This window comes from Variovorax sp. P4_D9 (assembly GCF_056401695.1).
The window spans coordinates 1-48224 of the sequence record NZ_JBFUIU010000004.1 but is presented as its reverse complement, the minus strand read 5'-3'; the positions used below and the strand labels follow the sequence as shown (position 1 = coordinate 48224).

The window sequence follows — 48224 nt, the reverse complement described above, 5'->3', positions numbered from 1 at the left end:
GCTCAAGAGCGTCTCCTCGATGATGTAATCCGACGCAGACGGTTTTAACTGAGGCACGGCTTCCGTGCAGGAGGTGGGATTTGGACGAGGTACTTCTGATCACCGGCGGCAGCCGCGGCATCGGCGCGGCGACCGCCCTCCAGGCCGCCCGCCGCGGCTACGCCGTGGCCGTCAACTATGCCAGCAACTCGCTGGCCGCCGACGAGGTGGTGCGCAGCATCCGGGCTTCGGGCGGCACAGCGATCACGGTCCAGGCCGACGTCGGCGACGAGTCCCAGGTGCTGGCGATGTTCGAGAAGGTCGACGCCAAGCTGGGGCGCCTGACGGCGCTGGTCAACAACGCCGGCGTGGTCGACATGCAGGCCCGGGTCGACGAGATGAGCGTGGCGCGGCTCGAGCGCATGCTGCGCATCAACGTCATCGGCAGCTTCGTCTGCGCCCGCGAGGCCGTGCGGCGCATGAGCACGAGGCACGGCGGCAGAGGCGGGGCGATCGTCAACCTCTCGAGCGCCGCCGCGCGCCTGGGCTCGCCCGGCCAGTACGTGGACTACGCCGCGAGCAAGGGCGCGATCGAGAGCCTCACGATCGGCCTGGCCAAGGAGGTGGCCGCGGAAGGCATCCGCGTCAATGCGGTGCGCCCCGGCCTGATCGACACCGAGATCCACGCCTCGGGCGGCCTGCCCGACCGCGCCCTCCAGCTCGCCTCGACCGTGCCGATGAAGCGCACCGGGACGGCCGAGGAAGTGGCCAACGGCATCCTGTGGCTGCTGTCGGCCGAGGCCGGCTACGTCACCGGAACCTCCCTCGACATCACGGGCGGTCGCTGATGGCTCCCCCCGCGATGGACCTGATCAAGCCGCTGATCACGCTGCTGGCCATCGTCAACCCGCTGGCGATCGTGCCCTTCTTCATTCACTACACCCAGGGCTGCACCGACCAGCAGCGCAAGCGCACCGCCTGGGTATCGGCTTTCAGTGCCTTCATCGTGATCGCGGTCAGCGCGCTGCTGGGGCTGCAGCTGCTGTCCTTCTTCGGCATCTCGATCGCGAGCTTCCAGGTCGGTGGCGGAATGCTGCTACTGATCAGTTCGCTCTCGATGCTGAACGCCGAACCGGCGGAGTCGAAGACCAACAAGGACGAGATCCGCGCGACCGAGGTGAAGGCATCGCTCGGCGCCTCGATCGCGGTCGTGCCGCTGACCATTCCGCTGCTGACCGGCCCGGCCACCATGTCGACCGTGGTGATCTTCGCCGACCGCACCCAGCATGTCTGGGAGCTCGCGATCCTAGTCGGCTACGGCGTGGTGATCGGCCTGGCCACCGGCGTCACCTTCTCGCTGGCCGAGCCGATCGCGCGGGTGCTCGGCAAGACCGGCATCAACGTCATGACGCGGCTGATGGGCCTGATCCTCGCGGCGCTGGCGGTCGAGGTGATGGCCGACGGGCTGGGCACGCTGTTCCCGGTGCTGCACCGCGCGACCTGAGCGCTACGCGCCCAGGTCGACGATGCGCGGCACGATCGCCTCGCCATCGATCCGCAGCTCGGCCACCGAGATCGGCAGCCTGAAACGGCGCGGCCCCGCACTGCCCGGATTGAGATAGAGCACCGGCCCGCGCTGCTCGGCCCGCGGGCGGTGCGAGTGGCCGGACACGACGACGCGAATGCCGGCCGCAACCGGGTCGATGCGCAGCTGCGCCAGATCGTGGATCACGAACAGGCGCAGGCCATCGACTTGCAGCAGCGCCGTCTCCGGCACCGCCTCGGCCCAGGCGCCGCCGTCGTTGTTGCCGCGCACGACGGTCAACGGGGCCAGCGCGGACAGGGCGTCGATGATCTCCAGCCCGCCGATGTCGCCGCCATGCACGATGTTGTCGGCGCCGCGCAGAAAGTCCAGCGCCTCGGGCCGCAGCAGTCCGTGGGTGTCGGAGATGATGCCGATGCGCATGGCGGCGGCCCGTGCTTCGGTCGCGCTGCCCTACTGCGCGTCGACCCAGGCCACCAGCTCGGCCACCACGACGTCGCTGGCCGATGCCAGGGCCTTGACGCCGCCGGGCCCGTCGGCTGTCGGCGCCGGTTTGCGGACCGAGAAGCTGCGCTGGGCCAGCACCTTGTCGCCGGCGGGCTGATTGCGGGTCAGCGTGGCGCTCACCCGCACCAGGCCGATGCTGCGCTCGGGCGATTCGAAATACTGGCTGAATTCCTCCAGCGTGACGCGCAGGGTGTCGGGCAGGCGGCCCGCGCTGCGGGCGATGCTGGCGCTCTCCTCCGGGCCCAGCACCGTGTGGCCGGCCGACAGCGCCTCGCGCAGGCGCTGGCGCAGCAGCTGCGCCGGCGGCTGGCTCCAGCGCGACTGGCCATAGGGCCGCAGCTCGTTCKAATCCGCGTAGCCGAGGCGGTACAGCAGCTGGGTGCCGTCGAGCCGCGAATTGGCATCGACCTCGGCCAGCGCGATCATCGGCAGCGCACGCGGGGCCGGCGCGGCGGCGGCAGCCGGCGAAAGCGCCGTGTTGCCGGGCCCGAAATCGTAGAGTGYGGCCCGGGCCGGCTTGTCGGGCAGCGCGCCGCAGCCCCCCAGCAGCAGCGCGGCGGCCGGGCCGGCCAGGAAGTGCTTCAGTGCGTCGTTCATGGAAATCATGGAATGGCCTTCACGGACTTGCAGTCGTCGCCGGCACCGAGAAGCCGGGTTCGCCAGGACCGGCGACCACGCCGCCATTGCCGAACAGCAGCGATTGCGGGTTGTCGCTGATGCCGTCGGCCGCGCGGCCCAGGCGGCGCACCGCGCGCGAGGTGTCGTCGGCGACCCGGTTCACGCGCGGCAGCGTCGCGTTGTTAAACGAATCGACGGCCTGCGACAGGGCCTTGGTGCCGTCGCCGAGGCGGTCGATCGGACCGTCCTTGGCGTTCAGGCGGGTCGCGGTCGCATTGAAGTTGTTGGCGACCCGCGAGATGTCGGTGGCCGCGCCCTTGACTGTGACCATGGTGTCGCGCGTGCGGTCCATCAGCGGCGGCAGCGCCTTGAGCGCCGGGTCGAGGCCGTTCTTGACCGTGTTGTCGAGCGACTTGGTCAGCTGGTTGGCACTGGCCGCAGCGCCCGCGATGTTCTCCAGCGCATCGGCGATGCGCTTCTGGTTGTCGTCGCCGAGCAGGGCGTTGACCTTCTTGGTGACGTCTTCGACCCTGCCGAGGATGACTTCGCCGCGGTCCTGCAACTGGGCGAGCAGCGAAGGCTTGAGCGGGATGCGCGGTGGATTGTCGTTGTCCGGCACCAGCGAGACCTGTGATTCGCCCTTGTCGTCGAGGGCGATGAAGGCCAGCCCGGTGACGCCCTGGTAGCTCAACGTCGCGAAGGTCGAGGTGGTGAGCGGCACCCGTTCGTCGACCGTGATGCGGACCCGCACGTTGCCTTTCACCTTGGGGTCGAAGTCGATAGAAGCGACCTTGCCGACCGCGATCCCGCGGTAGCGCACCATGGCCTGCGGCTGCAGGCCGCTCACCGGATCGCGGGTCGACAGCTCGTAGATGTTGCGCACCGTGTTGTCGCGCGTGAGCCAGACCACCAACGCGACGATCACGGCGATCAGGCCGAGCACGAAGGCCCCGGCGGCGAGGGCATGGGACTTGTTTTCCATGGCGGCTACCTTTCGGACAAGGGGGTCAACCGGCCGGCCGCCCCTTCATGCAGTGCTTCCATGGCGCGCTGGCCGCGGCCGCCGAGGAAGTACTCGTGGATGAACGGATGGGGATACGCGATCACCTCGCGCGTCGTCCCCGCGACGATCACCTTGTGGTCGGCCAGCACCGCGATGCGGCTGCTGAGGTCGAACAGGGTGTCGAGGTCGTGCGTGATCATCACCACCGTGAGCCCGAGCTCGCGGTGCAGGCCGCGCAGCAGGTCGCAGAAGCCGTCGGCACTTTCGGGATCGAGGCCGGCGGTGGGCTCGTCGAGCAGCAGCAGGGGCGGGTCCATGATCAGTGCCCGCGCCAACGCCACCCGCTTGATCATGCCGCCCGAAAGATCGGCCGGACTCTTGGTGGCCTGCTGCGGGCTCAGCCCGACCATCTGCAGCTTGACCAGCGCGGCATCGCGGATCAGGTCGTCGGGCAGCAGCTTGAGTTCGCGCAGCGGAAAGGCGACGTTGTCGAGCACGCTGAAGGCCGAGAACAGCGCGCCGTGCTGGAACAGCATGCCGACATTGGCGGCACCCATCGCACTGAGCTGCCCCGGCGGCCGGCCGAGCACCGTGACCTCGCCGCGGGTCGGATGCTCGAGCCCGAGGATCTGGCGCAGCAGCACGGTCTTGCCGGTGCCCGAGCCGCCCACCAGCGACAGCACCTCGCCGCGCACGATCGTGAGGTCGAGGTCGCGGTGCACCACCTGGTCGCCGTCGGGCGACCGGAAGATGGTCCAGAGCTTGCGGATCTCGACCACGCGTTCRGCGTCGCGGGGAAAGTTGTCTGTCATCAGCGCAGCCCCACGCCCTTGAACAGCACCGCGAACAGCGCATCGACCAGGATCACCACCGTGATCGAGGTCACCACCGACGAGGTCGTGCCGCGGCCGAGGCTCTCGGTATTGGGTTTGACCCTCAGGCCGAAATGGCAGCCGATCAGCGCGATCAGGATCCCGAACACCGCCGACTTGGACAGCGCGAGATAGAGGTTCGACATCGGCACCGCGCGCGGCAGCGCCGAGAGAAAGTACGCGGGCGAGATGTCGAGCGACAGGTCGGCCGCGATCATGCCGCCGAACAGCGCCGCCATCGAGGTCCACATGCTGATCAGCGGCATCGTGATCGCCAGCGCCAGCACCCGCGGCATCACCAGCCGGAAGCCATGCGGGATGCCCATCACACGCATCGCATCGAGCTCATCGGTGACGCGCATGACACCGATCTGCGCCGTGATGGCCGAGCCCGAGCGGCCGGCGACCAGCACCGCCGCCAGCACCGGGCCGAGCTCGCGGATCAGCGACAGGCCGAGGATATTGACGATGAAGGTCTCGGCGCCGTACTGGCGCAGCTGCTGCGAGGTCAGGTAGGCCAGTACCACGCCGATCAGCAGGCCGACCAGCGCGGTGATCGGCAGCGCGGTGGTGCCGAACTGGTAGATCTGGCCCGAGAAATCGCGCCAGGGCCCGCGGTGCGGTGCCCGCAGCAGCTTACCGAGGTCGAGCGTGAGCTGGCCGATGAGACCGAGGAAATCGCGCGCCACGAACATCATCCGCGGCCCGTTGTGGKCGAAGGCCTTGAAGCGGGCGGCCAGCGTGACCGGGGGCTCGACCGGCGCGCTGCAGGTGTAGAGGGCAACCTGATCGAGCACCGCCTTGTGCTGCGAATCCATCTCGAGCCGCGCCGGCCAGGCCTGCCCCCAATGATCCCAGAGCAGTTGGGCGCCGATGTGATCGAGCTGCTCGATCGGCCGCAGGTCCCAGGGGCGGCCCTCCTTGGCTGGGACGCTCTTCAGGCTGTCGGACAGCGCGCCCCAGGCCCGCGCCGACGACATCGCCAGCACGGTCCAACGGCCGGTGGCCACCGCCCATCGGCCGCCGTCCTGATCGCGTTCGACGACGCGCGGTTGCGCGCCCTGCGCTTCTTGCGCATCGGCGGGCATCGGCGAATCGGTCGGCATGAGGGCAGCGGCAGTTCGTGAAGCGAATGACGCAACATCGTAACCGGGTGCGTCCGCGACGGGCCTCCCGAATGCCGCCCCTGCGCGTAGGCGATCGCGCAAGCCCCGGGGCTTTGCCACAATTCGGTGCCGACGGCGAAATAGTGCCCGATGGCCGGCGGCGGCATTTTCCAAAACGACAAGAGACAAGCAAGACCGAATGAGCGACACCATCTTCGACTACATCGTGATCGGCGGCGGCACCGCCGGCGCGTTGATGTGCAACCGCCTGACCCGCAGCTCGCAGCAGCGCACGCTGCTGATCGAAGCCGGCCGCAAGGACGACTACCACTGGATCCACATCCCGGTGGGCTACCTCTACTGCATCGGCAACCCGCGCACCGACTGGCTCTACAGCACCGAGCCCGACGCCGGGCTGAACGGCCGCACGCTGCGCTACCCGCGCGGCAAGACCCTGGGCGGCTGCTCGAGCATCAACGGCATGATCTACATGCGCGGCCAGTCGCGCGACTACGAGCATTGGGCCGCGCTCACTGGCGACGACGCCTGGCGCTGGAACAACGTGCTGCCGGCCTTCAAGCAGCACGAGGACTATTACCTCGGCGCCGACGAGATGCACGGCGCCGGCGGCGAATGGCGGGTCGAGAAGCAGCGCCTGCGCTGGGACATCCTCGACGCCTTCGCCGACGCTGCGCAGCAGGCCGGCATTCCTCACARCAGCGACTTCAACCGCGGCAGCAATGAGGGCGTTGGCTATTTCCAGGTCAACCAGAAGAACGGCTGGCGCTGGAACACCGCCAAGGCTTTCCTGCGGCCCACTTGCTACGGGCGGCCGAACTTCGAGATGTGGGTCAACGCCCATGTGACGAAGCTGATCGTCGAGACCCAGGCCGATGGCAGCCGGCGCTGCACCGGCGTGCAGGTCTGGGACGGCCACGAGATGGTGACGGCGCAAGCCACGCGCGAGGTGCTGTTGTGCGCCGGCAGCATCGGCTCGCCGCAACTGCTGCAGCTCTCGGGCATCGGCCCGGCGGAGCTGCTGCAGCAGCACGGCATCGAGGTGGTGGCCGACCTGCCGGGCGTCGGCGCCAACCTGCAGGACCATCTGCAGATCCGCGCGGTCTACAAGATCCAGGGCGCACCCACGCTCAACGTACTGGCCTCGTCGCTCTACGGCAAGGCGAAGATCGGCATGGAGTACCTGTTCAAGCGCAGCGGGCCGATGAGCATGGCGCCCTCGCAGCTCGGGGCCTTCACCCGCAGCTCGCCCGAGCACGAGTGGCCGAACCTCGAGTACCACGTGCAGCCGCTGTCGCTCGACGCCTTCGGCGAGCCGCTGCACAGCTTCCCGGCCTTCACCGCCAGCGTCTGCAACCTCAACCCGACCAGCCGCGGCACCGTGCGCATCAAGAGCGGCAAGTTCGGCGACGCGCCGGCGATCGCGCCCAACTACCTCAGCACCGACGAGGACCGCAAGGTGGCGGCCGATTCGCTGCGGGTCACGCGCCGGATCGCCGCCCAGCCCGCGCTTGCGAAGTACGCCCCCGAGGAATGGAAGCCCGGACTCCAGTACCAGACCGACGAGGAACTGGCCCGGCTGGCCGGCGACATCGCGACCACCATCTTCCATCCGGTGGGCACCACGCGGATGGGCGCCGATGGCGATCCGATGGCGGTGCTGGATTCGCGGCTGCGGGTGCGCGGCATCGAGGGCCTGCGGGTGGTCGACGCCGGAGCCATGCCGACCATCACCAGCGGCAACACCAACAGCCCGACCTTGATGATCGCCGAGAAGGCGGCCGGGTGGGTTCGCGAGGCGGCTGTGGCTCCATGATGTATCCGTTTGTTTCCATTGACGGGTAATCCCCGATGCACTGGCACGGTGCGCCGAATTAAAGTTCAGCCACTCGCAAACGGGCCAGCCCGCAGCGCGGGGGACCGAGGAGACATCTTTCGAAGAACCAGAACTAGATCAGACAAGGCATCCGCACGAGATGCCGTTTTTTTGAACAAGGCGCCGCCAGTCGGCGCCTTTTCTTTTGGGGCCAAGGTCCTGCGGCAACAGCAAGTGGGGCACGGCGGCCGCGGCGGCGCAGTTCCACCATCGCGTCGGCCTGCGCTGGCTACGACTTCCTCAAGGCGGCCGGCTCGGCCAAGCTGCTCAACACCATGACCAACCTGGGCGCGCTGCTGCTGTTCGGGCTTAAGGGCCATGTGCTGTGGCCGCTGGCCGTGACCATGGCGTTTGCCAACGTGGCCGGCAGCGTGATCGGCGCCCGCGTCGCCATCAGGCAGGGCGCCGCATTCGTGCGCAAGGTGTTCATCAGGGTGGTCGGCGCTCTCATCCCGAAGACGGCCTACGACGCCTTCCTGCGTTGAAGGCTCAGGGGGCGACCGAGGCCTGTGCGGTCATGCCGGCTGGCGACCAGGCGACGTCGCTGGCCACGCGCGGCTTGCCGATCGGCACGGTGGCCTTGCCGATCTGGATCGCCGCCATGTCGGCCTCGCTCGGGTACTGGTTCATGAGCCAGTAGTCGAAGACGCGGCGCGCGATCGGCGCCGCGGCGCCGGCGCCCCAGCCGGCGTTCTCGACGATCAGCGCCACCGCGATCTTGGGGTCGTTGACCGGCGCGAAGGCCATGAACAGGGCGTGGTCGCGCTGGTGCTCCTCCAGCGCCTTGGCGTTGTACTTGGTGTTCTGCGCCTGCGAGACGGCCTGCGCGGTGCCGGTCTTGCCGGCCGCCTGGTAGGCGGCGCCGACGAAAACGCCACGTGCGGTGCCGCCGGTCACCACGGCGGTCAGGCCCTCGCGGACCACGGCGATGTCTGAAGCCTTGTAGCCGAGGTCCTGCGGCGGCGGCTGCACGACCGGCTTGACCTCGCCCGTCACCGTGTCGCGGATCGCCAGCACCAGGTGCGGCTTGTTCTTGATGCCGCCATTGGCCACGATCGCGGTGGCCTGCGCCAACTGGAGCATCGTGAAGCTGTTGTAGCCCTGGCCGATGCCCAGCGAGATGGTCTCGCCGGCGTACCACTTCCTCTGCTCGAGACGCTTGTAGGCGTTGCGCTTCCACTCGGTGCTGGGGAGCACGCCGCGCACCTCGCCGCCAATGTCGATGCCGGTGATCTGGCCGAAGCCCAGCGGCTTCATGGAATCGTGGATCAGGTCCACGCCCATCTCGTTGGCCAGCGAGTAGTAGTAGATGTTGCTCGACAGCTGGATCGAGCGCCGCATGTCGACGCCGCCGATGTTGCCTTCGGGGCTGCCGAAGCGATGGCCGCCGAAGTTGAAGTAGCCGGGGTCATTGACCACCACGCTGGGCCCGCGCTTGCCGGTCCGCAGCGCCGCCAGTGCCATGAAGGGCTTGTAGGTAGAGCCCGGCGGGTAGGTGCCGCGCAAGGCGCGATTGAGCAGCGGCTTGTCGAGCGATTCGCTCAGTTCCTTCCAGCTCTCGCTGTCGATGCCTTCGACGAACAGGTTGGGGTCGAAGGTCGGCTTGCTGACGAAGGCCAGGATCTCGCCTGTCTTGGGATCGAAGGCGACCAGCGCGCCGCGGCGCTCGCCGTACATATCCTCGACCAGCTTCTGCAGCTTGATGTCGAGCGACAGCATGACGGTGTTGCCGGGCGTCGCCGGATGGGCCGCGAGCCGGCGCACCGCGCGGCCCCCGGCCGAGGTTTCCATCTGCTCGACGCCGGTCTGGCCATGCAGCGTCTTCTCGTAGCTCTGCTCGATGCCGAGCTTGCCGATGTACTCGGTGCCCTTGTAGTTGGCGAGGTCCTCGTCCTCCCAGTCCTCCATCGCCGTCTTCTCGGCCTGGTTGATGCGGCCGATGTAGCCCAGCACGTGGCTGGCCAGTTCGCCATGGGGGTAGTTGCGGAACAGCCGGGCCTTGATCTCGACGCCCGGGAAGCGGTAGCGCTGGGCCGCGAAGCGCGCCACTTCCTCGTCGCTCAGGCGGGTCCGGATCGGCACCGAGTCGAAGCTGCGCGAGTCTTCGCGCAGCCGCTTGAAGCGCCGGCGGTCGCGCGGAGAGATCTCGAGCACTTCGGTCAATGCGTCGATGGTCTCCTCGAGGTTGCCGGCCTTGGAGGGCGTGATCTCGAGCGTGTAGGCCGAGTAGTTGGAAGCCAGCGTGATCCCGTTGCGGTCCAGGATCAGGCCGCGGTTCGGCACCACCGGCACGATCGCCGTGCGATTGCTCTCGGCCTGCTCGGCCAGGTCTTCATGCCGCACCACCTGCAGGTAGATCAGGCGCGCGCACAGCAGCCCGAAGGCCGTGAGCACGACCATGCCGATCACGATCACCCGCCGCTTGAAGCGGGCGAGGTCGGCGGCAACGTTGCGGATCTCTGTCATCGGGTGCTGAAGCTTAGGCTGCACGAAGCCCGCAGGCAATGGGGCCTGTCGGGCGGGCGGGGCAACGGTCAGAGTGGTCTGTTGGCGTCGGGTTCCGGGGTTCGGCGCTGCGGCGCCAGAAGAACCAGGCTGACCAGCGGCCACAGGGCCGCCTCCAACGCTGGCGCTACCAGCAGCGACCAGCCCGGGAAGGCACCGCCGCCGATCATGCGGATGGCCAGTTCGATCAGGTGGGAAAGCGCGAACAACGGAAGCACTTGCAGCGCCTGGGAAATGAGCGGATACCAAAGCAGCCGCCGGTGGATCATGGTCGCCAGAAAGCCGAGTGTCGTGTATGAAAGGGCATGCTGCCCAAGCATCGCGGCCTGGTGGACGTCCATCAGCAGCCCGAACACGAAGGCGGCGCCGATGCCGATGCGCGCCGGCTGGTGCACGCTCCAGAACACGATCACCAGCGCCAGCAGGTCGGGAGTCCAGGCGGCACGGCCGAGCGGCACCATGTTGAGCAGCAGCGCGACGATCAGGCTGGTCCACATGAACAGCGGGCYGACGGGCAGCAAGAGCTGCTGCTGGCCGGGACGCATGATCATCGCGGGCTCGCTTCCTTCTTGTCGGCCTTCTTGGCGGACTTGGCATCGGCCTTGGCGTCTGCCTTGGCGTCGGCCTTGGCATCTGCCTTGTCCGCCTTCTTCTTGGCGGCGACGGCCGAGGGCGTGTTCGGCGGGGTCGGTTTCGGCACCGCCGTTGCACCGCTGGGCGCCAGCACGAGCACATAGCGCGCCGCACTCACGTGGGCCAGCGGCACGCAATGGATGCGCGCGAAGGCGGAGTCGGCGCGGCGCTCGATGCGATCGATCTTGGCCACCGGCAGGCCGGGCGGATAGACGCCGTCGACGCCGCTGGTGGTCAGCACATCGCCTTCCTGGACATCCGAGTTGGCCTGCATGAAGCGCAGTTCGAGCCCGCCGCCATGCGCACTGGCGTCGCCGAAGGCCACGCTGCGGGCGCCGGTGCGCACGTTCTGGACCGGGATCGACAGGTCGCGGTCGATCACCAGCGTGATCTCGCTCGAGAAGGGCTGCACCTGCGTCACCTGACCGAGCACGCCGTGCTCGTCGATCACCGGCGAGCCGGGCGCGATGCCGTTGGCCAGGCCCTGGTCGATCACCAGCTTGCGCGTGTAGGGGTCGGCCGCGTCATACAGCACCTCCGCCGCACGGCCCGGCGTCTGGGTGACCTGGCGCAGTTCGAGCAGGGAGCGCAGGCGGGCGTTTTCCTGGGCCAGCGTATCGGCCTGACTGGCGCGCTCGGACTGCAGCGCGAGCGCCTTGCGGGCCGCCGCCTCGTTGACTTGCGCCGTTTGCAGATCCTCGAGGTAGCGCCCGCCGTCGGCCACCAGCTGAACCGGCTTCAGCGCCAGCCATTGCACCGGGTAGAGCACCGTGCCGATCGCGAGACGAAGCGGCTGCACGATGTGGAGGCGCGCGTCGGCCACCATCAGGAACAGCGCCAGCGCGCTGAAGAAGATCAGCTTGCTCAGCGCCGACGGCCCCTGGTTGAAGAGGGGCGGTGCAGTGCGATCGAGAGTGCCGAGCGGCATGACGCTTTATGCCACGAGAGATGCAGGGACAGCAGCGCTATTTGTCCGGATGTTCCAGAGTTGCCGCGGAACCGGCTTTGCCGGGCCGCAGGCAACACCCCCTGTAGGGGGTGGGAGCGCGACACGCAGTGCGCGCGACCTGGGGGAGCGCATTATTCGCTGGTGAAGATGCTTCCCAGGCGGTCCATGCGCTCGAGGGCGATGCCGCAGCCGCGCACCACGCAGGTCAGCGGATCTTCGGCGACCAGCACCGGCAGGCCGGTTTCCTCGGCCAGCAGGCGATCGAGGTCGCGCAGCAGGGCGCCGCCGCCGGTCAGCATCATGCCGCGTTCGGCGATGTCGGCGCCGAGTTCGGGCGGCGTCTGCTCGAGCGCATTCTTGACAGCCGAGACGATGTTGTTGAGCGGATCGGTCAGGGCTTCGAGCACCTCGTTGCTGCTGATCGTGAAGCTGCGCGGCACGCCCTCGCTGAGGTTGCGGCCCTTGACTTCCATTTCCTTGACCTCGGAACCCGGGAAGGCCGAACCGATGTTCTTCTTGATCACTTCGGCCGTCGGCTCGCCGATCAGCATGCCGTAGTTGCGGCGGATGTAGTTGATGATCGCCTCGTCGAAGCGGTCGCCGCCCACGCGGACGCTGCCCTTGTAGACCATACCGCCGAGGGAGATCACGCCGACTTCGGTGGTGCCGCCGCCGATGTCGACCACCATCGAGCCGCTGGCCTCGGACACAGGCAGGCCGGCGCCGATCGCGGCGGCCATCGGTTCCTCGATCAGGTAGACCGAGGTCGCGCCGGCCGCTTCGGCCGCGTCCTTGATGGCGCGGCGCTCGACCTGGGTCGAGCCGCAGGGCACGCAGATGATGATCCGCGGGCTCGGCGTGAGCAGCGAGCGCGGGTGCACCATCTTGATGAACTGCTTGATCATCTGCTCGGTGATGACGAAGTCGGCGATGACGCCGTCCTTCATCGGCCGGATGGCCTCGATGTTGCCGGGCACCTTGCCGAGCATGGCCTTGGCCTCGCGGCCGACGGCCTGGATCACTTTCTTGCCGTGCGGCCCTCCTTCGTGGCGGATCGCGACGACCGACGGCTCGTCCAACACGATGCCCTTGTTGCGGGCGAAGATGAGGGTGTTGGCGGTGCCGAGGTCGATCGCCAGGTCGGTAGAGAAATACCGACGGAAAGCTCCAAACATTGTGGAATTCCTCTGGGGCACGGCATGCGCGTCGGCAGGCCGTCGCCCTCTTATTGGGTCGTGTGAAGGGTGGTTTGAAACGTTTTTGCGGCAAATGCCGGCGCGTTCGCGGGGGTTGCGGCAAAGGCGGGATAATAACCGAATCCCCTGACAGCCCAGCGTTTCAGAGCAGCTTTACGGGATGCGAATGCACCCTGTTCGACGCCAGAAACGCTCTTTTTCGATGTCCCTCACCTCCACAGATATTGCCCGCATCGCCTCTCTGGCGCGGCTCCAGCTGGCTCCCGACGAAAGCGAGCGGATGCTCGGCCAGATCAACGGCTTCTTCGACCTGGTCGAGCGCATGCGCGCGGTCGACACCGCCGGCATCGAGCCGCTGGCCCACCCCGTGGCCGCGATCGAGGACATCACGCTTCGCCTGGCGGAAGACGTGGTGACCGAGCCGAACAACCGCGAGGCCAACCAGCGCAGCGCGCCGGCGGTCGAGAACGGCCTGTTCCTGGTGCCGAAGGTGATCGAATGAGCGGCGAAATCCATCGGATGGGCGTGGCCGGGCTGGCTGTTGCCCTGCGCGAACGCAAGATTTCGGCGGTCGAGGCCGCCCATCACCACCTGTCCCGGATCCGCGCCCACCAGGATCTGGGCGCCTTCGTGGCGATCGACGAGCAACTCACGCTGTCCCAGGCCCGCGCCGCCGACCACCGCATCGCCGCCGGCTCCGGCGCGGCCCTCGAAGGCGTGCCGATCGCCCACAAGGACATCTTCGTCACCGCCGACCTGCCGACCACCGCCGGTTCGCGCATCCTGGCCGGCTACCGCTCGCCCTTCGACGCCACCGTGGTGCGCAAGTTGGCCGAGGCCGGTGCCGTGACCTTGGGCAAGCTCAGTTGCGACGAGTTCGCGATGGGCTCGGCCAACGAGAACGTCGCCGTGCCCGCGATCGGCTTCGACCAAGCGGTGCCGGTGCGCAACCCGTGGGACACCGACCGCATCCCCGGCGGTTCGTCGGGCGGCAGCGCCGTGGCTGTGGCCGCGGGCCTGGCCCCAGCCGCCACCGGAACCGACACCGGCGGCTCGATCCGCCAGCCGGCCTCTTTCTGCGGCGTCACCGGCATCAAGCCGACTTACGGCCGCGCCTCGCGCTACGGCATGGTCGCCTTCGCCTCCAGCCTCGACCAGGCCGGCCCGATGGCCCGCTCGGCCGAAGACTGCGCGCTGCTGCTGTCGGCCATGTGCGGGCCCGACCCCGATCGCGACTCGACCTCGCTGAACAAGCCGGTCGAGAACTTCTCGCGCTCGCTCAAGGACTCGCTCGACGGCTTGCGCATCGGCGTGCCGAAGGAGTTCTTCGGCGAGGGCGTGGCGCCCGGCGTGCGCGCCGCTGTCGATGCCGCGCTGGTCGAATACGAGAAGCTCGGCGCCCGCCGCGTCGAGATCACGCTGCCGCGCACCGAGCTGTCGATTCCCGTGTACTACATCATTGCGGCGGCCGAGGCCTCCAGCAACCTGAGCCGCTTCGACGGCGTCAAGTTCGGCCACCGCGCCAAGAACTACCGCGACCTGGCCGACATGTACGCGCAGACCCGCGAGGAAGGCTTCGGCGACGAGGTCAAGCGCCGCATCATGATCGGCACCTACGTGCTCTCGCACGGCTACTACGACGCCTACTACCTGCAGGCCCAGAAGGTGCGCCGCATGATCGCCGACGACTTCCAGCAGGCTTTCAGGCAGTGCGACGTCATCGCCGGCCCGGCCGCGCCGACGGTGGCCTGGAAGCTCGGCGAGCACGGCGGCGACCCTGTGGCCGACTACCTGGCCGACATCTTCACCTTGCCGGCCTCGCTGGCCGGCCTGCCCGGCATGAGCGTGCCGGCGGGCTTCCACGGCGCACTGCCGGTCGGCATCCAGTTGATCGGCAACTACTTCGCCGAGGCCAGACTGCTCAACGCGGCGCACGCCTTCCAGCAGGCCACCGACTGGCACCTCCGCACCCCGGGAGGCTTTTGACATGACGCAGCAGCTCCAAGACACCACCGAACAATTGCAGGCCGGCCGGCCGACCGGTCCGCTGGTCCGCGGCTATGAAGTCGTGATCGGCTTCGAGACCCACGCCCAGCTCTCGACCGCCTCGAAGATCTTCAGCCGCGCCTCGACCGCCTTCGGCGCCGAACCCAATACGCAGGCCTGCGCGGTCGACCTCGCGCTGCCAGGCACGCTGCCGGTGATGAACAAGGGCGCGGTCGAGCGCGCCATCAAGCTCGGTCTCGCGCTCGGCTCGACGATCGCGCCGCGCAGCGTGTTCGCGCGCAAGAACTATTTCTACCCCGACCTGCCCAAGGGCTACCAGATCAGCCAGTTCGAGATCCCCGTCGTGCAGGGCGGCTCTGTGAGCTTCTTCGTCGGCGACGAACCGAAGACCGTGCGCCTGGTGCGCGCGCACCTCGAAGAGGACGCCGGCAAGTCGCTGCACGAGGACTTCGTCGGCCAGTCGGGCATCGACCTGAACCGCGCCGGCACGCCGCTGCTCGAGATCGTCACCGAACCCGACATGCGCTCCACCGCCGAGGCCGTGGCCTATGCGCGCGAGCTGCACAAGATCGTCACCTGGATCGGCATCTGCGACGGCAACATGCAGGAAGGCAGCTTTCGCTGCGACGCCAACGTGTCGGTGCGCAGGCCCGGCGACAAGCTGGGCACGCGGCGCGAGATCAAGAACCTGAACAGCTTCAAGTTCATGCAGCAGGCGATCGACTACGAGATCCGGTGGCAGATCGAGGAAATCGAGGACGGCCGCGCGATCCAGCAGGCGACCGTGCTGTTCGACCCCGACTCGGGCGAGACCCGTGCCATGCGGACCAAGGAGGACGCGGCCGACTACCGCTACTTCCCCGATCCCGACCTGCCGCCGCTGGCGATCGGCGCCGACTGGATCGAGCGCGTGCGCGCCGAGATGCCCGAGCTGCCGCGCGCGATGGCCGAGCGCTACGTGCGCGAGCACGGCCTGTCGGACTACGACGCCGCGCAGCTGACGCAGAGCCCGGCCCTGGCCGCCTACTTCCAGGGCGCTGTGGCCGCCGGTGCCAACGCCAAGCTGGCCAGCAACTGGATCACCGGCGAGATCGCCCGGCGCCTGAACCAGCAGGACATCGCGATCACCGAAGCCCCGGTGACGGCCGTCCAGCTGGCGCGGCTGGTGGTGCGCATCAGCGATGGCACGATCTCGAACAATGCGGCGCGCCAGGTGTTCGACGCCTTGTGGACCGGCGAGGGCCAGGAGGTCGACGCGATCATCGAGGCCAAGGGCCTGAAGCAGATGAGCGACAGCAGCGCGCTCGAGAAGATCATCGATGGCGTGCTGGCCACCAACCAGAAGAACATCGACGAATACCGCGCCGGCAAGGACAAGGCCTTCAACGCGCTGGTCGGCCAGGTCATGAAGGCCAGCCAGGGCAAGGCCAACCCCGCGCAAGTCAACGCGCTGCTAAAAGCCAAACTGGGCTAGTAATCCCGGCCGGCGCAGCCAGGCCCCTTGGTGAAACACCGCGGAACTGGCTTCGCCAAGCCGCTGGTGTTGCCCCCGGTAGGGGGTGGGCGCCCGGACACGAAGAGCCGGGCAACCTGGGGGCGATCCCTATTTGGCGGCCCACAGGGGCTTGAGGCGCGTTGCCTCCTCGTCGAAGCGCGCGTTGAGGCGCTTCTTTTCCTCTTCCTGCTCGCCGATGAAGCGGTTCTGCACCGCGACGCTCTTGGCGTTGTCGTCGAGCTTGCGGCGCACCGCGTCGGGCGCCTTGCTCGGGTCACTCTTGTAGAACTCGAGCTCATCGTCTATCTTCTTGCGGTCCTCGGCCAGTTCGCCCAGTCGCTTGCGGGCGGCCTGGATGACGACGTCGATCTGCACCAGCGCCTCGGCCCGCTCGCGGTCGTGGGCGGCCGCGTTGGGGTAGCGCACCAGCAGCGCGCGCTCGCGCCGCCGCTCCTCGACCTGCCGGGCCGCCTTCAGCTGGCCCAGGCGGTCGCGCTCCTCGCGCTCGGCCTGCTCGCGCGCCGTGTAGGTGGGCTCGATCTTGCGCCGCGTGGTGCCGCTCGGATTGAGCTCGCGCTGCTCGCGGTCGATGCAGTCGGGGATCGGCCGGTCGGCGGTGATGGTGCGGCCGCGCGAATCGGTGCAGCTGTAGATGCCGGCGCTGGGCGGACGGGCGGCACCGGCCGCGGGTTGCTGTGCATGCACCGCGCCTGCCGCGGCCAGCGAGAACGCCAGGAATGCCTTCAGTGCTTGGGTGCTCGCCAACATCGGTCCTTCAGACGGGTTGAATCAGCCCGCGCCGTAACGTGCCCGGTACGCCAGCACGCGCGGGCGGTGGGCGCCCAGCTCGTCATCCGCGCGGCCTGACAGATACTGTAACAAGTCGTCCAGCGTCGCGATGGAAATAACTTCAAGCCCGAGCTGATTGCGTACATATTGCACGGCGCTGTGGTCTACGTCGACGCCGTTCTCGGTCGCCTTCTCCTGGCGGTCGAGCGCGATCGCGACCGCGTGGGGGATGGCGCCGGCCGCGCGGATGGCCGCGATCGACTCGCGCACCGCGGTGCCCGCCGACATCACGTCGTCGACGATCAGCACCCGGCCCTTGAGCGGCGCCCCGACCAGGGTGCCGCCCTCGCCGTGGTCCTTGGCTTCCTTGCGGTTGTAGGCGAAAGGCACGTTGCGGCCGCGCCGCGCGAGCTCGGCCGCCACCGTGGCGCCGAGCGGAATGCCCTTGTAGGCCGGCCCGAAGATCATGTCGAACTCGAGCCCGCTGGCGATCAGCCGGTCTGCATAGAATTCGGCCAGCCGCGCGAGCTTGGCGCCATCGTCGAACAGGCCGGCATTGAAGAAATAGGGGCTGATGCGGCCGGCCTTGGTCTTGAACTCGCCGAAGCGCAGCACCCCCGACTCCAACGCAAACTGGACGAACGCCTGTGCCAGCGCGCCGTCCTCTCCAATTTTTTCAGCCATAGGAATGTCCTCGTGTTCAAACTGACCAGCCTCAACCTCAACGGCCTGCGATCGGCTGCCACCAAGGGCGTCGCCGACTGGGTCGGCGGACTGGGGCCGGATTGTATTTGCATGCAGGAAATCAGGGTCCAGGCGAGCGACATCGAGGGCCGCTTCGAGGAGATGGCCGGCCTCAAGGGGCACTTCCATTTCGCCGAGAAGAAGGGCTACGCGGGCACCGCGATCTACTCGAAGCACGCGCCCAGCGACGTGGTCGTGGGCTGGGGCGACGCCGAGTTCGACGCCGAGGGCCGCTACCTCGAGCTGCGCTTCGACACGCCGAAGCGCAAGCTGTCGATCATCAGCAGCTATTTTCCGAGCGGCTCATCGGGCGAAGAGCGGCAGGCGGCGAAGTTCCGCTTCCTCAAGGGCTTCTTCCCGCATCTCAGCGCGCTGAAGCGCGAGCGTGAGTTCATCCTCTGCGGCGACATCAACATCGCCCACAAGGAGATCGACCTCAAGAACTGGCGCGGCAACCAGAAGAACAGCGGCTTCCTGCCCGAGGAGCGGGCCTGGATGACTCGGCTGCTCGATGCCGGCGCCGAGGGCGCGGGCCTGGTCGACGTCTACCGGATGCTCAAGCCCGAGACCACCGACGAGGCCTACACCTGGTGGAGCAACCGCGGCCAGGCCTACGCCAAGAACGTGGGCTGGCGGCTGGACTACCACCTGGCGACGCCGAAGCTGGCGGCGCTGGCGCGCGAGGAATCGATCTTCAAGACCATCAAGTTCAGCGACCACGCGCCGATAACGGTGGACTACGACTTCAGCCTGTAAGGGCTTCGAACAGGACGTCCTGCGCGCCCTCCCACAACACCTTATGGCCGAGCGCGCGCAGTTGCTCTCGTCCGTCGATGATGGTGAGGAAATGGTTGCCCGCGAGCGGTCCCATCTTGCTCGCGAAGCTGCAGCCGCCGTAAGCCAAGATGATCTCGGTCTCGCTGTAGCCGCCGGGATAGAACAGGATGTCGCCGGCCGAGGGGTGGCTGGTGTGGTTCTCGAAGCCGACGCCGAGCTGGAAATCGCCCAGCGGCACCCAGCAGCCCTCGCCGCTCCAGCGCACGTGGATCAGCTTCTGACGGTACGGCAAAAGCTTGCGGAAGGCGGCCACCGTGAGCGGCGCGTCGGGATGGGTCTCGGCGACAAAGCGCAGGCCGCCGGCGGTGATCTGGATATGTTGCATCGGACAGAGCGTACAACGCCACGGCCATCGCCGCGCGCTGCCTAGCGGGACAGCGCAGGGAGTGCCTTCGCCAACGTGTCGCCGAAGGACTGCATGGCCTCGCTCGCCTGCGCACCCCGCTTGGTGATGCGAAAGAAGTCCATTTCGACCCTGGGCTTGACCAGCACGTCGGTCCGCACGCGGTGCCGGCGGCAGGCCGCGAGCGCGAAGGTGGGCATCACGGCGGTGCCGAAGCCAGCCTCGACCATCGAGATCAGCGTGCCGAAGAAATTGAACGCGGGGCGCTGCGCATCGGCGCGGCCGATCGCGCCCAGGTGAAGGTCGATGACCTTCTGGATCGGATTGCTGGGCGGCAATCCCACCAGTTCGGCGGCACGCAGCGACGACCAGGGCGCGCTGCCGGTGACCTGCGCCTCGCCCTCGTGCTCGGCCCGCATCACCCGCATCAGGTGGAAGCGGCCGACCGGGACACGCTCCAGACCCGGCGCGGCCTTGAAGAAGAAGCCCAGCCCGATCTCCGCCTCGCCCTGGAGGACCATCGCCTCCACATCGCGCAGGTCGGCATCGAACAACTTGAGATTGACCGTCGGATGGCTCTCGCGGAACTGACCGAACACCTGCGGCAGCAGGTTGGACGACACCAGCGGAGTGGCCGCGATGCGCAGCGTCTGGCGCGCCAGGTCACCTTCGACGCCAAGCCTCGACGTGACCTCGTCGAGGTCGGTGACGACGCGCTCGACCACCGGCATCAGTTGCCGGCCAGCCGCCGTGAGACTCACCATGCGCGTCGTGCGGTCGAACAGCCGGCAGCCCAGTTGACGCTCCATTTCGCGCACCAGCGTGCTCAGGCCGGCCTGCGTCATGTGCGCCTGTTCGGCGGCGCGCGTGAAATTGCCGATGCGCGCAACATGCAGGAAGGCGCGCATCTGACGGATGGACAGATTCATACGACTTCATGATAAATCCATCCCATATCTAAATTTCCCAAATGGCTAATCACTCGGTCTAATCCGAATTCCGTTGATCCAGGACAAAGCAAGGGAAATCGAAAAATGAGCAAGCAAACCGAAGTCATCGTGCTGGGCGCCGGCATCGGCGGCCTGACCCTCGCACTGAGCCTGCACCAGGCCGGCATTGCCTGCCGCGTCTACGAAGCGGTGCCCGAGCTCAAGCCGCTCGGCGTCGGCATCAACCTGCTGCCCCATGCGGTGCGCGAACTGAGCGAACTCGGGCTGGCGGCCGCGCTCGATGCGGTGGGCGTGCAGACCCGCGAATCGGTTTTCTTCAACTCGCACGGACAGCTGGTGTTTCGCGAAGCGGCCGGCATTGCCGCCGGCTACGAGTGGCCTCAATACTCGATCCACCGCGGCGACCTACACAGCATTCTGCTGGCGGCGACCCTCGAACGCATCGGCGCCGATGCGGTGGTGTGCGGCCATCGCTGCGTGGGCGTCGAGCAGGACGACGCCGGCGTCACGGCGCGCTTCACGACGTCGCAGGGCACGGCAACTGCCAGCGTACCCGGCGCCGTGGCGATCGGCTGCGACGGCATCCATTCGGTGCTGCGAAAGCAGTTCTACCCGAACGAAGGTGCGCCGCGCTACTCGGGCGTCAACATGTGGCGCGGCACGGCAACGCACAAGCCCTTTCTCTCGGGGGCCAGCATGGTGCGGGCGGGCTGGCTCGACCTGGGCAAGATGGTGATCTACCCGATCCGGAACAATGTGGACGGCGAGGGCAACCAGCTGATCAACTGGGTGGCGGAGATCCACGCGCCCAAGCCCGCGCTGCAGGACTGGAGCCGCCCCRGCCGGCTCGAAGACTTCCTGCCCGCCTTCGAGGACTGGCATTTCGACTGGCTCGACGTGCCGGCGCTGATCCAGTCGTCCGACGCCATCCTCGAATATCCGATGGTCGACCAGGACCCGCTGCCGAAGTGGACCCACGGGCGTCTCACGCTGCTCGGCGACGCGGCCCATCCGATGGTGCCGCGCGGCTCCAATGGCGCCGGCCAGGCGATCATCGATGCCCGCTGCCTCGCGGGGGCGATGCGCCGGCTTGGCGTGGGCCATCCCGCGCTGGAGGAATACGACAGCGTGCGCGTCAAGACGACCACTGACGTCGTGCTGACCAATCGCAGCAATCCGCCCGACGCGATCCYGCGCGAGGTGTTCGAGCGCTCGGGCGGACGGCGCTTCGAGCGGCTCGACGACATCGTCAGCCAGCAGGAACTGCAAGCCATTTCGGACAACTACAAGCGCACGGCGGGCTACGAGCCGGCGGCGCTGAAGGCTCGACCTTCCTACCTTTGACAGCCGCATTCCAACAACGAGACGGAGACACTCCATGCGTCCATCGATCAAGCTCCTAGGCGCCCTGCTGATGGTCGCCGCCACGGCGGCCGCGCACGCCTGGCCCGACCAGCCGATCACGCTGGTCGTGCCCTACACGCCCGGCACCGGCATCGACCTGATCGCACGCCAGTTGTCGACGCGGCTCCCCGCGGTGCTGGGCCAGCCGGTGATCGTCGACAACGTGGCCGGGGCCAGCGGCAACATCGGCAGCGAGAAGGTCGCACGCGCCAAGCCCGACGGCTACACGCTGATGGTGCAGGTCAACACGCTGGTGATGAACAAAAGCCTCTACAAGTCGCTGGCCTACGACCCGGTCGCCGACTTCGCGCCAGTGGCCCAGACCTCCTGGGGCACGCTGCTGCTGGTGACCAATCCCAATGTGCAGAAGGCCGGCACGGTGGCGCAGATGGTCGCCGCGGCCAAGGCCCACCCGGGCAAGCTGACCTATGCGACGCCGGGCGTCGGTACGCCGCACCACCTCTCGATGGCCCTGCTGCTGCAAAGCTCCGGCGCCGAGATGCTGCACGTTCCCTACAAGGGCACGGCGGGCGCCGTAACGGATCTGCTGGGCGGGCGCATCGACTACATGTTCCTGCCGGTGCACGTCGCGCTGCAACAGATCCAGGCCGGCAAGCTGAAGGCGATCGCGACCGGCAGCGACAAGCGCGTGCCGCAGTTGCCCAATGTGCCCACGCTGGCGGAAGCCGGCGTCAAGGTCGGAAACCTCGACATGTGGTACGGCGTGCTGGCCCCCAAGGGCACGCCGCCCCAGGTGGTCGCGCGGCTCAACAAGGAGATCGGCGCGGTGCTCAGGCTGCCCGAAGTCGCGACTGCGTTCGAAGCGCAGGGCATGGTTCCGGCGTCGTCGACGCCGGAGGAATTCGGCGCGCTGATCGACAAGGATGCCAGCCGCTGGGCCGACGTGGTTCAGCGCGGCCACATCACTGCCGACTGAGCCACGGGCCGAGGCGGTCTCAGGTCTCGCGCGGCCGGGCCCGTCCCGAGTGCCGCGCCATGTGCACCTGGTGCAGCGTGATCTTGCGCACCTCCGACTGGCTGGTCTCGATGTGGGCGCGCAGCAGCATCGCGGCCTGGTCGCCCCGGTTGGCGCGGATCGCCTTGAGGATCTTGCCGTGCTCCTCGTAGGTCGCGTCGATGCGCGGCTGCTTGGTGAAATCGAGCCGACGGATGATGCGGATGCGGTCGGTCACGTCGCGGTGCACGCGCGCCATCTCGGCGTTGCCGGCGGCCGCGACCAGGGCGCAATGGAAGGCCTCGTCCCACTGCGCCACCTGCACCGTGTCGGCGCTGCGCTCGGCGGCGGGCACCAGCCAGATGCCGGCCAGCGTGTCGAGCAGACTGCGGTCGACGCGATGGCCGCTCTCGCACAGGCGATGCACGGCGGTGGTCTCGAGCACCATGCGCAGGTCGTACAACTGCTCGAACTGGTCGAAGTCGAAAGGCAGCACGCGCCAGCCGCTGCGGAACAGCACTTCGACGAAACCCTCCTGCTGCAGCCTGAAGAGCGCCTGCCGTACCGGCGTGCGCGAGACGCCGAGGCGTTCGCTGATCTCGTTCTCGGTGAAGCGGTCGCCGGGCACCAGGCTGAACTCGGCGACGTCGCGCTTGAGCTGCGCGTAGACTTCGTCGGCCCGGGTGCGGAACACGGGATCGGCGGCGGGAGGCTTGGAAGGAATTCGAACGGTCGACACGTCGGCCATGTTAGTGCGTGCCGAGCGCCGTCAGCAAGGCGCTGCTCGGCGCGGTCCAGCCGACGATGCCGCCCTGGGCGCGGATCATCTCGACGGCAGCCGCCTTGAAGGCCGGAAAGTAGCTTTCGGTGCAGTCCTCGAGCAGCAGGCAGTCGTAGCCGCGGTCGTTCGCTTCGCGCATGCTGGTTTGGACGCAGACCTCCGTGGTGACGCCGCCGAACAGCAGGTGGGTGATGCCGCGCCGCTTCAGCATCTCGTGCAGGCCGGTTGCATAGAAGGCGCCCTTGCCCGGCTTGTCGACCACGATCTCGCCTTCGACAGGCGCCAACACTTCGATGATCTGGTTGCCGGGTTCGCCCATCACGAGGATGCGGCCCATCGGTCCGACGTCGCCGATGCGCAGGCTGGGGTTGCCGCGGTTGCGCTTGGCGGGCGGGCAGTCGGAGAGGTCGGGCTTGTGGGCTTCCCTCGTGTGAACGACGAGGCCGCCCGCTGTTCGCCACGCTTCGAGGGTTCTTTGCGTCGCCGGGACGATGGCTTCGAGCAGGGAGACGTCGTTGCCCAGGGTTTCGCCGAAGCCGCCGGGCTCGATGAAATCCCTCTGCATGTCGATCAGGACCAGGGCGGTTCTGGCGAGGTCGAATTCGTAGGCGAAGGGCTGGGCTTCTATTTTCATCTCGTGCTTTCGAATGATTCGGGTTGGGACGTGAGGGGAAGCCTCACGCACCCACCGGCGCATGGTGATCGCCCCCGCCCATGTGCGCACCAAGCACATGCCGCTCGGCCGTGGACGCGTCCGTCTCGTAAACCACCCGCCCTTCGCTCATCACCACGATACGGTCCGCCATCTCCAGCAACTCGTCGAGGTCCTCGCTGATCAGCAGAACCGCGCCGCCGCGCGCCCGCACCTGCACGATGCGGCTGTGGATTTCCGCCACCGCCGCGAAATCCAGTCCGAACACCGGGTTGGCCGCGATCAGCACGTTGATGTCGCCGGCCAGTTCGCGCGCCAGCACGGCACGCTGCACGTTGCCGCCCGAGAGGCTGCGGATCGGCGCGCCCTCGCCCTGGGTCTTGACGCCGTACTCGGCGATCCACTCACGGGCCCGACTGCGCCACAGCGGAAAGTTCAGCACGTCGGCACCGAACGCCGGCCAGGCCAGCGGCGGCTGGTCGAAGTCGCGCAGCGCCATGTTCTCGGCCACGCTGAGCTCGCCGACGCAGGCGTTGCGCAGCGGCTCCTCCGGCAGGCTGCGCACCTTGAGACGCCGGTTCTCCTCGCGCTTCGCGTCGTAGGGCTCGCCCATCACGGTGACGCGACCCGCGAGCCGCGGCCGCTGGCCGACCAGGGCCTCGACCAGTTCGCGCTGGCCGTTGCCCGACACGCCGGCCACGCCGAGGATCTCGCCCGACCGCACCGCCAAGCTCAGGTCGTGCACAGCCAGCGTGCCGCGGTCGCCCAGCGCCCGCAGGCCATCGACGCGCAGCGCGATCGGCGCGTTGGCCGCCGTCGGCTGCATCGCATGCAAGGCGCGACCGATCGGCGCGGCGGTGTCGCCTTCGGCCGGCGGCGGTGCTTCGCCCTCGCCCATCATGGCCGCGGCCAGCCGCGCCGGGTTGGTGTCGGCCACCTGGCAGTGGTGCACCGCCATGCCGCGCCGCAGCACCGTGACGCTGTCGGCATAGGCCATCACCTCGCGGAACTTGTGCGTGATGATCAGCACCGTGCACATGCCGCTTTTCGCGAACTCGCGCACATGGCCAAGCACCTCGTCGGCCTCCTGCGGCGTCAGCACCGAGGTTGGCTCGTCGAGGATCAGCAGCCGCGGCTTCAGGTAGAGCTGCTTGAGCAATTCGAGCTTCTGCTTCTCGCCCGCCGCCAGCTCCGACGGGCGCACGTCGAGGTCGAGGCTGAAGGGCGTGGTCGCCAGGAAATCCTTGAGCTCGGCGCGCTGGCGCTTCCAGTCGATCAGCGCCGGCGTCTTCCCGCCGGCCAGCAGCAGGTTCTCGGCCACCGTCATGCCGGGCGCCAAGGTGAAGTGCTGGTAGACCATGCCGATGCCGAGCGTGCGCGCCACCACCGGGTTGGCGATGTCCTGCTCGCGGCCGTCGATCAGGATCGCGCCCTCCTCGGCCCGCTGGAATCCGGCCACGCACTTCACCAGCGTGCTCTTGCCGGCGCCGTTCTCGCCCAGCAGCGCATGCACCGTGCCGGGCGCCACGTGCATGGTCACGCGGTCCATCGCGGTGAAGCTGCCGAAGCGCTTGGTCAACTCGTAGGTGTCGAGTGCCAGCGCGCCGGTGGCGGCGGGTGCGGGGTGGACCGGTGCGATCATCGTGCGGCTCTCCGTTCTACTGGGCCGGCAGCGCGTCGAGCAAGGCCGTCGAGCTGGCATGGGCGCCGAACACGCCGCCCTGCATGGTGATCATCTTCAGCGCCGCCAGGTGGTTGCCGTGGTCGGTGGCCGCGGTGCAGTCCGACAGCAGCAGGCATTCGAAGCCGCGGTCGTTGGCGTCGCGCATCGTGGTGTGGACGCAGACGTCGGTCGTGATGCCGGCCAGGATCAGGTTTTCGACGCCGCGCGTGCGCAGCACCAGCTCGAGGTCGGTGGCATAGAACGAACCCTTGCCGGGCTTGTCGATCACCACCTCGCCGGCGAGCGGCGCCAGCGCCGGGATGATCTCCCAGCCCGGCTCGCCGCGCACCAGGATGCGTCCGCACGGACCGGCGTCGCCGATGCCGACGCCGTTGGCGCCGATCTGCCGCGAGCGCCAGCGCTTGTTGGCCGGCAGGTCGGCGAGGTCGGGGCGGTGCCCTTCGCGCGTGTGGATGATCTGGAAGCCCAGCGGCCGCAGGCGCGCCAGCGTGCGTGCGATCGGCTCGATCGGCGCCTGCACCAGCGACAGGTCGTAGCCCATCACGTCGACGTACCCGCCCTTGCCGCAGAAGTCGGTCTGCATGTCGATCACGATCAGCGCCGTGTTGTCGGGCCGCAGCGCGCCGTTGTAAGGCCAGCGGTATGGGTCGGCGGAAACATAGGTAGTGCTCATGACGATGAACTCGGAGTCAGCGGCGCCTGCGGCACCAGGGGATGCGGCTCGGGGCCCTTGTACGCGCGGACCGGCGCCGCGAAGCCGAAGCCGGTGCCGTCCGTGACCTTGACCTGCTCGCCCCAGGGCAGCTCGTAGCGGCCGGCCGCCATGTCCTGCATATAGCTGTAGGGGCAGTCCTGGGCCCCGCCCTTCACGGCCACGTAGCCGCGGTGGTAGAGCTGGTAGATGTTGTTCTCGACGCCCCAGCCCGTGCGGGCCTCGCGCAGCAGGTCGGGCCGCAGCTCGGCCGTGACGATCTCGTCGGGCCGGCCGCCGCCCTCGACCAGCACCGTGCCGTCGAAGTTGCAGAACATGCCCTCGCCCATCGAGTCGAAGGTGCCATCGCTGCCGCACATGCAGACGCTGGCCGTGTACGCCAGGTTGCAGAAGGCATTGGCCTGGTTTGTGATGCGCCAGGCATGGCGGATCGGCGCCGTGTAGCCGGCTGTTCGGATGATGATCTCGGCGCCCTTGTACGCGGCCTCGCGCGCCATCTCGGGCAGCATGCCGTCGTGGCAGATGATCAGCGCCAGCTTGCTGCCGTTCGGGCCGTCGCACACCGGGATGCCGAGGTTGCCGGGCTCCCATGGCTCGACCGGCACCCACGGATGCATCTTGCGGTAGTAGAGGCGGATCGCGCCGTGGTCGTCGATGATCAACCCGCTGTTGTACGGGTTGCCCTCGGGATTGGCTTCCATGATCGAGAAGCAGCCCCAGATCAGGTTGTCGACGCAGGCCTGGCGGAAGGCCGCGACCTCGGGGCCGTCGAGCGTGCACATGATCTCTGGCGAGGTGTCCATCGACAGCCCATGCAGCGCGTACTCGGGGAACACCACGATGTCCATTGTGCCCTGGTTGCGCCGCGCCTTGGCGACCAGATCGCAGATGCGCTGCGTCTGCGCCGCCAGGTCGGCCTTGGTCTCGACCACCGGCAGCTGCAGCTGCACCAGGCCGACGACCACGCCGTGCTGCGACTTGTTGAGACCTCCCAGACCGCTCATCGAATGACCCTCTCGTGGTTCAGCGCGTGGATGACAGTTCGCCCGGGCTGCCGACCGCCACGCTGCCCGGCTTGCAGGTCAGCACCAGGATCACCAGCGTGAGCACGTAGGGCACGGTGTTGAAGAGGTGGTAGCCCCAGCCGACGCCGATCGACTGCAGCGCCGGGCCGATCGCGCCGGCGCCGCCGAACAGCAGCGCGGCGCCGATGCAGCGCAGCGGGCTCCAGCGCGCGAAGATCACCAACGCCACCGCAATCAGGCCCTGGCCGCTGGAGATTCCCTCGTTCCAGCTGCCCGGATAGAACAGCGTGAGCGAGGCGCCGCCGAGCCCGGCGATGAAGCCGCCAGCGGTGGTGGCCGCGATGCGCAGGCCGGCCACCGAGTAGCCGAGCGCCCGCGTCGCGTTGGCCGAGTCGCCCGCCATCCGCACCAGCAGGCCGGCGCGGGTGCGCGCGAAACCCCACCACAGGAACACCGCCAGCACGATGCCGAGCGGCACCAGCGAATTGACCTGCAGCGCCGAGCGGATCACCGGGTTGTCGCTCCAGTCGCCGAGCGGGATCGCCGGCAGCTGCGGCGCCTGCGGCTGGATCAGCGGCTTGCCGAGGTAGAAGGCGAGCCCGGTGCCGAACAGCATCAGCGCGATGCCGGTGGCGACATCGTTGACGCGATCGAGCGAGCACAGCAGCCCGTGCAGCAGCGCAAGCAGCGCGCCCGCAACCCCGCCGATCAGCACGCCGAGCCAGGCCGAGCCTGTGAGCCATGATCCACCGAAGGATGCCATCGCCGACAGCACAAGCACGCCTTCGAGGCCGAGGTTGATGCGGCCCGATTTCTCGGTCAGGCACTCGCCGAGGCTCACGAACAGAAAAGGCGCGCCGACGCGCAAGGCGCCGCCGACGATGCCCGCCACGAGGGCGATCCACTGGTCGGCTGTCATACGGGCTCCTTCGTCAGGCGCGGCTGAACGGCGCGCGGCATGCGATTCTTCAGCAGCGTCTTCCAGTCGATCATGCGCAGGCCCTCGCTCGCGAGAATCAGGACGAAGGCCATGCCCTGCAGCACCAGCACGGATGCGTCGGGCAGGCCCAGGCGGCGTTGCAGCAGGCTGCCCGCGGCGCCGAAGCCCCCGAAAAGAATCGCCACCGGGATCACCGCCACCGGGTTGTGGCGCGCGATGAAGGACACCAGGATGCCGGCATAGCCGTAGCCCGCGATCAGCGAGGCGTTGGCGTTGGTGTGCACCGCCGCGACCTCGACCGCGCCGGCCACGCCCGCGCAGGCGCCGCCGATCCCGCAGGCGGCCAGGATCAGCCCGCTGGCCGGCAGGCCGACCAGTTGCGCGGAGCGCGGATTGCCGCCGACCACGCGGACCGAGAAGCCCGATGCGGTGGCACGCAGCCAGAGGCCCGACACCAGGCAGGCGACGATGCCGACCACCAGGCCCCAGTGCACGTCGGAGCCGCCGATGCTGCCGATCCCGAGCCCTTCGGCGATCGAGCGCGTGGCCGGCTTGTTGAGGCTGGCCGGATCGCGCAGCACGCCTTCGACCAGGTGCTTGAAGAGGCCGATCGCGATGTAGGCCAGCAGCAGGCTGCTGATGGTCTCGTTGATGCCGCGGTATTGCCGCAGCCAACCCGCCAGCGCGATCCAGGCGGCGCCGGCGATGGCGCCGGCCACGCACAGCGCGACAGTGCCCAGGAAGTTCGCCGGCAGCGTCAGTGCATAGGGCAGCGCCGCGGCGGCCAGGCCGCCGAGCACCAGGGCGCCTTCGCCACCGATGATCACCAGTCCGGCGCGCGCCGGGATGGCGACGCACAGCGCGGTCAGCATCAGCGGCGCGGCGCGCTGCAGCGTGTTCTGCCACGAGAACCAGTCGCCGAAGGCCCCCTTGAACAGGATGAACCAGACCTCCAGCGGACTCACGCCGGCGAACCAGACGAAGACGCCGAAGAGAAGCAGTGCCGCCGCGATGGCGAACGCCGGCAGTGCGATCTCTCTCAATGCGTTGCGCATCGTCGGCTCGCGTGCTGTGGCGAGATGATCAGGCGACCGAGCCGACGACGCCTTCGACCAGGTAGTTCATCTTTTCCAGTTCGAGGTCCGTCTGCTTGAGCGCCTTGCCGGCCGGGATCACGACCACGCCCTTGTTGTCCTTCAGCCCGCCCGTGAAGATGTCGAAGCTGCCCGCCAGCATCTTGGCCTTGACCTCGTCGGCGTTCTTCTTGGCCGCATCGGTGACCATCGGGCCGTACGGCGACATCTTGACGTAGCCTTCCTTGAGGCCGCCGCGCAGGAAGTTCGGATGCGGCTTGCCGGCCTGGGCGGCATCGACGATGGTCTTGTAGGCCGTGACCCAGTTCCATTCGGCACCGGTCAGGTAGGCATTGGGCGCCAGCTTGGCCTGGCTCGCGTGGTAGCCGCAGACCATCTTGCCGCGCTTGGCCGCGGTCTCGACCACCACCTTGGGGCCGTCGACGTGCATCGTGAAGACGTCGCAGCCCTGGTCGGCCAGGCTGTTGGTGGCCTCGGCCTCCTTCACGGCCATCGACCAGTCGCCCGTGAAGATCACGCTGCAGGTGATGTTTGGCTTGACCGAGCGCGCGCCGAGCGTGAAGGCGTTGATGTTGCGCAGCACCTGCGGGATCGGCTTGGCGGCGACGAAGGCGATCTTGTTGCTCTTCGTCATGTGGCCGGCGATCACGCCGTTGAGGAACTGGCACTCGTCGATGTAGCCAAAGAAGCTGCCGACGTTCTTCGGATGCTTGCCTTCGGTCCAGAGGCCGCCGCAATGTGAGAAGCGCACGTCGGGATTCTTCGGCGCCACCGTCAGGATGTGCGGATCGAAGTAGCCAAACGAGGTCGGGAACAGCAGCGTAGCGCCGTCCTGCGAAATCATCCCGGTCATGGTCTTCTGCACCGCTGCGGTCTCGGGCACGTTCTCTTCCTCGACCACCTTGAGGCCCGGCATCTTCTTGAGCTCGGCCGCGGCCAGCGCGTGCGACTGGTTGTAGCCATAGTCGTCGCGCGGGCCGACATAGATCACGCCGATGGTCAGCGGCTTCTGCGCTCTGGCGAGCGCGCTCCAACCGCCCAGGGTGGTGGCGGAGGCCAGGGCGGCCAGGGACTTGAGGGAATCGCGACGGTTGAACTGGCTCATGGTGCTTACTCCAGGTAATTGAGGAATCAGGGGGCCGGGATGTCCTGTGTCTTGGATACAAGATGGTGTGCATAAACCGTACCAGCGCTTTGGCGGCGAATTCAGGCTAACGGGCGGCGCGGAGCCGTCGCCGTGCGCCAGCCTTGTGCGGCACGCGCGCCGCGCCAGCACAGGCGCCCCGTCTTTGTGCTTGCGGGCGCTGTCGCATGTCAGTGGCTCGCCGGGCGTTCGGGGCGCGTGGGTACCGGCCGATCAACGACTGCCCTACTGGATCACGTCGATGGCGTGCTCTGCGCAACGAAATAAAGGAGGAGGCCGCAGGCCGGAGGACATTCGCGGAGCAGAGCACGCCGTCGGCGTGATCCCGCCCCGGTTCCAGGCCACAGAGATTCGAATAGCCCGGTTTCATCTCACACCAGCGGGGCCACCGGCGAGTGCACCGCGCCCGCGGATTCGAGTGCCGCGGCCACCCGCAGCACCAGGTCTTCGCGCCATGGAGCGGCGATCACCTGGACGCCGATCGGCAGCGCCGGATGGGCGCCCCAGACCGGCACCGCGCACACCGGCAGGCCGATGCACGAGATCGGTTGGGTCAGCAGGCCCATGTTCGGACGCACCGGCAGCCGGTGTCCATTGATCTCGAAGAACTCGGCACCGATCGGCGTTGCCGCCGCGGGCGTCGCGGGCGCCAGCAGGACGTCGAAGCGCTCGAACACCGTTGCCACCTGCTCCGCATAGAGGCGCCGCACGCGCTGCGCCCGCGCCACCCAGGCGGCCGGCAGCAGCGCGCCGGCCAGGAAGCGGTCGCGCGACAGCGGTTCGAAGTCCTGCGCGCGCTTGCGCAGGTCGGGCAGGTGCAGCGCGGCACCTTCGGAGTTGGTGACCAGGAAGGCGGCAGCCCGGCCGGCCTCGACCATCGGCAGTTCGACCGTGCGGCTGGCGCCCAGCGCCTGCGCCACGGCGTCGACCGCAGTCAGCGCCTCGGGCGAAGCATGCTGGCGGAAATAGCCGCCGAGCACGCCGATGCGAAGGCCCTGCGCGCCCAGCGTCAGCGATGCGGCGACCGGCTCGACCGCGCGCTGCGCGCAGCCGGGGTCGTGCGGGCCGCGGCCCTCGGGGCCCTGCATCGCGTCGTAGGCCAGCGCCAGGTCGCGCGCCGAGCGCGCGAACGGGCCCAGGTGGTCGAGGCTCGACACGAAGGGATAGCTGCCGGTGCGCGGCAGCCGTCCGAAAGTCGGCTTGAGACCGAACACGCCGCACAGCGACGAGGGCACGCGGATCGAGCCGTTGGTGTCGGAGCCCAGCGTCAGCGGCACCTGGCCGGCGGCGACCGCTGCGCCCGATCCGCCAGAGGAGCCGCCCGCGATGCGCGCCAGGTCGTGCGGGTTGCGGGTCGGGCCGGCATGGCTGTTCTCGGTGGTGAAACCGTAGGCGTACTCGTCCATGTTGAGCGCACCGACCAGCACCGCGCCCGCACTCTCGAGCCGACGCACCAGCGCCGCGTCGTCGCGCGGCGGCGTGCTCGCGCGCTCGATCTTCGAGCCGGCCAGGGTCGCGAGTCCGGCGATGTCGAACAGGTTCTTGACCGCGAAGGGCACGCCCAGCAGCGGCAACTCGCGGGTGCGTGCGCCATGGTCCGAGGCGAGCGAGGCATCGACCTGCGCCGCGCGCCGCAGCGCGCGCTCGCGCAGCACCGCGGTGAAGGCGTTGACGCGGGCGTCGGTGGCACCGATGCGGTCCAGGCTGGCCTGCACCAGCGCCACCGCGCTGACCGCGTTGCCGCGCACGGCCTCGGTCATTTCGGATGCGTCCTGCTTGAGCAAGGCAGCGGCGCTCATAGCTCCTTCTCCCTCGGCGACACCGGCGAGAAGCTCAGCGCCGGCTCGTCGCGCTCGCTGAGGGGCACCGCATCCACCAACGCGGCGAACTCCGCAGCCAGCGCGAAGTAGCGCAGCACGCCCGGCCGCTGATCGGGCCTGAGCCTCAGGCCGAGCACGGCCGCCGATGCATCGACATAGGCTTCGATCTCCGAAGAGGTCATGGTTGCAACTCCTAGCGGCGCACTTCGCGCTGGAAGATCTCCAGGCTGAGTTTCTTCATGGCGACGAAGCTCGCCGAGCTCAGCGTCTCAAGCGTGCGCGGCCGCTCGTCGCGGTAGTCGAGGATCTCCGCCACCTTGGTCGGTCGCTTGGTCAAGAGCAGCACCTGGTCGGCGAGATACACCGCTTCTTCGAGATCGTGCGACACCAGCAGCATCGTCGTGCCGGTCTTCATGAACACCTCCTGCAGCTTCTCGCGGATGAAGAGCGTCATCTCGAAGTCGAGTGCCGAGAACGGTTCGTCGAGGAACAGCACCTCGGGGTTCGGCGCCAGCGCCCGCATGATCGAGGCGGTCTGCTGCYGGCCGCCCGACAACTCGTAGGGATAGCGCTTGAGGTCGAACTTGACGTCGAAGGAAGCCACCAGCTCTTCCATGCGCCGATCGACCTCGGCCTTCGAACGGCCTTCGAGCTTCAGCGGGTAGGCGATGTTGTCGATGGTCCGCATCCACGGGAACATCGCCTCGCGGTAGTTCTGGAACACGTAGCCGATCTTGGTGTCCTTCAGCGACTTGCCGTCGAACAGGATCTCGCCCGAGTCGATCGGGATCAGGCCCGCGATCATGTTGATTAGGGTCGACTTGCCGCAGCCGTTGGGACCGAACACCGAGACGATCTCGTTCTTGGGGATGTCGAGGTCGAAGCTCTCATAGAGCGGCCAGCCCGCGAAGTACTTGGTCAGCCCGCGGATCGTGATGTGGGTGCCGGCCGGGCCCGGGGTGAAGACCGGCTTCGGCACGTCGGCGTACACGGGCCCGTTGATGACCTTTTCGACGGTGGCTCTCATCTTCCGCTCCAGTGCACGATGCGGCGCTCGGCCACGAGGAAAAGGATGTTCAGCGCATAGCCCAGCGCGCCCGCCGCGAGGATCGAGGCGTACATGTCCTTGACGTTCATCACCTGCTGCGAGTTGATGATGCGGTGGCCGAGCCCGCTGTCGGAGCCGATGAACATCTCGGCCACGATCACGATCACCAGCGCCATCGAGACCGCCGAGCGCAGGCCGACGAAGGTCGGCTGCAGGCTCTCCCAGACCAGCACGTCGCGGAAGATCTGCCAGCGCGAGGCGCCCATCACCTTGGCCGCCATGACCCGCTGCTTGCGTGCGTTCATCACGCCGTAGGCGCTGTTGAAGACCACGATCAGCAGGGCGCCGAAGGCCGCGATCGCGACCTTGTTGACGTCCGAAACGCCGAAGATCATGAGGAACAGCGGGATCAGCGCCGACGACGGCGTCGAGCGGAAGAAGTCGATCAGGAACTCGACGCTGCGGTAGGCGCGCTCGTTGCTGCCGAGCAGCACGCCGAGCGGCACGCCCACGATGGCCGCGATCAGGAAGGCCTGCAGCGTGCGCCAGACCGTGACCGCGAAGTCGCCGAGCAGCGCGCCGCCGGCCAGGCCGGAGAGCAGCGTGAGCAGCGTGTCGCCCGGCATCGGCAGCAGGATCGCCTTTATCAGGCCGAAGCGCACCACAAGGTCCCAGACGATGAACAGCACCACCGGGCCGATGAAGGGCAGCGCCTTGACCCAGTGCGACTCGCGCGGCGGCGCGGAGGCGGATGCGTTGGCGGCAGGGGGCGACCAGGGCGCCGCGGGCGTGGGCGTGCTCATGGCATCAGCCCTTGTAGAGCATCGAGTCCACCATCAGGCGCGACGAGAAGATGCCCTTGTCCGAGAACAGGTCGAAGAACTTCTGGAAGTAGGCGATGTCGCCTGGCGTGAACTCGTTGTACATCGTGTAGGCCGCCAGCGGCACCTCGCCGGTCAGCGGGCCTTCGATCGCGGTGTAGCCCTTGAGGTACTGGCGTGCCTCGGCTGGCTTGCTGCGCACGAAGGCCACGCCTTGCCCGTAGGCGGTGATGAACTTCTTCGCCGCCTCGGGGTTCTTCTTGATCAGCGCCGAGGTCAGCGAGGCCGAGCCGCCGAACCACGGCGCCATCGGGTCGCCCAGCACATACTTCGCGATCACGCCGGCTTCCAGCACGCGCGTGCTGCCGTTGAGCCGGCCGATGGTGCCGGTCGGCTCCAGCGTGTAGCAGCCGTCGACCTGACCCGCCGCGAGCGCCGCCACATGCTGGCCGATCGGCAGCTCGACCACCGTGGCGCCTGTGGCGCCGCCGCGTTCGAGCACCGCCTTGGCCAGCGTCACGTTCTGGATGCCGGGACCCGAAGCGACCCGCTTGCCCTTCAGGTCGGCCATCACCTTGGCGGTGCTGGCGGTCGGCACCAGCACCTGGTCGAGCACGTTCTTCACGTTGCTCGGGTTGGAGCAGAAGATCTTGAAGCTGCCGGGCGCCGCGATCTCGCCGATCGCGATGTTGGCGGAGCCGGTGCCGTTGGCGCTGCCATCGCAGCGGTCGGCCAGCATCGCTTCCATGATCTGCTGCGCTCCGGCATAGCGCTGCACTTCGACGTCGAGGCCGGCGGCCTTGAAGTAGCCGAGTTCGACCGCGGCATAGAAAGGCAGGCCGGCCGCGATCGGCCAGTAGCCGATGCGGATCTTGGGTGCGCCCTGGGCCCCCACGATGGCCGGCACGGCGAGCACCGCGAGTCCGGCGGCGCCGGCCCGCAGCAGTTGGCGCCGCGAAGCCGGGGTGGCGAGGGTCAGGGGTTTCTTGCTGGGGGCCATGGGTGCTCCGGATCAAAGTGAAAAGGTGGAATCAGTTCGCGGCCGCGCTGCGCGCAGCGATGTAGGCGCGCCAGCCGCCGAGCCCGGTGATGTCGTCGGCGCCGGCCACCGCCAGCGCTTCGCAGAGGAAGCCCTGCACGCTGCGGCCGTCGGCCAGCAGCAGGCTGCCGATGCCCAGCGGCGCCGGGATCAGGGCGACAAAGCTGCCGTAGTGCGCCATCGGCATCTCCCAGATCTCGACCGCGATCGCCGCGCCCCCGCCCGCGGCCACGCGCAGCAGGCCGGGCTTGGGCGGCACGGTGCCGGGCAGCGCATAGAGACGGTAGTCCGGCGCTGTGTGCGTGGCCGCGACCAGCCGGGCGCCGCGCTCGGTTAGTTGGCCGTTCAGCGGCATGCCCGACAGGTGGGCGCCGACCACCGCGACCTGGACCGTCGGCGCCGCGGCGATCAGCGGCAGGTCCTGCATCGGCGGCATCGGCTCGCGCGTGGCGCCGAGCGGCAGCCCGGTGGCATGGTGGAAGCGCTGGCCGAGCTCGGCCAGCTGGAAGTCGCTGCCGGCACGGCCGATCAGCGTGATGCCGAAGGGGAGCCCGTCGGGGCGCAGGCTGGCCGGCACCGAGATCGCCGCGTAATCGAGCAGGTTCACGAAATTGGTGTATTCGCCGAGGTTGCGGTTGAGCGCCACCGGGTCGGCCTGCATCGCCTCGATCGTGTAGTGGGCCGGCGCAGTGGGCACCAGCAGCACGTCGATGTCGTTCCACATCGCGGCGGCTCGCTGGCCCAGCGCATGCAGCCGGGTGCGGGCTTCGACGAAGTCGGCGGCGCTGTAGCCGCGGCCCTGCGCCAGGATGCCGCGCACCGGCTCCACCACCTCGGCCTCGTGGGCGTCAAAGAACTCGCGCACCGCGGCATAGCGCTCGGCGACCAGCGCACTGTCGTAGAGCAGCGCGGCGGCCTCGGCCAGCGGCGCGTAGTCGATCTCGACCGGCGTGCCGCCCAGGGCGCGCAGCTGCGCGTTGGCGCGCTCGAAGGCCGCCTGCGCCTGCGCGTCGCCGAAGAAGTTGAGCGCCGAGGGCAGGCCGAAGCGGAAGGCCGCGGGCAGCGGCCGCGTCACCAGCGCGAGGTCGCGGCCGTAGGGGTCCTCGGGGTCGTAACCCATCGCCGCGTGCAGCACGCGGGCGGCGACCGCTACCGTGCGCGCGAAGATCGAGACGCAGTCGACGCTCTGCGCCGCCGGCACCACGCCGCGCGCGCTCAGCAGTCCGCGCGAGGGTTTGATGCCGACGATGTTGTTGAGCCCGGCCGGCACCCGGCCCGAGCCCGCGGTGTCGGTGCCGAGCGCGAAGTCGGCCTGCGCGGTCGCCACCACGTAGGCCGAACCGGAGCTCGAGCCACCCGACACGTAGCGCGGATCGAAACTGTTAGGCACTGCGCCATAGGGCGAGCGGGTGCCGTTCAGGCCGCAGGCGAACTGGTCGAGATTGGTCTTGCCCAACAGCGCCGCACCGGCATCGAGCAAGCGCTGCACCACGTGGGCGTGCGCCGCCGGCGTCCGGGCGAAGGCGGGGCAGGCCGCCGTAGTGGGGACCCCGGCGACGTCGATGTTGTCCTTGGCGGCGAAACGCAGGCCGGCCAGCGGGCCGCTGCCGGCACCGGCCAGGGGCGCCGCGAGCCGCGTGATCCACGCCGCGCCGGCCCGGCCTTCCAACTGAGGCTTGGCATCGCCCGGGCGAACTGCCTGTTCATGCACCATCATCAAGCATCCTGTCTTGTGTACAAGATGCCTTGCAAAGGATGTGCCAGCCGACTTCGCCGCCGGCGGCGCGGCATGCGGGAATAATGCGGGGCCTCAACCTCCCGCACCGAATGTCCGCACCGCAGGCTGCCGAAGCCCCCCCGTCCCTGCCCTGGCGCGACGCGCTCAAGGTTTATCTCGAACCCGCCTCGCTGCGCATGCTGGCGCTCGGCTTCTCGGCCGGCCTGCCGCTGCTGCTGGTGCTGGGGACGCTGAGCTTTCGCCTGCGCGAGGCCGGCATCGACCGCTCCACCATCGGTTTCCTGAGCTGGGTCGGCCTCGCCTATGGCTTCAAGTGGGTCTGGGCGCCGCTGGTCGACCGCCTGCCGGTGCCGCCGCTGACCACCCTGCTCGGCCGTCGCCGCGGCTGGCTGCTGCTGGCCCAGATCGCGGTCATCGCCGGGCTGGCCGGCATGGCCTTCAACGACCCGCGCGACGGCCTGCCGCCCCTGGTCTGGTGCGCGCTGCTGGTGGCCTTCGGCTCGGCGACCCAGGACATCGCGCTGGACGCCTTCCGCATCGAGTCGGCCGCCACGCGCAAGCAGGCCGCGCTGGCCGCCTGCTACCAGACCGGCTACCGCCTGGCGATGATCTGGGCCGGCGCCGGCGTGCTGTGGGTCGCCGCCTGGGCCGAACTGCCCGGCGTCGCGGGCTACCAGAACGGCGCCTGGAAGACCGCCTACCTGGTGATGGCGGCCTCGATGGCGGTCGGCATCCTGACGGTGCTGCTGTCGCCAGAGCCGGTGCGGATCGCCCTGCCGCAGCCCAGGGGCGCCCGCGAATGGCTTCGGAGCGTGCTGGTCGAGCCCTTCGCCGACTTCATCCGCCGCTACCGCTGGCAGGCGGTGCTGATCCTCTTGCTGATCGCCGTCTACCGCATCAGCGACGTCGTGATGGGCATCATGGCCAACCCCTTCTACGTCGACATGGGCTTCACCAAGGACGAGGTCGCCACGGTCAGCAAGATCTACGGCGTGGTGATGACGCTGGCCGGCGCCTTCGTCGGCGGCGCGCTGTCGATGAAGCTGGGCGTGATGCGGGTGCTGATGCTGGGCGCGGTGCTCAGCGCCGCCAGCAACCTGCTGTTCGCCGGCCTGGCCTCGCGCGGGCACGACCTGACGGCGCTGGTGCTGGTGGTGTCGGCCGACAACCTGGCCGGCGGCATCGCCTCGGCGGCCTTCATCGCCTACCTGTCGAGCCTGACCAACATCAGCTACTCGGCCACCCAGTACGCCCTGTTCAGCTCGCTGATGCTGCTGCTGCCGAAATTCATCGCGGGCTACTCCGGGGTGTTCGTGGACGACTTCGGCTACAGGGCCTTCTTCATCGGCACGGCGGTGCTCGGGGTGCCGGTGCTGCTGTTGGTGGCGCTGGCGTCGCGGGCCGCGGGCAACGGCAACGGCAAGGCCCCCGCCGGCGCGGCGCCCCCGCAGGAGATCTGAATTGGCGCCAAATGGCGCCAATTTGGAGGCGATCATGGCCAACTTGTCAGTCAAGGATGTTCCGGATGACGTGGCCGAGCGCTTGCGCCAACGCGCGGCCCGCAACCACCGTTCTTTGCAGGGTGAGCTGATGGCGATCATCGAACAGGCGGTGCGCGACTCGGAAGAAGCGCCCCAGCCGGTGCAGGCCCAGCCGGTCGGCGACGACTGGGGCGGCCGGGCCGTCCTGCGGCGCGGCGGCAAGCCGATCGAGCAGATCGCCGCCGAGCACCGCGCCCGCTTCCCGGCGCCAATCGCCACCGGCCCGCTCGCGGTCGACATCATTCGCGCCAACCGGGACGCCCGTTGAGCCGCCGGGCCGCTCCCAAGGCGAACAGCGCAGCGCGAAGCGCGGAGTTCGTGCGTTGACCCTGCCGATGCCCACGTGGCCGAGCCGCCGGCGGCCTATCGCCTGCGCCCGCCGATGGTGGTCGACTGCAGCGCGATCAGCGCGATCCTTTTCGACGAGCCGGCGCGCGACGCAGCGCTGGCGCGACTGACCGGCCATGCGCTGCATGGCCCCCCACCTGCTCGACCACGAGATCGTCAGCGTCGCGCTCGAGAAACGCCGGCAATTCTGGCCCGCCGAGTCGCTGGCGCTCGCGCTGGCCAACTACGGCGACTACGACATCGACCTGCAACCGGTCGACCTCGGCGCACAGTACGCGCTGGCCGTGCCCTACCAGCTCTCCGCCTACGACGCCGCCTATCTCTGGCTGGCGGCGGAACTCAAGGCACCGCTGGCCACCTTCGACGCCAGGCTGGCCGCGGCCGCGCAAACGCACCTGAGCGCCCTGCCCTGAGCGACCGGGGCCGCAAGGTCGCGGCGTCGGCCGATCCCGAAGGGTATCGCTCAACTGGTAGGCTGTCGTGTTTTAGACATCGCCGCTGCCCAACGTGACACCTTCACGCATTTCCCCCCTGCAGATCAGCGCCTACACCGCGACCTCGGCCGTCGGTGTGGGCAAGACCTCGCTCAGCGACGCGCTCGCGCAATCGCGCAGCGGCCTGCGCGCCAATGACTTCGGCGCCACGCCGCTGCCGACCTGGATCGGCCGTGTCGACGGCCTCGAGGCGCTCCGGCTGCCCGAGGAACTCGCGCCCTGGGATTGCCGCAACAATCGGCTGGCCTGGCTGGGCCTRCAGGCCGACGGCTTCATGGAAGCGGTCGCCGCCGCCCGCAAGCGCTATGGTCCGACCCGCATCGCGGTGATCCTCGGCACCTCGACCTCCAGCATCGGCGAGACCGAGGATGCCTATACCCAGCTGGTCGATGGCGCCTTCCCGGCTGACCAGCAGCGCCCGAAGGTGCATACGCCGCATTCGCTCGCCCTCTTCGTGCAGCAGGCGCTGGGCCTTGAAGGGCCGGCCGAGACCATCTCCACCGCCTGCTCGTCGAGCGCCAAGGTGTTCGCCTCGGCCGAGCGGCTGATCCGCCTCGGGCTGGTTGATGCGGCCGTGGTCGGCGGTGTCGACACGCTGTGCGGCAGCGTGCTGTTCGGCTTCAACTCCCTCGAACTGGTGTCGCCCGAGCCTTGCCGCCCCTTCGATGCCGCCCGCAAGGGCATCAGCCTCGGCGAGGCCGCGGGCTTCGCGCTGGTCGAGCGCGGGCGCGGCCCGCTCGAGCTGCTGGGCTACGGCGAGGCCAGCGACGCCCACCACATGTCCACCCCGCACCCGGAGGGCCTGGGCGCCGAGAAGGCGCTCGACGACGCACTGGCCCGCGCCGGCCTCGCCGCCAACGCCATCGACTACATCAACATGCACGGCACCGCCAGCACCAAGAACGACGAAGTCGAAGGCGCGATGGTGGCCCGCCGCTTCCCCGACACCACGCACGCCAGCTCGACCAAGGGCTTCACCGGCCACACGCTGGGCGCTGCCGGCATCGTCGAAGCCGTGATCAGCCTGCTGGCAATCGAGACCGGCCTGAAGCCGGGCAACGTCAACACCACCACGCTCGATGCCGAGTGCGGCCCGCAGATCAAGCTGCAGCCCGCGCGCGGCGAGGTGCGCTACGCGCTGAGCAATTCATTCGGCTTCGGCGGCAACAACTGCTCGCTGGTCTTCGGCAAGGGAGCCGCAGCATGACGACCACCCCCAAGACCCCCACCCTCTACATCGAAGGTCCGGCCTTCTGGTCGGCGACGCTGCCGGGCTGGGAGATCGCCAGCGCGGTCTTCCGCGGCAATGCCGCACCGGCCGACCCGCCGGCCAAGCGGCCCTCGCCCCAGTTGCTGGCGCCGGCCGAACGCCGGCGCGCCCCCGACACGGTGGCACTGGCGCTCGAAGTGGCGGCCGCAGCCGTGGCCGCTTCGGGCCGCAACGCCGCCGACCTGCCCTGCGTCTTCGCCTCGGCGCACGGCGACCTCGGCATCAACGACTACATGTGCAGCACGCTGGCGGCCGATCCGCTGCTGCTGTCGCCGATCAAGTTCCACAACTCGGTGCACAACGCCGCGGTCGGCTACTGGACCATCGGCACCGGCTGCATGGCGGCCAGCAACTCGCTCGCCGCCTACGAGAACAGCTTCGCATCCGGCCTGCTGGAAGCGGCCGCGCTGTGCGCCGCCGACCAGCGCGCCGTGCTGCTGGCCGGCTACGACATGCCGGCCGTCGGCGCACTGGCCTCGGTGACCCGCAGCCGCGAGATGCTGGCCGTGGCCCTCGTGCTGTCGCCCACGCGCACCGCCCGCACCGTGGCCGCCTTCGAATGGACGCTGGTGCCCGGCGCCTCGCAGGCCACGCGCGCCCGCTCCGAAGCGGCCCGGGCGCTGGAGGTCAACGCGATGGCCGACGCCCTGCCGCTGTTCGAGGCGCTGGCGCGCGCCGAACCTGTGTCGCTGAGTCTGCCGCTGTCGGCCACGCTGGCGCTCCAGCTGCAGCTGCAGCCCGAAGTGCAGCTCGAAACGCAAGACTGAAGTCCGATGGACGCCCGCCGCCACGCCCACGATGTCGTGATGGGCGACGGGCTCGCGGGACTCACGCTGGCCCTGCAATTGCGCCAACGCTTCCCCGACATCGACGTCGTGGTGCTCGAGCGGCGCTCGCACCCGGTGCCGCATGCCACCCACAAGGTGGGTGAGTCGTCGGTCGTGATCGGTGCCCACTACTTCGACACCGTGCTCGGCCTCAAGCCGCACCTGCACGGCGCCCAGTTGCGCAAGTTCGGCTTTCGCTTCTTCTTCAGCGAAGGCCGGCGCGACATCGACCAGGTGACCGAGATCGGCGCCAGCCGCTACCTCTCTGTGCCCGGCTACCAGATCGACCGCGGCATCTTCGAGAACTACCTGGCCGAGGAAGCCGGGCGCCGGGGCGTTCGATTCATCGACGGCGCGACCGTGCGCCGGATCGACCTGGCCGACGATCCGCGCGGGCCGCACCGGCTCGATTGGTCGGACGGCGACCGGACGCAGACGATCCACACCCGCTGGCTGGTCGACGCCTGCGGCCGCGCCGGGATGCTCAAGCGCCCGATGCGAGCCCGCGGCCAGCGGAATCAGGCAGACCCAGTAGCCGGCGCCGAACCAGATCTACCACTCGTTCTACGAGAGCACGCTGGCGCTCTACACCGACCAATACCCGCTGTTCGGCGACCCCGAGGTGCTGCCGGTGAAGGTCATCTGGGACTACACCTACTACTGGGGCGTGCTGGCCCAGATCTTCTTCCAGCAGAGGCTCACCGACCTGGCCGTGCTGGGCAGCCTGCGCGACGAACTGCAGCACTGCCAGCAGCTCAACATCGCGGCCCAGGCCTTCTTTCGCGCCTGGTCGGCAGTCAGCCACCGGCGCAACCCGGCCGTGATGCTCGACCAGGCGGCGCTGCCGTGGTTCGCCGAGCTCAACCGCAGCCTCAATGACACGCTCGGCGACGAGGCCTTCAAGCGCCGCATGCGGCAATCGGTCGACCGCCTGGCCACCCTGGCCGGCGAAATGCTGGCCCGCGCGCAGCGCGACCATCCGGGCCTGGACGGCGGCGCGCTGGCCGCGCTGCTGGCCCAGGCACCGGCGCCGGCAGGCCCCGCTCCGCAGCCCCTGCTGTTCGAAGCCGGATGACAGCCTCGTCACCAAGGTTTACCCAACTTTACGAAACGTTCAAGCCTGCGCGACCCCGCAGGAGGAAGCTACTCACCTTGCAACCACCGTGGCAGGCCGCACGGAGACACACCCATGAGCACTCCCCAACTCCTGATGATCGAAGACGACACCCGCCTGGCGCAGATGGTGGGCGAATACCTGACGCAGTCGGGTTTCGGCTTCGCGCATGCCGCCGACGGCGCCAGTGGGATCGAGATGCTGCAGCAGCGCTCGCCCGACCTCGTGATCCTCGATCTGATGCTGCCCGACACCGACGGCCTCGAGGTCTGCCGCCGGATCCGCGCGCTGCCCAACGGGCTCGCCAAGGTGTCGGTGCTGATGCTCACCGCCAAGGGCGACCCGATGGACCGCATCATCGGCCTGGAAATCGGCGCTGACGACTACCTGCCCAAGCCCTTCGAGCCGCGCGAACTGCTGGCGCGCATCCGCGCCGTGCTGCGCCGTCGCGGCGAGACCGCCGGCGAGGCCGAGGGCCCCGCCGTGATGCGCTTCGGCTCGCTGGACATCGACCGCAACGCCCGCAGCGTCACGGTCGGCGGCGAACCCGCCGACCTCACCTCCTACCAGTTCGACCTGCTGGTCGCGATGGCCGAGCGCGCCGGCCGCGTGCTCACGCGCGACCAGATCATGGAAGCCGTGCGCGGCCGCGAGCTCGAGGCCTTCGACCGCTCGATCGACGTCCACATGGGCCGGATCCGGGCCGCCATCGAGGTCGACGCCAAGAACCCGAAGCGCATCCTCACGGTGCGCGGCGTCGGCTACGTCTTCGCCAAGCAGCAGGACTGATGCTCCTCAAGCTCTACCGCCGGCACCTCTACGTCCGCATCTGGCTGGCGGTGGTGGCGGGCGTCTTCATCCTCACGCTGACGGCCAACTGGATCGTGCGAGAAGCAGCCGAGAGCGAGCGCGAACGGCTGGCGCCGGTGCCGCGCGAGGTCGTGGTGCTCGATTCGGACGACAAGCCAATCGGTGCCGGCAAGGCGCTGCGCGTGCCGGGCCAGGGATTGGAGTTCGACGTCACGCTGGGCGACGGCCGGGCGGTCACGCTGCGGGTGGCGCCACGCGAGCGCTCCCCCGGCGGCCCGCCGCCGATGTCGCCGTGGCGCACCCCCTTCGGGCTTGGCTGGATGGTGGCGCTGGTCGGCGTCATCGTGGCACTGGGCGTGTACCCGATCGTGCGCCGGCTCACCAAGCGGCTCGAAGTGCTGCAGCGCGGCGTGCAGCGCTGGGGCGAGGGCGACCTGTCGGTGCGCGTGGCCGAGGAAGGCCAGGACGAGGTCGCCGACCTCTCGAACGGCTTCAATGCCGCGGCGGCCCGAATCGAGCAGCTGGTGCGTTCGCACAAGTCGCTGCTGGCCAATGCCTCGCACGAGCTGCGTTCGCCGCTGACCCGCATCCGCATGAGCCTCGAGCTGATGGGCGAGCGGCCCAACCCGGCGGCACGCGAGGAAATCTCGCGCAACATCGCCGAGCTCGACCAGCTGATCGACGAGATCCTGCTGGCCAGCCGGCTCGACGCCAAGGAAGCCGACATGGGCACCATCGAGACCGTCGATCTGACCGGCCTCGCGGCCGAGGAGTGCGCCCGCGTCGATGCCGACCTCGAAGTCAGGGAAGGCACCGACAGCGACACTCTCACGGTGCGCGGCGTGCCGCGCCTGCTGCGCCGCGCCATCCGCAACCTGCTCGAGAACGCCGGCCGCTACGGTGCCGGCCAGATCAACCTGCAGATCGGCAGCCGTGCCGGGCGGGCCGAGATCCGCGTCAACGACCGCGGCCCCGGCGTGCCGGCGGCGCTGCGCGAGCGCATCTTCGAGCCCTTCTACCGCCTGCCGGGCGCCAGCGAACGCAACGGCGGCGTCGGGCTCGGCCTGGCGTTGGTGAAATCGATCACCGAGCGCCACGGCGGCAGCGTGCGCTGCGAGGACCGCCCGGGCGGCGGCGCCAGCTTCGTCATGACGTTGCCGCACTGAGGCCGCCTCTGGCGGCCTCCTAAAATCCGCCCCTATGCAGAGATCGCACATCGTTCGGCCCGCGGCCATGTTCTGGGGGCTGACGGTGTTCATGCCGGTCGGGGTCACCTACCTCTCGGCCCTGCTGCTGATGGTCGCGCTGCTGGCCGCCGGCGACTGGCGCGAACGTGCGATCAGGGTGCGCCACAACCCGATGTGGTGGCCGGTGATGGCCTACGTGATCTGGACCCTGGTCATCCTGGCGACGGGGCCCCACTATCCCGAGACCGGGTCGAACCTGGTGCACGGGCTGCGCATCGCGGCCACCGTGCTGATGGCGCTGGCGCTCACGCGCGAAGAGGCGATCTGGGCCGTGCGCGGCTTCTGGATCATCGGACTCGTGAACATCGTGATGATCGCGCTCTACTACACCGTCGGCTTCCCGATGCTGGAGCCCTGGCGCGGCGTGCTGATCCTGGTCGGCAACAAGTCGATCAGCAATGCGCTGCTGTTCACGATCATGGCCGCCACGGCCGCGGTGTACGGGCTCAAGGCGCTGGTCGAGCATCGGTCCTGGCACGCCGCCGCRGCCTTCGCGCTGGTGCCCGTGGTGATGGYGATCATCACCTTCACCCTGCCCTCGCGCACCTCGCTGCTGGCCCTGCTGCTGGTGATCCCGGCCGCCTGCGTGCACCAGTGGCGGCGGCAGCTCAAGGTGCTGGCGCTGGTGCTGATGGTGGTCGGCGCAATCGGCATCGGCGCCCTGTGGAACACGCCGGTGGTGCAGCAGAAGTTCGCGGTCGGCATGCAGGAGATCGAGGCCGCGCAGGCCGGCGAGATCTCCGAGGCCAGCTGGGTCGTGCGCTACTACATGTACCGCGACACGGCCCGCATGATCATCGACCGGCCCCTCACCGGCTGGGGCATCGGCGGCTGGACCGAGCAGTGGCACCTGCGCGGGCCCAAGCTGCTCGACTACAAGAACATGCCCCACAACGACTTCCTGTGGATGGGCKCGCAAAGCGGTGTTCCGGGAGCGCTGAGCCTGCTGGCGATCATGCTGGTCGCGGTCTGGATCGCCTGGCGCCGCGACGACCTGGCCGGGCGCCAGGCCTTCGCCGCGACGCTGATCATGCTGATCGCCACCAGCGTCAACTCGGCACTGCGCGATGCGCAGATCGGGCTGGCGCTGCTGTGGGTCGCGATGGTCTACCTGCGGCTGGCGCAGGATCCGGGGGAGTCCTGGCGCGGGCTGCTGCCCTCGAGGCCCCGGTCATAGCCCACGAACGGGCCGAAGAACACCATCTCGCGCTCGAGACCGGCGGCGATCTCGTCCTGCGACGGCAGTTCGCCAATAAATTCAGGCCATGACTGCACGACGTGGCGGGACCACTCGCGAGGCTCGATCCGGCTGATTGGCCCCTGGGTGGCCAGGAATTCGAAGCCCTGCGCAGTCAGCTTCCTGATCGCAAGGCGGATCGCGGACTCGGGGTCCGACGCCGTAGCGTAGGCCGACACATAGGCGCCGGCAAGGGTCGACGGCAGGGTGCCGTTCGAGCCTCGTCCCACCTTGACGTTGACAAGGTACAAGTCGCGCACGGGAACCCCGAAAGGCTCAGTGGTGGTGGCCCGCCGCCTCGCCGGCCTTGAGCCTGTAGACCGTGCCGCAGTAAGGGCACTTGGCCTCACCGGTGCGGGCGACATCGAGGTAGACCTTGGGGTGGGCGCTCCAGAGCTGCATGTCGGCCTTGGGATTCGGGCAGAACACGCCGCCCTGGTCGTTCAAGTCCTTGGCGAGGAGTTCGATGGTGCTCTTGGGGGTGGACATCGTCTTCAGACCTTGGTGAGCCAGTGGGCGTACTTGGGATTCCGGCCATTCACGATGTCGAAGAAGGCACTCTGGATCTTCTCGGTGACCGGGCCGCGCGAGCCGGTGCCGATCTCGACGCGGTCGAGTTCGCGGATCGGCGTGACTTCGGCCGCGGTGCCGGTGAAGAAGGCTTCGTCGGCGATGTAGACCTCGTCGCGCGTGATGCGCTTCTGCACCACCTCGATGCCGAGGTCCTTGCAGATGTGCAGGATCGTGTTGCGCGTGATGCCGTTGAGCGCGCCGGCCGACAGGTCGGGCGTGTAGACCACGCCGCCCTTGACCACGAAGATGTTCTCGCCCGCGCCTTCGGAGACGAAGCCGCTGGCGTCGAGCAGCAGTGCCTCGTCGTAGCCGTCGTCGAGCGCTTCCATGTTGGCCAGGATCGAGTTGCTGTAGTTGCTGACCGCCTTGGCCTGCGTCATCGTGATGTTGACGTGATGCCGCGTATAGCTGGAGGTCTTGACGCGGATGCCGCGCTTCATGCCCTCGTCGCCCAGGTAGGCGCCCCAGGCCCAGGCCGCGACCATCGCGTGGATCCTGTTGCCCTTGGGGCTGACGCCGAGCTTCTCGGAGCCGATCCAGACGAGCGGGCGCAGGTAGCAGCTGTCGAGCTTGTTCTCGCGCACCACCTGCTTCTGGGCCTCGTTGACCTGCTCCTGGCTGAACGGGATCTTCATGCGCAGGATCTTGGCGCTGTTGAACAGCCGCTCGGTGTGCTCGGCCAGGCGGAAGATCGCGGTGCCGTTGACCGTGTTGTAGGCGCGCACGCCCTCGAAGACGCCGCAGCCATAGTGCAGCGTGTGGCTCAGCACGTGGATCTTGGCTTCGCGCCAGTCCACGAGATCGCCGTCCATCCAGATCTTGCCGTCACGGTCGTCCAGTGCGGGGGGCAGTGCGCTCATGTCTTTGTCCTTCAACCGGGGGGTATGTCGCAAAAGCTTTCGATTTTACGGCCGCGGGCCGGAGGTGTCGGACCGACAATCGTCGGTTTTGCCAACCCGCCAGAGAAAAGGATTTCAGTGTCCGTCTTCAAGAACGTCATCGTCTACCGCATCGAAGCCACCTGGTCGCAGTCGCTCGACCAGGTCGAGCAAGGGCTGGCCGCGCAGCGCTTCGTCCCCTGTAGTCCGTCGCAGGAAAAGTCCGCCGGCTGGACCGAGCCTCGCGGCCAGGAGCACGGCCCGCTCGCCGAATCCGTCGCCGGCCAGTGGCTGCTCGACTACATGATCGAGACCAAGACCCTGCCCGCCTCCGTCGTGCGCCGCAAGGTCGACGAACGCGCCGCGCAGATCGAGGCCACCACTGGCCGCAAGCCCGGCAAGAAGGAAAAGAAGGAACTCAAGGAAGACGTCACCCACGAACTGCTGCCACTGGCCTTCACGCGCCATGCCCGGGTGGCGGTCTGGATCGACCCGAAGGCCCGCCGGCTGGTGGTGAACTCGAGCAATGCCGCGCGCGCTGACGAAGTGGTCACCAGCCTCGTCAAGTCGCTCGACGGCTTCGCGGTGGCGCTGGTCAACTCGCAGGTCGAGCCGGCGGCGGCGATGTCCGAGTGGCTGTCGAGCCAGGAACCGCCCGCCGGCTTCACGATCGATCGCGAATGCGAGCTCAAGGCGACCGACGAATCGAAGGCCGTGGTGCGCTACGCCAAGCACCCGCTGGACATCGACGAGGTGCGCGGGCACATCGCGGCCGGCAAGCGCCCGACCCGGCTCGCGATGACCTGGGACGACCGCGTTTCTTTCGAGCTGACCGAGGGGCTGCAACTGCGCAAGATCGTGTTCCTCGAAGGCACGCTGGACGACGCTCCGGCCTCGGGCAAGGAAGACGACTTCGACGCCAACGCTGCGATTGCGACCGGCGAGCTGGGCCAGCTGGTGCCCGAACTGCTGGAGGCCCTGGGCGGCGAGATGAAGCTGGGGACGGCGGCGGCTGCCGACGCGGCGCCTGCGGCCTCGGCGGCGCCCAAGGCCGAGAC

Annotated in this window: 50 protein-coding genes and 1 pseudogene; 21 read left to right on the top strand and 30 right to left on the bottom strand. The window is 68.6% G+C overall.

What is annotated here, in order from left to right; genetic code table 11:
- Positions 1–80 precede the first annotated feature (80 nt).
- On the top strand, positions 81–827 hold the full coding sequence (locus AC1DY5_RS01100) for an SDR family oxidoreductase (RefSeq protein ID WP_478107525.1): 747 nt from the start codon (positions 81–83) through the stop codon (positions 825–827).
- Positions 828–841: 14 nt separating this feature from the next.
- Positions 842–1483: a MarC family protein gene (locus AC1DY5_RS01095; protein ID WP_478107523.1), complete on the top strand. Its 642-nt coding sequence runs from the start codon at positions 842–844 to the stop codon at positions 1481–1483.
- Between the two features lie 3 nt (positions 1484–1486).
- Here AC1DY5_RS01095 and AC1DY5_RS01090 read toward each other — a convergent pair whose 3' ends face one another.
- The 5 genes from AC1DY5_RS01090 to AC1DY5_RS01070 are packed head-to-tail and all read right to left on the bottom strand — an operon-like array spanning position 1487 to position 5628.
- Positions 1487–1945, bottom strand: a complete 459-nt coding sequence (locus AC1DY5_RS01090; protein ID WP_478107521.1) for a metallophosphoesterase family protein — start codon at positions 1943–1945, stop codon at positions 1487–1489.
- Positions 1946–1975: 30 nt separating this feature from the next.
- Positions 1976–2626, bottom strand: coding sequence for an ABC-type transport auxiliary lipoprotein family protein (locus AC1DY5_RS01085; protein WP_478107519.1), 651 nt, complete (start codon positions 2624–2626; stop codon positions 1976–1978).
- A gap of 19 nt (positions 2627–2645) precedes the next feature.
- Positions 2646–3629 (bottom strand): MlaD family protein, encoded by a 984-nt coding sequence (locus AC1DY5_RS01080; RefSeq protein ID WP_478107517.1) that lies wholly within the window; start codon positions 3627–3629, stop codon positions 2646–2648.
- 5 nt (positions 3630–3634) lie between these two features.
- Positions 3635–4462 carry an ABC transporter ATP-binding protein gene (locus AC1DY5_RS01075; protein ID WP_478107515.1) on the bottom strand — a complete coding sequence of 276 codons (828 nt, stop codon included), beginning with the start codon at positions 4460–4462 and terminating at the stop codon, positions 3635–3637.
- Positions 4462–5628 carry an MlaE family ABC transporter permease gene (locus AC1DY5_RS01070; RefSeq protein WP_478107513.1) on the bottom strand — a complete coding sequence of 389 codons (1167 nt, stop codon included), beginning with the start codon at positions 5626–5628 and terminating at the stop codon, positions 4462–4464. Before AC1DY5_RS01070 ends, AC1DY5_RS01075 begins: the two co-directional genes overlap by 1 nt.
- Before the next feature lie 199 nt (positions 5629–5827).
- Here AC1DY5_RS01070 and AC1DY5_RS01065 point away from each other — a divergent pair, with 199 nt between their 5' ends.
- Together AC1DY5_RS01065 and AC1DY5_RS01060 are read left to right on the top strand one after the other, a co-directional pair.
- Entirely contained in the window at positions 5828–7462 is a 1635-nt protein-coding gene (locus AC1DY5_RS01065) for a GMC family oxidoreductase (protein ID WP_478107511.1), read from the top strand.
- A gap of 137 nt (positions 7463–7599) precedes the next feature.
- Entirely contained in the window at positions 7600–8007 is a 408-nt protein-coding gene (locus tag AC1DY5_RS01060; RefSeq protein ID WP_478107530.1) for a sulfite exporter TauE/SafE family protein, read from the top strand.
- Positions 8008–8011: 4 nt separating this feature from the next.
- On the opposite strand, the gene mrdA is transcribed toward AC1DY5_RS01060, so the two are convergent.
- The 4 genes from mrdA to AC1DY5_RS01040 all read right to left on the bottom strand — a co-directional run bounded on the left by mrdA (position 8012) and on the right by AC1DY5_RS01040 (position 12784).
- Positions 8012–9988 (bottom strand): penicillin-binding protein 2, encoded by a 1977-nt coding sequence (gene mrdA, locus AC1DY5_RS01055; RefSeq protein ID WP_478107509.1) that lies wholly within the window; start codon positions 9986–9988, stop codon positions 8012–8014.
- A gap of 68 nt (positions 9989–10056) precedes the next feature.
- Complete coding sequence (gene mreD / locus AC1DY5_RS01050) at positions 10057–10578, bottom strand: rod shape-determining protein MreD (RefSeq protein ID WP_478107507.1); 522 nt, start codon at positions 10576–10578, stop codon at positions 10057–10059.
- Positions 10575–11588: a rod shape-determining protein MreC gene (gene mreC, locus AC1DY5_RS01045; protein WP_478107505.1), complete on the bottom strand. Its 1014-nt coding sequence runs from the start codon at positions 11586–11588 to the stop codon at positions 10575–10577. Before mreC ends, mreD begins: the two co-directional genes overlap by 4 nt.
- A gap of 152 nt (positions 11589–11740) precedes the next feature.
- Positions 11741–12784: a rod shape-determining protein gene (locus tag AC1DY5_RS01040; RefSeq protein ID WP_077002382.1), complete on the bottom strand. Its 1044-nt coding sequence runs from the start codon at positions 12782–12784 to the stop codon at positions 11741–11743.
- A 223-nt stretch (positions 12785–13007) separates the two neighbouring features.
- On the opposite strand from AC1DY5_RS01040, the gene gatC reads away from it, so the two are divergent.
- From gatC to gatB, 3 genes are read left to right on the top strand one after another with little or no spacing between them, the layout of a single operon-like run.
- Positions 13008–13307, top strand: a complete 300-nt coding sequence (gene gatC, locus AC1DY5_RS01035) for an Asp-tRNA(Asn)/Glu-tRNA(Gln) amidotransferase subunit GatC (protein WP_478107503.1) — start codon at positions 13008–13010, stop codon at positions 13305–13307.
- Positions 13304–14791 (top strand): Asp-tRNA(Asn)/Glu-tRNA(Gln) amidotransferase subunit GatA, encoded by a 1488-nt coding sequence (gene gatA / locus AC1DY5_RS01030; RefSeq protein ID WP_478107501.1) that lies wholly within the window; start codon positions 13304–13306, stop codon positions 14789–14791. Before gatC ends, gatA begins: the two co-directional genes overlap by 4 nt.
- A 1-nt stretch (position 14792) precedes the next feature.
- The gene (gatB, locus tag AC1DY5_RS01025) at positions 14793–16286 is read left to right on the top strand and encodes an Asp-tRNA(Asn)/Glu-tRNA(Gln) amidotransferase subunit GatB (protein WP_478107499.1); all 1494 of its coding nucleotides are present in this window, start codon (positions 14793–14795) and stop codon (positions 16284–16286) included.
- Between the two features lie 129 nt (positions 16287–16415).
- On the opposite strand, the gene AC1DY5_RS01020 is transcribed toward gatB, so the two are convergent.
- Entirely contained in the window at positions 16416–17075 is a 660-nt protein-coding gene (locus AC1DY5_RS01020) for a DUF4124 domain-containing protein (protein ID WP_478107497.1), read from the bottom strand.
- A 21-nt stretch (positions 17076–17096) separates the two neighbouring features.
- On the bottom strand, positions 17097–17780 hold the full coding sequence (pyrE, locus tag AC1DY5_RS01015) for an orotate phosphoribosyltransferase (protein WP_478107495.1): 684 nt from the start codon (positions 17778–17780) through the stop codon (positions 17097–17099).
- 12 nt (positions 17781–17792) lie between these two features.
- Here pyrE and AC1DY5_RS01010 point away from each other — a divergent pair, with 12 nt between their 5' ends.
- On the top strand, positions 17793–18596 hold the full coding sequence (locus AC1DY5_RS01010) for an exodeoxyribonuclease III (protein ID WP_478107493.1): 804 nt from the start codon (positions 17793–17795) through the stop codon (positions 18594–18596).
- On the opposite strand, the gene AC1DY5_RS01005 is transcribed toward AC1DY5_RS01010, so the two are convergent.
- Together AC1DY5_RS01005 and AC1DY5_RS01000 are read right to left on the bottom strand one after the other, a co-directional pair.
- A complete protein-coding gene (locus AC1DY5_RS01005) occupies positions 18586–19002 on the bottom strand; it encodes a DUF3830 family protein (RefSeq protein WP_478107491.1) in 417 nt (138 codons plus the stop codon). The genes AC1DY5_RS01010 and AC1DY5_RS01005 overlap by 11 nt on opposite strands.
- A 41-nt stretch (positions 19003–19043) precedes the next feature.
- On the bottom strand, positions 19044–19949 hold the full coding sequence (locus tag AC1DY5_RS01000; RefSeq protein ID WP_478107489.1) for a LysR family transcriptional regulator: 906 nt from the start codon (positions 19947–19949) through the stop codon (positions 19044–19046).
- Positions 19950–20054: 105 nt separating this feature from the next.
- Here AC1DY5_RS01000 and AC1DY5_RS00995 point away from each other — a divergent pair, with 105 nt between their 5' ends.
- Together AC1DY5_RS00995 and AC1DY5_RS00990 are read left to right on the top strand one after the other, a co-directional pair.
- On the top strand, positions 20055–21314 hold the full coding sequence (locus AC1DY5_RS00995; RefSeq protein ID WP_478107487.1) for a flavin-dependent oxidoreductase: 1260 nt from the start codon (positions 20055–20057) through the stop codon (positions 21312–21314).
- Positions 21315–21348: 34 nt separating this feature from the next.
- A complete protein-coding gene (locus AC1DY5_RS00990) occupies positions 21349–22311 on the top strand; it encodes a tripartite tricarboxylate transporter substrate binding protein (RefSeq protein WP_478107485.1) in 963 nt (320 codons plus the stop codon).
- Between the two features lie 19 nt (positions 22312–22330).
- On the opposite strand, the gene AC1DY5_RS00985 is transcribed toward AC1DY5_RS00990, so the two are convergent.
- The 14 genes from AC1DY5_RS00985 to atzF form a co-directional block, all read right to left on the bottom strand.
- The gene (locus tag AC1DY5_RS00985; RefSeq protein ID WP_478107483.1) at positions 22331–23077 is read right to left on the bottom strand and encodes a GntR family transcriptional regulator; all 747 of its coding nucleotides are present in this window, start codon (positions 23075–23077) and stop codon (positions 22331–22333) included.
- A 1-nt stretch (position 23078) separates the two neighbouring features.
- Positions 23079–23744 carry a cysteine hydrolase family protein gene (locus tag AC1DY5_RS00980; RefSeq protein ID WP_478107481.1) on the bottom strand — a complete coding sequence of 222 codons (666 nt, stop codon included), beginning with the start codon at positions 23742–23744 and terminating at the stop codon, positions 23079–23081.
- 43 nt (positions 23745–23787) lie between these two features.
- The gene (locus tag AC1DY5_RS00975) at positions 23788–25404 is read right to left on the bottom strand and encodes an ABC transporter ATP-binding protein (protein WP_478107479.1); all 1617 of its coding nucleotides are present in this window, start codon (positions 25402–25404) and stop codon (positions 23788–23790) included.
- A 16-nt stretch (positions 25405–25420) separates the two neighbouring features.
- Complete coding sequence (gene biuH, locus AC1DY5_RS00970) at positions 25421–26119, bottom strand: biuret amidohydrolase (RefSeq protein WP_478107477.1); 699 nt, start codon at positions 26117–26119, stop codon at positions 25421–25423.
- Positions 26116–27162: a formamidase gene (locus tag AC1DY5_RS00965; protein ID WP_478107475.1), complete on the bottom strand. Its 1047-nt coding sequence runs from the start codon at positions 27160–27162 to the stop codon at positions 26116–26118. Before AC1DY5_RS00965 ends, biuH begins: the two co-directional genes overlap by 4 nt.
- Positions 27163–27181: 19 nt before the next feature.
- Positions 27182–28102 (bottom strand): ABC transporter permease, encoded by a 921-nt coding sequence (locus AC1DY5_RS00960; protein WP_478107473.1) that lies wholly within the window; start codon positions 28100–28102, stop codon positions 27182–27184.
- Complete coding sequence (locus AC1DY5_RS00955; protein ID WP_478107471.1) at positions 28099–29178, bottom strand: ABC transporter permease; 1080 nt, start codon at positions 29176–29178, stop codon at positions 28099–28101. Before AC1DY5_RS00955 ends, AC1DY5_RS00960 begins: the two co-directional genes overlap by 4 nt.
- 28 nt (positions 29179–29206) lie before the next feature.
- Positions 29207–30322, bottom strand: coding sequence for a BMP family ABC transporter substrate-binding protein (locus tag AC1DY5_RS00950; RefSeq protein ID WP_478107469.1), 1116 nt, complete (start codon positions 30320–30322; stop codon positions 29207–29209).
- Between the two features lie 410 nt (positions 30323–30732).
- Positions 30733–32160, bottom strand: coding sequence for an AtzE family amidohydrolase (locus AC1DY5_RS00945; RefSeq protein WP_478107467.1), 1428 nt, complete (start codon positions 32158–32160; stop codon positions 30733–30735).
- On the bottom strand, positions 32157–32363 hold the full coding sequence (locus tag AC1DY5_RS00940; RefSeq protein WP_478107465.1) for a DUF4089 domain-containing protein: 207 nt from the start codon (positions 32361–32363) through the stop codon (positions 32157–32159). Before AC1DY5_RS00940 ends, AC1DY5_RS00945 begins: the two co-directional genes overlap by 4 nt.
- Positions 32364–32374: 11 nt before the next feature.
- The gene (locus AC1DY5_RS00935) at positions 32375–33208 is read right to left on the bottom strand and encodes an ABC transporter ATP-binding protein (RefSeq protein ID WP_478107463.1); all 834 of its coding nucleotides are present in this window, start codon (positions 33206–33208) and stop codon (positions 32375–32377) included.
- Positions 33205–34032, bottom strand: a complete 828-nt coding sequence (locus AC1DY5_RS00930; RefSeq protein WP_478107461.1) for an ABC transporter permease — start codon at positions 34030–34032, stop codon at positions 33205–33207. The genes AC1DY5_RS00935 and AC1DY5_RS00930 overlap by 4 nt, the downstream gene beginning before the upstream one ends.
- Before the next feature lie 4 nt (positions 34033–34036).
- Complete coding sequence (locus tag AC1DY5_RS00925) at positions 34037–35050, bottom strand: ABC transporter substrate-binding protein (RefSeq protein WP_478107459.1); 1014 nt, start codon at positions 35048–35050, stop codon at positions 34037–34039.
- A gap of 31 nt (positions 35051–35081) precedes the next feature.
- Positions 35082–36806 carry an allophanate hydrolase gene (gene atzF / locus AC1DY5_RS00920; RefSeq protein WP_478107456.1) on the bottom strand — a complete coding sequence of 575 codons (1725 nt, stop codon included), beginning with the start codon at positions 36804–36806 and terminating at the stop codon, positions 35082–35084.
- Between the two features lie 110 nt (positions 36807–36916).
- Between atzF and AC1DY5_RS00915 the strand changes: the two genes are divergently transcribed.
- The 10 genes and pseudogenes from AC1DY5_RS00915 (at position 36917) to AC1DY5_RS00870 (ending at position 45655) form a co-directional block, all read left to right on the top strand.
- Positions 36917–38287, top strand: a complete 1371-nt coding sequence (locus AC1DY5_RS00915; RefSeq protein ID WP_478107455.1) for an AmpG family muropeptide MFS transporter — start codon at positions 36917–36919, stop codon at positions 38285–38287.
- A gap of 34 nt (positions 38288–38321) precedes the next feature.
- Positions 38322–38636, top strand: coding sequence for a FitA-like ribbon-helix-helix domain-containing protein (locus AC1DY5_RS00910; RefSeq protein ID WP_478107453.1), 315 nt, complete (start codon positions 38322–38324; stop codon positions 38634–38636).
- A 205-nt stretch (positions 38637–38841) separates the two neighbouring features.
- Entirely contained in the window at positions 38842–39129 is a 288-nt protein-coding gene (locus tag AC1DY5_RS00905; RefSeq protein WP_478107451.1) for a type II toxin-antitoxin system VapC family toxin, read from the top strand.
- A gap of 94 nt (positions 39130–39223) precedes the next feature.
- Positions 39224–40417: a beta-ketoacyl-[acyl-carrier-protein] synthase family protein gene (locus tag AC1DY5_RS00900; RefSeq protein WP_478107448.1), complete on the top strand. Its 1194-nt coding sequence runs from the start codon at positions 39224–39226 to the stop codon at positions 40415–40417.
- Entirely contained in the window at positions 40414–41247 is an 834-nt protein-coding gene (locus AC1DY5_RS00895; protein WP_478107446.1) for a beta-ketoacyl synthase chain length factor, read from the top strand. The genes AC1DY5_RS00900 and AC1DY5_RS00895 overlap by 4 nt, the downstream gene beginning before the upstream one ends.
- Positions 41248–41253: 6 nt before the next feature.
- Positions 41254–41388: pseudogene (locus AC1DY5_RS00890) on the top strand (NAD(P)-binding protein); the annotation flags it as partial.
- 550 nt (positions 41389–41938) lie between these two features.
- Positions 41939–42382 (top strand): hypothetical protein, encoded by a 444-nt coding sequence (locus tag AC1DY5_RS00885; RefSeq protein WP_478107532.1) that lies wholly within the window; start codon positions 41939–41941, stop codon positions 42380–42382.
- Positions 42383–42496: 114 nt separating this feature from the next.
- A complete protein-coding gene (locus tag AC1DY5_RS00880) occupies positions 42497–43210 on the top strand; it encodes a response regulator (RefSeq protein ID WP_478107444.1) in 714 nt (237 codons plus the stop codon).
- Positions 43210–44397 (top strand): HAMP domain-containing sensor histidine kinase, encoded by a 1188-nt coding sequence (locus tag AC1DY5_RS00875; RefSeq protein ID WP_478107442.1) that lies wholly within the window; start codon positions 43210–43212, stop codon positions 44395–44397. The genes AC1DY5_RS00880 and AC1DY5_RS00875 overlap by 1 nt, the downstream gene beginning before the upstream one ends.
- A 34-nt stretch (positions 44398–44431) precedes the next feature.
- The gene (locus AC1DY5_RS00870; RefSeq protein ID WP_478107440.1) at positions 44432–45655 is read left to right on the top strand and encodes an O-antigen ligase family protein; all 1224 of its coding nucleotides are present in this window, start codon (positions 44432–44434) and stop codon (positions 45653–45655) included.
- Here the strand turns inward: AC1DY5_RS00870 and AC1DY5_RS00865 are convergent.
- The 3 genes from AC1DY5_RS00865 to AC1DY5_RS00855 are packed head-to-tail and all read right to left on the bottom strand — an operon-like array spanning position 45586 to position 47148.
- Positions 45586–45975 carry a hypothetical protein gene (locus AC1DY5_RS00865; protein ID WP_478107438.1) on the bottom strand — a complete coding sequence of 130 codons (390 nt, stop codon included), beginning with the start codon at positions 45973–45975 and terminating at the stop codon, positions 45586–45588. The two genes, AC1DY5_RS00870 and AC1DY5_RS00865, sit on opposite strands and share 70 nt — an antisense overlap.
- A 16-nt stretch (positions 45976–45991) precedes the next feature.
- On the bottom strand, positions 45992–46204 hold the full coding sequence (locus AC1DY5_RS00860; protein WP_478107436.1) for a zinc-finger domain-containing protein: 213 nt from the start codon (positions 46202–46204) through the stop codon (positions 45992–45994).
- Positions 46205–46209: 5 nt separating this feature from the next.
- Positions 46210–47148: a branched-chain amino acid transaminase gene (locus AC1DY5_RS00855; RefSeq protein ID WP_478107433.1), complete on the bottom strand. Its 939-nt coding sequence runs from the start codon at positions 47146–47148 to the stop codon at positions 46210–46212.
- Positions 47149–47265: 117 nt separating this feature from the next.
- On the opposite strand from AC1DY5_RS00855, the gene AC1DY5_RS00850 reads away from it, so the two are divergent.
- A partial coding sequence (locus AC1DY5_RS00850; protein ID WP_478107527.1) for a recombination-associated protein RdgC occupies positions 47266–48224 on the top strand: 959 nt, incomplete at its 3' end.

Bases quoted from the DNA above. Each gene is read 5' to 3' on its own strand.
- gatA (WP_478107501.1), top strand. From the start codon at position 13,304: ATGAGCGGCGAAATCCATCGGATGGGCGTGGCCGGGCTGGCTGTTGCC.
- AC1DY5_RS01000 (WP_478107489.1), bottom strand. From the start codon at position 19,949: ATGAATCTGTCCATCCGTCAGATGCGCGCCTTCCTGCATGTTGCGCGC.
- AC1DY5_RS00930 (WP_478107461.1), bottom strand. From the start codon at position 34,032: ATGAGCACGCCCACGCCCGCGGCGCCCTGGTCGCCCCCTGCCGCCAAC.
- AC1DY5_RS01020 (WP_478107497.1), bottom strand. From the start codon at position 17,075: ATGTTGGCGAGCACCCAAGCACTGAAGGCATTCCTGGCGTTCTCGCTG.
- AC1DY5_RS00880 (WP_478107444.1), top strand. From the start codon at position 42,497: ATGAGCACTCCCCAACTCCTGATGATCGAAGACGACACCCGCCTGGCG.
- AC1DY5_RS00960 (WP_478107473.1), bottom strand. From the start codon at position 28,102: ATGACAGCCGACCAGTGGATCGCCCTCGTGGCGGGCATCGTCGGCGGC.
- biuH (WP_478107477.1), bottom strand. From the start codon at position 26,119: ATGAGCACTACCTATGTTTCCGCCGACCCATACCGCTGGCCTTACAAC.
- AC1DY5_RS00975 (WP_478107479.1), bottom strand. From the start codon at position 25,404: ATGATCGCACCGGTCCACCCCGCACCCGCCGCCACCGGCGCGCTGGCA.
- pyrE (WP_478107495.1), bottom strand. From the start codon at position 17,780: ATGGCTGAAAAAATTGGAGAGGACGGCGCGCTGGCACAGGCGTTCGTC.
- gatC (WP_478107503.1), top strand. From the start codon at position 13,008: ATGTCCCTCACCTCCACAGATATTGCCCGCATCGCCTCTCTGGCGCGG.
- mrdA (WP_478107509.1), bottom strand. From the start codon at position 9,988: ATGACAGAGATCCGCAACGTTGCCGCCGACCTCGCCCGCTTCAAGCGG.
- mreC (WP_478107505.1), bottom strand. From the start codon at position 11,588: ATGCCGCTCGGCACTCTCGATCGCACTGCACCGCCCCTCTTCAACCAG.
- AC1DY5_RS00925 (WP_478107459.1), bottom strand. From the start codon at position 35,050: ATGGCCCCCAGCAAGAAACCCCTGACCCTCGCCACCCCGGCTTCGCGG.
- AC1DY5_RS01080 (WP_478107517.1), bottom strand. From the start codon at position 3,629: ATGGAAAACAAGTCCCATGCCCTCGCCGCCGGGGCCTTCGTGCTCGGC.
- AC1DY5_RS00910 (WP_478107453.1), top strand. From the start codon at position 38,322: ATGGCCAACTTGTCAGTCAAGGATGTTCCGGATGACGTGGCCGAGCGC.
- AC1DY5_RS00940 (WP_478107465.1), bottom strand. From the start codon at position 32,363: ATGACCTCTTCGGAGATCGAAGCCTATGTCGATGCATCGGCGGCCGTG.
- AC1DY5_RS00855 (WP_478107433.1), bottom strand. From the start codon at position 47,148: ATGAGCGCACTGCCCCCCGCACTGGACGACCGTGACGGCAAGATCTGG.
- AC1DY5_RS01095 (WP_478107523.1), top strand. From the start codon at position 842: ATGGACCTGATCAAGCCGCTGATCACGCTGCTGGCCATCGTCAACCCG.
- AC1DY5_RS01090 (WP_478107521.1), bottom strand. From the start codon at position 1,945: ATGCGCATCGGCATCATCTCCGACACCCACGGACTGCTGCGGCCCGAG.
- atzF (WP_478107456.1), bottom strand. From the start codon at position 36,806: ATGATGGTGCATGAACAGGCAGTTCGCCCGGGCGATGCCAAGCCTCAG.
- AC1DY5_RS01005 (WP_478107491.1), bottom strand. From the start codon at position 19,002: ATGCAACATATCCAGATCACCGCCGGCGGCCTGCGCTTTGTCGCCGAG.
- AC1DY5_RS00860 (WP_478107436.1), bottom strand. From the start codon at position 46,204: ATGTCCACCCCCAAGAGCACCATCGAACTCCTCGCCAAGGACTTGAAC.
- AC1DY5_RS00905 (WP_478107451.1), top strand. From the start codon at position 38,842: ATGGCCCCCCACCTGCTCGACCACGAGATCGTCAGCGTCGCGCTCGAG.
- AC1DY5_RS00965 (WP_478107475.1), bottom strand. From the start codon at position 27,162: ATGAGCGGTCTGGGAGGTCTCAACAAGTCGCAGCACGGCGTGGTCGTC.
- AC1DY5_RS00980 (WP_478107481.1), bottom strand. From the start codon at position 23,744: ATGAAAATAGAAGCCCAGCCCTTCGCCTACGAATTCGACCTCGCCAGA.
- AC1DY5_RS00945 (WP_478107467.1), bottom strand. From the start codon at position 32,160: ATGAGCGCCGCTGCCTTGCTCAAGCAGGACGCATCCGAAATGACCGAG.
- AC1DY5_RS00895 (WP_478107446.1), top strand. From the start codon at position 40,414: ATGACGACCACCCCCAAGACCCCCACCCTCTACATCGAAGGTCCGGCC.
- AC1DY5_RS00985 (WP_478107483.1), bottom strand. From the start codon at position 23,077: ATGGCCGACGTGTCGACCGTTCGAATTCCTTCCAAGCCTCCCGCCGCC.
- gatB (WP_478107499.1), top strand. From the start codon at position 14,793: ATGACGCAGCAGCTCCAAGACACCACCGAACAATTGCAGGCCGGCCGG.
- AC1DY5_RS00875 (WP_478107442.1), top strand. From the start codon at position 43,210: ATGCTCCTCAAGCTCTACCGCCGGCACCTCTACGTCCGCATCTGGCTG.
- AC1DY5_RS00990 (WP_478107485.1), top strand. From the start codon at position 21,349: ATGCGTCCATCGATCAAGCTCCTAGGCGCCCTGCTGATGGTCGCCGCC.
- AC1DY5_RS01040 (WP_077002382.1), bottom strand. From the start codon at position 12,784: ATGTTTGGAGCTTTCCGTCGGTATTTCTCTACCGACCTGGCGATCGAC.
- AC1DY5_RS00950 (WP_478107469.1), bottom strand. From the start codon at position 30,322: ATGAGCCAGTTCAACCGTCGCGATTCCCTCAAGTCCCTGGCCGCCCTG.
- AC1DY5_RS00915 (WP_478107455.1), top strand. From the start codon at position 36,917: ATGTCCGCACCGCAGGCTGCCGAAGCCCCCCCGTCCCTGCCCTGGCGC.
- AC1DY5_RS00955 (WP_478107471.1), bottom strand. From the start codon at position 29,178: ATGCGCAACGCATTGAGAGAGATCGCACTGCCGGCGTTCGCCATCGCG.